Raw genomic sequence first — 57671 nt, 5'->3', positions numbered from 1 at the left:
GGTCGGGTCATAGTTCAGCGCGTTGGCGACATTGTTAAAGCCGTTGCCCGAACGGTCGGGCGTCAGGAAACTACGACAACCCATGCAGGTGTAGCAATCGCCGTTGCCGGCGGTCTCGCCCTTAGACAGCTTGAGCTCGCGCATCTTCTTCTCGGAGATGTAGTCGGGCACCATGCGCTTGGCGGTGCACTTGGCAGCCAGCTGGGTCAGGTAGAAGTACGGGGAATTCTCGTGAACGTTATCGTCCTCGAGTACATAGATAAGCTTGGGGAATGCCGGGGTAATCCACACACCGGCTTCGTTCTTAACGCCCTCATAGCGCTGACGAAGCGTCTCCTCCACGATCATGGCAAGGTCGTGCTTCTCCTGCGCTGAGCGAGCCTCGTTGAGATACATAAAGACCGTCACAAACGGCGCCTGGCCGTTTGTGGTCATAAGGGTCACGACCTGATACTGAATCGTCTGGACGCCGCGACGGATCTCGTCACGCAGACGGTCCTCAACGACCTCACGGACCTTTTCGGCAGATGCCGAAACACCGAGCTCCTCGAGCTCGCGGGCAACCTCGCCGCGAATCTTTTGACGGCTCACCTCAACAAAGGGGGCGAGATGGGTCAGCGAAATAGACTGGCCGCCGTACTGGGAGGAAGCAACCTGGGCGATAATCTGCGTCGCGATGTTGCAGGCAGTCGAGAAGCTGTGCGGCTTCTCGATCAGCGTGCCCGAGATAACGGTGCCGTTCTGGAGCATGTCCTCCAGGTTCACCAGGTCGCAGTTATGCATGTGCTGGGCAAAGTAGTCGGAATCGTGGAAGTGGATCAGGCCCTCATTGTGGGCATCCACGATCTCCTGGGGCAGCAGCACACGCTGAGTCAGGTCCTTGGAAATCTCGCCGGCCATATAGTCACGCTGGACGGAATTGACGGTCGGGTTCTTGTTAGAGTTCTCCTGCTTGACCTCTTCGTTATTGCACTCGATCAGCGACAAAATCTTGTCGTCGGTCGTGTTCTTCTGGCGCTTCAGGCTCTGAACATAGCGATAGATGATGTAGTGGCGAGCAACCTCGTAGCAGTCGAGACGCATGATCTCGTCCTCGACCAGGTCCTGGATCTCCTCGACCGAAACGGTGTGGCCCGCGTTCTCGCATGCCTCGGCGACGTTTTGTGCCGCGTAAACCACCTGGCGGTCGGTTAGACGAGAGCTCTCCTCGACCTCCAAGTTGGCGGCGCGGATGGCATTGACGATCTTATCGATGTCAAAGACAACCTCGGTGCCGCTGCGCTTGATGATCTTCATCCTCTTGCCTCTTTCGCATCGTAGCCTCATTGCGCTTCAGAGCCAAACGATGCCCGGCAGGGCCTGTCCCTGTCTTGCGGCGCCGTCGCGCAATCTTTGTTCTCGATAAACCATAAGCCTCCATGCGGACATTCCCAGAAGCCGATCAAGCGGCTCAAGGACACGTTCAAAAGAGGCAGTTAAGGTCTTCGTTCTCTGTCCGCCATCTATCATACGACAAAGAGGCATCTATATCCTGTATTCTTTTTTTAGGTCAAACACAACATATAGTGTTTCAGCAGGTCAAAGCAATTAGTCATTTTGCAAACGCATTAAAAATGAAGGGCTCTTGGCAGAGTGCTAAAACGTTATCAGCTCGACTACCTGCACGGCAGTTTTGAAACCCCCTCAACCGCGCCGCTGACAAATCCTACCAAAACCAAGCCGCTCACGCCAAAAGAATCCAAAAGATTATGCTTGACCAACATGTTGCGGTCGAATGCCGGCGGACGGAGCGACAGGACTGTAAACGCTCGGAAGACTACAGCCCCGGCGCCCCGTCCGCCGGCATTCGATAGGCGAGGATCTATTACCTCTCTTCGCGAACCATCATGCGGCCGAGAGCCGCTGTAAAGGGATCGAGCAGCACGCCGGCGATAACCACAAAGGCCCATCCCTTTGTGACGAGGCCGGCCCAACGCGCGAAGAACGTACGGCCTTCAATCGTTCCGAATCCTCCCTGGAAGGCAATCTCGCCAAAACCGATCACCATAAAAAGGAGCGTGGCACCGATGACCGTACCGGCGATCTTGTGTGATGCACTCCCCTGCTCAAAACCAAAAAAGTCCAGGCACATACCAACCGTTTTGCCAAACAGCGGGAGTGCGCTCAGAACCTCGGCGATCACCGTGGCCACGATGAGTTGTCCCCAAAAGCCCGTGGGGCCCGTCAGATCCAAGCCAGGCGCCCCTTCAATGATGGGGAGAAACGCGCAGAGCAATAGCGGGTTAAAGAAGCCGTTGAGAATACCGATAACGCGCCTGACAGGTAACTTCATAGCCGTAAGCCTTTCAAAGTCATTGATAGAAAGAGGGCCGCCGGCATATGTCGGCGGCCCCGATAAAACATGATGTACGGCAAAGCAACTACTCGAGCGGCTACTCCGCCTCGCCGCCGGCCGCCATCTTCTCGGCCTCGGCAAGCTGGGCCGGGGTGAGCTTGCGATACTTAATGGCGCCAAAGACGACACAAGCCGCACAGACGATCATGCCGGCGATGAACTTCTGGTCAATCGTTGCACCAAACGGCGACGTCACGGCCTCAAACACAATGGGAGACAATGCCATGCCAAAGTTGATACCTGCCATGCCAATGGCGAGGTTAAACGCACGTCCCTCGGGGGCAGAGTTGCCGGCGGCAAAATTGCCCTCCAGCGGCACGTAGGTCTCCTTGCCCAGCGCAACGACAAAACCCGCAACGCACAGCACCATAAAGGCGGGCGCAACCAGCGTCAGGCCCAGGCCGACGAGCGTCACGCCCCACGCGATCGGCATAGCCAGGTTCTTAAACTTGGCAAACAGCGGACCGACCAAAAGACCAGCCGCAATACCGGCAACGGTCATAACGGTAGAGGCAAGACCGGCCTCCACGGTACCGCCAAAGCCACGGCCCACGACAAGCAGCGAGACATTGGAGCTAAAGAGCTGGAACGTAAGTACGAACACAAAGCTCATGAGCGTGATAATCGCGACCTCTTTAGGCATATTGGCAAACACGTTGACCTCGCGCTTGGGCTCAAGATGACCCTCAGGAAGGCAAACAGCCTCGATTACGATGAAAATGATCATGATGAAGTACGCCGCATAGCTGTGGAACCACTCGGCAGAACCCAAGATGCCGGAAACCATCGTCCAGATAATGCCGCCCAGTGCAACAAAAGTGGAGTAGATGCCCATGACAAACGAGCGCTGCTTTCCGCCAAAGTAATCCGCGATAAGAGCGTCCGTTGAATTCTGCACGGCACCGAGACCAAGGCCCATGACAGCAGAAGCCGCTAAGACTTGGCCGAGCGAGTCGTGGAACACCAGCACCGAGGCGCCTGCCAGCATCACGATAATGTGACCGACGAGCGTCGTCTTCTTCTTGGACACGCGAGAGGCAAGCTGTGAAGAGACGAGCATGGCGGACAACGCCATCATCAACGGAATGATGCCGATAATCATCTGAACGGCAGCGATGTTCTCGTTGGGAAACGCGGCCGCAACAGAGGCCACGATGGGAACGGGCACGAGCATGCCCATGATGCACATGGCGGCTGCGTAAATGCCCACCAGGTACTTGATCTTGGTTTTATCCATGATCCATCCTTACACTTAAAGAAAAGGGTCGGAGCGGCCAGACATCACCAGCGGCCGCCCCAAACACAGCACTATTAGTCGTTGAATCCGGTGAACACGGGTTCTCCGCTGTACACGAGCGCTTCCTCGACACCATCGAGCACGCGGCAGGCGCCAGACGCCATCGCCTCGAGCTCAAACTCGCCGGGATAAGCCGATACGGGAGCGATCCAAGAGCAGCATTCCTCAATCGAAGCAACGAGCTCCTTGCTGTGGACCATGCCGCCTCCGAGCAAGATGCCGTCGACGTCGCCCTTCAGCACGCAGGCCATCTCGCCAATCCACTTGCAGATTTGGTAAACCATTGCATCCCAAGCGCGTGCTGCAGCCTTATCGCCCGCAGCGGCACGTTCACACACCTCGATGGCATCGGACGTACCCAAAAGGTCAACGAAGCCACCGGTCTTCATGCAATGGGCGCGGGCAACGTCGAGGCCATGTTCCGCCGTATACTTCGCGACCTCGATTGCGGGGACCGAGCCACAGCGCGTCGGCGCCATGGGGCCCTCGCCGCCGACGATGTCGTTGCCGTCGACCATCTTGCCCTTAAGGTGAGCGGAAATCGAAATGCCACCGCCGATATGACAAACAATAAAGTTACACTCGTCATATGCGCGACCGAGCTTTGCCGCGTGACGAATGGCGGTCTCTTTAAGATTAAGGGCGTGCAGGTGCACGTTTCGATACACGCCCTTAATGCCCGTCATACGTGCGAGGTCGCACAGCTCATCGGTATCGGGAGGATTCACCACAAAAGAGGGCTTGCCCGTCTTTGAAGCGAACTCATGGGCAATCTGGGGGCCAAGCTGCGCCGGGTGCTGAATGCCGTTCGCACCGATGCGGGCATGCTCGAGCATGACCTCATTGATGGCATACGTGCCGCCGGGCAACGAAAGCAAGCCGCCGCCGCGACCGACAAATGCATCAAAGTCCTCGAGCTTCAGGCCCGCCTCCCCCAGTGCTCCAAGAATCAGATCGCAGCGATACGGCATCTGAGCCGAAACCCCATCGAACTGGGCGAGGTCCTTCGCATCGTGCGCAACGTTCTTGCTGAGCTTGCACTCGTCACCCTCAAAAACGCCCACCTTTGTGGAAGTGGAACCTGGGTTGATTACCAGGACGCGCCAGGGAGTCTTTTTATCGGACATACCCTAAGCCTCCTTAAGCGCCTGGGCGCGCACGCAGCTCATCACCACGTTGCCGACGATCTCGTCGACGGGCGCAGAGCGCGAGCAATCGCACACGATCCTTTTGAAGCCCTGAAGCATGGGGCCGTAGGCATTGGCACCGGTCAGATTCTGGATGATCTTGACGCCGATATTGCCCACGTTGATATCGGGCCAGATGACCACGTTGGCTTGGCCCGCAACAGCGGACTCACGATGTACCTTCTTGGCCGCAACCTTGGGGTTAATCGCCGAATCAAACTGGAACTCACCGTCGATGGCAAGGTCGGGACGGCGATCGTTGGCAATCTCACGAGCACGGCGCACTTTGTCGACAAGTTCATTATCCATCGAGCCGTCAGTCGAATGCGAAAGCAGCGCGCAACGGATATCCCATCCGGTCAGCGAGCGCACCGTTTCGCTCGACGAAATCGCGATCGAGGCAAGTTCCTCGCTCGTAGGGTCGACGCAAACGGCGGAATCGCCAAAAGCCAAAAGGCCACCTTCGCCGCCGTTCCAGTTGGGAATGTCGGCGATACCGCACGAGCTCACGGTGTCCACCCCGTCGGCAAGGCCGACGATGGTCTGACCCGCCAGGATAATATCGCCCGTGGCGTTATCAATGCCGGCGAACATTACGTCGACATCGCCGAGCACCTGCAAAATCAGGGCGCGCTCAAGCGGACGCGTCATACGGCGCGCGGCGCCCTTGGGCTTAAACTTGCAATCCGGATGCGAAAGGTAGCGCTCGCAGCAGGCGGCGTTCGCCTCCTCGTCGGTCACATCGACAATCTCGATGCCGTCAAGGAAGATGCCGCGCTCATCGGCAAGCTCCTTGAGCTTACCGCCGTCGCCGACCAGCACACATTCGGCAAGATGCTCGGCGGCGATCTTTGCGACCGCCTGCATCATGGTCTCGTTTTCGCCCTCGGGAAAAGCAACGCGCATAGGCTTGGCGGCAGCCTGCTCGCGCAGGGTCTGCATCAGGTCCATGGCAGCTACTCCATCTCTTCGGCAGTGCGCTCGATAAGCTCGCCGATGGTCTTCATGACCATGACCTCGCGAACGGGGACCTCGGCATCGAGCTCGTTCTCGATCATGGAGGTCAGGGCGATCATCTTCATCGAGCCCTTGCCCAGGGTCTCAAACGTCGTCTCGGGGGTCACATCGCCATCGTAGTTGTAAGCGGACTTGGCAAAATCGCAGATCTGCTGAGTGAGTTCTTCGTTCATGATGGTGCCTTTCTAAGATAAAAAGAGGGGCGGCCACGGCGGGCTGGAGACATGGGTCCCGCCGTGGCCTAAGAGAGGAATCGAATTGTTAAAAGGGTGAAAACCTAGTCGTCAAGCTCAAACGTGAGCTCTTTGTAACCCGGTCGATCGATGACCTTGGCATGGACACCAACGGTCTCGCCCGCCATGAGCTTGGCGCGGATCTCGGGGGCCTTCTTCTTGGTAATGCCGTAGATGACGTAGGTGTACTGAGAACCCTCGTCAATATCGACGGCGCCGTAGGCGTACTTGCCATACTCCTTGAGGTAGGGCTTGTCGTTCTGCGGACCAGGCAGGGTAAAATCGATCAGATGGCCGTGACCGGAAACCTGGACCCAATCGGTCTTGTGGTAGCCGCAGGCATTGCAGGCAAGGTGAGGCGGAAACTCGACGGCTCCGCACTCGGGGCACTGACGTGCCCAATAGATGCCCTCTTCAAGACCCGTGTAGAACTTCTTGACCACGGGCTCCATATCTTTGAGTTGCATGAGAATACTCCTTATGGGAAATCGAAAACCGCGGTCGCTTAGGCGACGGTACGAAGAATCTGGCAGCGCACATTCTGAGAACCGCCAAAACCGCGCAGGAAGGCCGTCTCAGGAATCTTCTTCATCTGGGTTGCACCGGCGACGCCGCGCATCTGCTTGACGGCCTCGACGATATCGGCGATACCGGATGCGCCATGAGCGTGGCCGAAGTTGCAACGGCCACCGTGCGGGTTGATGGGCTTATCGCCGTCAAAAGCGGTGCGGCCATCGATCGCATACCTCCAAGCCTCGCCGCGCGGAATATAGCCGCACTCCTCGGCCGAGACGATCTCGGAAGCCAGGAAGAAGTCATTGCACATAAACAGGTCGATCTCATCGGGGCTCACGCCGGTAAGGTCGTAGACCTGCTTGGCAGCAAGCTCGGTAGCCCAGTGCTCGTTGTGAAGCAGGCCGGCTTCGACGGCAGAGGCGCCCGTGCCCAGAACCTCGATAGGTGCATACGGGACACCCATGGCCTTGGCCTTCTCCGTGGGCATCACGACAACAGCGGCGGCACCGTCGCATTTCTTCTCAAAGCCGGTAACGCGCAGGTACTGCGTAACGCGCGGGTTGTACATGCTCTTGAGATACTCGTCGGCGGTATCGAACCCAGCCGCCTTCGCATCCTCCTCGACCGTGGTCTCGTACCAGGCAAGGGGATTCAGGACGGCACCGCGGCGAAGGCTCTTGGTAAGGCCGTTCAGGGCGTCATCGATCTGATCGGCAGTAAGGTCGTACTGCATCGAATACTCGTTGATCCAGTTGTCGAACGACACGCCAAAGGCACCATCGAGCGGGCGACCATACGCGCGGTCATAGATCTTATCGAGCGAGGGAATCATGACGTCGAGCGTAAAGTCCTGGCGAATATGCGAGGGCATGTGCTCAACGGGAAGGGTCGAAGCCAAATCGCAGGCACCCGTAAGGACGACATCGTAGGCACCGGAGGCGACTGCCATCACGGCCTGCTCAAGGGCGACGTAGCCCGTGCAGCAAGCCTCGGAATGATGGACGGAACCCTTGGCGCGAACGCCAAACCAATCGGCAACCTGCATGTTGGGGGTAATGCAATCGCCAACGAGATAGGGATTGGCGCTGCCGTGATAGAAAAAGTCGATATCGCGGGGCTCAAGACCGGCATCGGCAATTGCCTCGAGGGCCGCATAGCCAAACGCCTCGCCCTCGCCAATACCCTGGGTCTCGGGATGTTCCTCAAAATCCTTGAACGGGGTGCAGCCCACGCCTACAATCGAGACGCTGCGCATGTTCTTTCCGAGCGTAACCACTGAATATCACATCCTAATCATGTGAAGGTGTACGGAGTGATGGCGCAGTCCGGCCGCGAGCGAAGGTGAGAGAGCGCTCGCGGCTTTTCTGTGCCGTCACACGTTGAACTACTGCAGTGGTTCTCTTGAACGTGACTTTAGTTTACGAGGGGCAAGACAGGACGTATGGGACAAAAAGGCCCTATGTGTCCCATCATTTGAGACCCATAGGGCAAAAACGTTCCAAATAGCAGGTAAATGGTCTTATCAATAATGCAAGGATTCGGCAAATCATTATGACACCGCCATTGATCTAACCATTTACCCGTAAATAGCGACCGTTCATCCGAGCGTATTATCGAAATCAGGGATCCGCGGATGCCAATGGCGCGATGCATCGTCGACAAAGAGCGGTGCGTAGAACATGCGATTGAGCGCGGCGGCAACGGTTCGTGCCTCAAGGTCAGGCCGGACTTCGAGCCAATACTGGATGAGGTTATGGTGGCCCGCAAGCGCAAAAGCAAGATACAGATCGAGGTCCGTCTCATCCGAAAACGTCGACCGCAAACGATCGCGAAAATAGTCATGCATGAAGATCGTTGCCTTGTGTGCAAACACGGGATCACCGTTATCGCTGTTAAGCGCCAGGACTTTCGAGCGATTGGCCTTGAGGATTTCCATGCGCTTGATCATCGTGGGCGTGGGATCAAGCTGCGCATCACCAAAACGAGCCTCAAGGGCAACGTCGTTAATGTCTTGCATGTTCTGGAGCAGCTCATCTTCAAAGCGCTTGACCACATCATCGACAGAGCGGTAGCAACGATAGAAGGTTGATTTTGATGTATGGGCAAGACGGAGTACGTCGGTGACCTTAATCGATTGCACAGGCGTTGTCGCCATAAGTTCAAAGACGGCGCCTTCGATCCGCGAAGCAATATCGTTTTTAGCGTTCAGTGACATAGAAGGCCTCCCCTGTTGGCGATTGGCTACTATGCTACCCGAAAGGCATGCTCCTCAATGGCGATATGGGGCATAGAACGCGCTGCACAAGAGATGACACACTGGCCAAACACCACCGAGGAAGTAAACCATCCGCTCGGCAACCCGTCTTTGCGGGGATCGATTGAAAAGCCGGACCCCTCCGCCTTCAGGACGGCTTCGATACGCGTCCAAACCCGACACAGCCGAAAGGCGCGTTCCTGCGAATCTGCCGCAGCGTCAATCCACGCCCGTTCCCTTGAGCTCGCCATACGCTCAACCGCAATAGGTACAATCTCATCGACCGCCTCGATATCCACGCCAATAGGTCCTCCGACCGACCGAGCAACATCGGAAACAGCGAGGACGGCCACGCTTCCGCCATGTGAAATGGAAATAGAGGGGGCCTCCCCATCCGCAAGCTCGATCTTGCCGAAAGCAGAACGCGCAAGCTGGGTGTCGTCGAAGACACCCAGGGCGTCGCGGAGCGGCAGACCCACGCCCGCAGCTTCCCTCCGAGACGCAATGGGGAGATCTCCATTGGAGGCACGCGAGGCATAACGTCCCGCGATTGATGCCATATCAACGGTCTCGCCGGGATCGATCGCAGAAACGTCAACGAGGTGCACGGTTATGTTCAAAATGGTCAACCCCACTCGATTGAGATGACAAGGCTAAACTGACGCTCAGAACCGCTCTTTCATGAATCGAGGCACCTTTTGCCGACGATTTGGCGACCCATTTGGCGACCAAAACAAAACAGCCCAGAGGACATAGCCTCTGGGCTGCGAACATTTGGTGGGCGTTAGAAGATTTGAACTTCTGACCTCTTCCGTGTCAGGGAAGCGCTCTCCCCCTGAGCTAAACGCCCAAATGGAGCGGACAACGGGGCTCGAACCCGCGACCCCAACCTTGGCAAGGTTGTGCTCTACCAACTGAGCCATGTCCGCTTACGAGGATTAATTTTACGTGATACCCGCATCCTATGCAAGAACTTTTTTTGAAAAGTTTTGCGACGCCCTCTCGAACCTCGCGAAGACATCAGCCACCACGGAAAGCGCAGGCAAACGCAAACTCGCCGCAAGAGGCCCCTACAACTCAGCGAGCATGATCCAGGCAGAACTGTCCTGCGCGAGCTTGCCGTCTGCAAGCGGTGATGAGGTGAGCAGGACCCTGCCCGCCGGCAGCTCCACGGGTGCTGCACCGAAGTTCGTCACACACGCCCAGCCGTTGTCGCGGCGATAGGCGATGACGCCGCCCTCAGCGCCCTCGGCACCATCCGCAAGGCCGGTGCGCCCGTCAAGATCGAGCCACTTAAGATCGTTGGCGCGCCCGCGCAGCTTGCGCCGCAGCCAGAGGGCGTCACGATAGAGCGCAAGCATCGATGTCGGGTCCGCTTCTTCCCTATCGGCAGCGTAATCGGAAAACCATGCAGGCTGCGGCAGATGGGGCGCCGCATCGGCGTCCGCCGGTGAAAACCCAAACGATCCGCCCTGCACGGGATCGTCCGCTGCCACCCACGGCAGGGGCACACGGCAGCCGTCGCGCCCCTTCTCGCGCTTCGGTCCGTGCGTATTGGTCGCAGTAGGATCTTCGAGTGCGGCCCACGGGATATCGGCCACCTCAAAAAGGCCGAGCTCCTCACCCTGATACACGTATGCCGAGCCCGGAAGCGCCAGCTCAAGCAAAAGGGCCGCCCGCGCGCGGCGCTCACCGAGTTCACGGTCCTCGTCATAAGACGACCCGTCGCGTAAGAGCCAGTCGAGCGCAATCTGGTGGTAGCGCGTCGCCTTGATTTGCGGCAGGGCATAGCGCGTCGCCACGCGCGGCACGTCGTGGTTGGAGAGTACCCAGGTCGAGGCAGAATTGGATTCGATAGCCGCCTTCAAGCCCTCCTCGATTGCAGCGTGCATGTCATCATAGGTCCAAGTGGCCTTGGCAAACTCAAAGTTGAATGTCTGGCCAAGCTCGCTGGGACGCGCGTAGAGATACTGGCGCTCGGGCAGCACCCATGCCTCGGCAACGGCGCTGCGCGGCGGATTATAGCGGTCGAACACGCGGCGCCACTCGCGATAGATCTCATGGACCTCGTTGCGGTCCCACAGCGGATGGGTGCCGTCGCCAACCATGTCATCGCCCTCGGCGAGATGCCACCGGTCGAGGTCATCGCGGTCGAGATCCTTGGCGAGACCGTGCGCCACATCAATGCGAAAGCCATCGACGCCTCGATCGCTCCAAAACGCCAGGACGTCGCAAAAGAACGCGTGAACCTCGGGGCATGACCAGTCAAAGTCCGGTTGCTCGGGCGTAAACATGTGCAGATACCACTGACCGTCCGCAACACGCGTCCAGGCGGGGCCGCCAAAGTTGGCATTCCAATTGGTGGGAGGCAGCTCGCCATGCTCGCCGCGGCCATCGCGGAAGATATAACGGGCGCGCTCGGGCGATCCGGGGCCGGCGGCAAGAGCGGCTTTGAACCAAGGGTGCTGGTTGGATGAATGGTTGGGCACGATGTCGACGATGACCTTGATGCCGTGCGTATGAGCCGCAGCGATCATGTCATCGAAGTCGTCAAGCGAGCCGAGACGTGGGTCGACATCGCAGTAGTCCGCCACATCATAGCCGCCATCGACAAGAGGCGATGGGTAAAACGGGCTCAGCCAGATGGCCTCGATACCCAGCCGCTCAAGATAGTCCATCTGCTGGGTAATGCCCGCGATATCGCCCAGACCCGAACCAGTCGAATCCTTAAACGAGCGCGGGTAGATTTGATAAATCGCGGCATCGGACATCCATGAGCGCGAAGAGGACTTTTCTGTAGCCATGGGGTGCGCCTCCCTTGCAACGAGGTTTTGCGAGATGCCCACGATGATACGCCCAAAGCGGACATTCGCGGCAAACAACGCCACAGACACGCCCCAAAACGCTCGCTCCCCCTCGGGTTCGAGCCCAAGCGACGGGTACGAAAAAGCCCGGCTACCGTAGTAGTCGGGCTGCTGCGTTTGGAGCGGACAACGGGGCTCGAACCCGCGACCCCAACCTTGGCAAGGTTGTGCTCTACCAACTGAGCCATGTCCGCATATGTAAAACAAAACGGGCGCCGGAGCGCCCGGATGTTGCCTGGAGGCGAAGCCCGGATTCGAACCGGGGGTAAAGGCTTTGCAGGCCTCTGCCTTACCACTTGGCCACTTCGCCGAAAAAGGACCGCCTAAACGGTCCAGAAATGCAATGGAGCGGACAACGGGGCTCGAACCCGCGACCCCAACCTTGGCAAGGTTGTGCTCTACCAACTGAGCCATGTCCGCTTGCGGGTTATTAATTTACGCGAGTTGTCCAAAAGACGCAAGTACTTTTTTCAAAAAACTTGTCTGCCGCATGTTCTTAGTAGCTAAACGCGCTAAAGCGATTGGCTAGGCACACGATTCCAGCGCTCCGCTAAACAGCTTCACCATCTGCACGCGCGTGCCGGCGCCGTCCGCACGACGAGCAACCTCCACGTTATCGACGAGCATACGCATAAGCTTGATACCACGGCCGCGCTCCTCAGATGCGACCGGTTCGCTCGTTTCATCGATAGAATAGCCGGCACCTCGATCAAGTACCTCGACCACAACGCGATCGCCATAGGCCTGAACCGTCAGGACGCACCCGATACCGCCCGCATGGTCATAGGCATTACCCAGCGCCTCCCCCGACGCCAATGCGACATCGTAGCGCTCGTCGCGACGCAACGGAAGCGATTCAAGGAGTTCGGCAATGCGATGTCGATAGTATGGAAGATTCTCGATACCCTGACGGACCTCGACGCTCTTACTCCAGCGAGGCAGCTCCCCAACCGGAATGGCGGGAATAGACTCCCGTGCCGGACCCGCAACATGCAGGATGTCGACAAGTCGGGCAATCTCCAAAAAGCGAATAACCTCCTCGGAGGCGTTAACAAGCGAAAGCAGGCCCTCTCGCCTCATAAGCTCTCTAGCACGTGTAAGCAAAAACGCCAAACCCGTCGAGTCGATAAAGCCCACGGCCTGGCAATTGATGACAACGCGACGCACGCCCCGGTCGATCAAATTATCCAACCGTCGGCGCAGCACGGGCACCGAGGCGATGTCGACATCACCCGGTGGCGTCAAAACCGCTATGTCATTCCACTCATTCATACGACCATGGTTCCCCAAAAAAGCCCACTCGATGCATTCGTTTCCCCAACCGTACGGATTCAGCCCGCCCAGCGTCGTCTATGAACGACCCCGTAAAAACTCAAGGGACACCAATGCAATGTCATCGTCCAGCGCCGATTCGGTAAATCGGTCAAGCTCGCCCAAGACCTTGCTGCAAATGCCCGACACGCCCTCACCCGAGACAGAGAGCAGAAGGTCGCGAAGGCGCTGCTCGCCAAAGAAAGCACCCGAGCGGTCACGCGCTTCGATTGTTCCGTCGGTGTACATAAATAGCATGTCACCAGGAGCGAACGTAAACACGCCTGTCTCGTATACCATGCTCTCAAAGGCACCGATTACCCCCGATTGGCATCCAAGCAGCTCGACCTCCCCCCCACGGGCCTCGCCGCCACCCAGCGGCATCGACTCTGGCCTGATGACCATGGTCGGAGGATGGCCCGCCGAACAATACGTTGCGCGTCCGGCTTTAAGGTCAATCTTGGCGATAAAGGCCGTCACGAACGTCTCGACCCTCGAAAAGCCCATGAGCATGCTATTGAGCGAACGAGCCATGCGGGCGGGCCCCGCACCCTCCCAGGCATAGGCCGTCAGGGCCGTCTTGACGAGCGCGGACATCGATGCGGCCTCAATGCCTTTGCCAGACACATCACCAAGAATCATGACGGCGCAGTCGTCGGGAAGTCGGATGAGCGTATAGAAATCGCCGCCGACCAACGCCGAGTTCGTGGCCGACAGGTACACCGAATCGGCGGCGATACCCGGAACATCCCCCAAGGAATTTCTCATGCCGATCTGGAGGGTCTGAGCGATATGGCGCTCCTCGCGCTTTTGAGATTCGCCTTCGTAGATCAGCTCAAAGTCATGCGCCAAGTGCACCAAGTAGTCATATTCAAGGTCATCAATCGGCTCTTGGCTGCCATCACGAAGCAGCAGCGCGCGCGTCGTCGGGCCCTTCGCAACAGAAGCAGGAACAATCGCGTCGTTGCTGTGCTTGCCATCACCCTCAGAGCGCGGGCGCCCCGCCTCGATGCCAAAGTCGACGTAGAGACCCTGGCAAGGCAGACCATGCGCCCTAAGCCAGCCTCCCATAGGCATCGATTCGTCAACGCGAGTTATACGGACGTGTTTAAGGTCCTCGGCACTCGTGCCGCCCAAAACAGATGTCTCAAAGCCATCAGGGCCAGCTCCCAGACGTGCCGCCGGCGTCGTCGTAGAAAAGAAAAGCTTCTCGGGATCGTCCGGCAAAGCAACGCGACTGCCGCCTTCAAAATCTATGGCGTAGGAGTCCAGACTGGCGTCATACTCAATAGGGCAAAAATGGCAGTTGAGCATATTGCAGATCTCGGACGATACCGCCTGGGTAGCCGCGGCGGAATCGTCTAGAAAGGTAAACAACTCATCCCGCAAGACATTGAGCGAGCGGCCAAGCTCGGCCGTGCGACGGGAGCGAAGGCTCGATGCCATGCCGACCAGCTGGATAGACAGGTAATCGCAAATGACCTCGAGCACATTAACGTCATAGGCAAGCGGTGCCTGGGGGCGTTTCCAACCAACTTCCAGCACGCCAAGGATCTGCGTACCGTAAAAAACGGGAAGACAGATTTCACTGCGGTACGGAGGCATATCCTGCATGCGCAACAGATGCTTAGAACGATTATCCAGGTCCATGAACATACCGGATGCGGCTCTATCGCCCTCAAGGTCCTGTTGAATCGACAAGCGACAGGCACGCGACTCACGAAGAACATACGTCGGAATGCCAGCGCCATACGGCATAAATTCGGGAAGGTAGCTATCATGCAGCTCCTTGGAAACACCGCGGAGCTTAAAACCGCCGCTCTCAGAAAAATAAATCGCAGCTCCAGAGGCATCGAGCGTTCCGACGAGCTGATTCAAAACGGTATCGAGCAAGCTGGGGAGCTCATCGGAGCCCACGGTACTCATAATGACCGAAAGGGTACCCGAAAGGCGTTTATTCGCCACCCTAAGCTCCGATAGTGCACGTTTGAGCTGACGATCGTGGGAATACTGCTCTTCGATGCTGTGAAGCGCCACCAGGACGCGCGGCGCGCGGCGTCCAAAGATACGCGGAGGCGTAACGGAACCTGCGCGAACCAAGACGGGAATAAAGGACCCGTCGCTCAGCTTGAGCATCAGCTCACTCTCGCAGCCATCGGTCTCAAACGGCAGACGATGTTCGGTCGCGCGCTCAAAGGCAGACGAGTACAGAACGTCCTTGACATCACCGTTGATGACGTCAGCGCGCTCCTCGCACATCAGATCGAGCAAACGATTATTCACATGCAGAATGGTTCCGTCGAGCTCGCAGATGATGACAGCATCGCTCGTGATCTCGACTAGTTGGGCAACGTCTGCCCACTCGTTGCGTTCAAGCGTTTCCATCGTGGACCCCACCGTCTATCGGTAACAAAAAAGCCTCCGAAGAGGCTTCTCAAATGCGATGGTGTCGGAGGCGGGACTTGAACCCGCATGACCAAAAAGCGGTCACTAGCACCTCAAGCTAGCGCGTCTGCCAATTCCGCCACTCCGACATGCTATGTTGTTAATTCGCGGTTCGCTTTGTTAGACCCGCGCTTTCAACGAGGAAGATAATAACCTATGATTCGAGAACTGTGCAAGCACTTTTTTCAAAAAAGTTTACGAATTTATAAATGCGCTGGTAGATCTGTATGTCCGGGTCGGAATGGGGGCAGCTTCCCAGCGCGTCCTCGGGCATGCGGTACATTTTTATCCGCGCTTCGCGCTACAAAATGTACCGCCCCCTGCGGAATGCGCTGGGAAGCTGCCCCCATTCCGACCCTGCGTTAACATGCTCCAGGCAAAGTTCCTAAACATATTCTGGGGCTGATAAGAATTTAGTGGCTCGGCTTTGCCGAGCCCTTATATGGGGAGGCTGGAGCTAAAGCTCCGGTCTCGCTCAATTTCCTGTTAGATTAAGTGAGCGATCAAGGAATCGCACTCCCCCCGCCGAGTTACCGCAGGGCCCGCCCTGGTGTTACTTTTCAGAACATTCCGCAGGACGCAAGTAACCCCCGCCGCACGAAGTGCGCAGCGGGGGTTACTTGCATGTCCGAGGACGTTCTGAAAAGTAACACCAGGGCGGGCCCGGACGAAAACAACCGACTACAGGTCGATGTGCGATTCCTTGATCGGGAACGGCTCGGCGAAGTGGCACGCGCAGCAGTGGCCCGGTGCAACTTCCTTAAACTCAGGAAGCTTCTCTGAGCAGATGCCCTGCGCGATCGGGCAACGCGTGTGGAAACGGCAGCCGGTCGGCGGATCCAGCGGCGACGGCGGATCGCCAGCGAGGATGATGCGCTTGCGGGTCTTCTGGATATCCGGATCGGGCACCGGCACGGCAGACAGCAGCGACTGCGTGTACGGATGGTGAGGCTCGCTATAGAGCGTCTTCCAATCCGAAACCTCGACCATCTTGCCCAGATACATAACGGCAACGCGATCAGAAATGTGCTGCACGACAGAGAGGTCGTGAGCAATGAAGAGATAAGCCGTACCGAACTTGTCCTGAAGCTCCTTGAGCAGGTTCAGAACCTGGGCCTGAATGGAAACATCCAGAGCGGAGACGGGCTCGTCGCAGATGATCAGCTTGGGCTTCAGAGCGAACGCGCGGGCGATGCCGACACGCTGACGCTGACCGCCCGAGAACTCGTGCGGATAGCGGTTGATGTGCTCGGGGTTCAGGCCGACGACGTCCAGCAGCTCACGGACGCGCTCAATGCGCTCCTCCTTGGTACCCACGCCATGAATGGTCATGGGCTCGGAGACGATCTCGCCGATGGTCATACGAGGATTGAGCGAAGCATAGGGGTCCTGGAAGATGAACTGCATCTCACGACGCATGTCCTTGATCTCATGCTTGCTCATCTCGGCAACGTCTTTGCCCTGGAAGAACACTTTGCCTGCCGTCGGCTTGGTCAGGCGCATGATGGTGCGGCCCGTGGTGGACTTACCGCAACCAGACTCGCCGACCAGGCCAAAGGTCTCGCCCGGATAAATCTCGAATGAAATATCATTCACAGCAGAGACGACACGCTTGGAGAAGCGCTTGGCGAACATGCCGGACTCAGCGGGAAACTCCTTAGAGAGGTGTTCGACCTTCAACAGCGGAGTACGCTCGTTGGTATCTGCCATTACGCCTCGCCTCCCTTCTTGGAATCCTTGCGCGTACGGGACGTCTCAGGAGCGTTCTTGAGGAACTCGGGGTCACCGGAGTAGTGGCACGCAGAGTAATGACCAGACTCGGTAACAACGCGCTCGGGGCGCTGCTTGCGGCACTTGTCCGTCGCATAGGGGCAACGAGGCGAGAACACACAACCCTCGGGCAGGTTCATGAGCGAGGGCGGGTTGCCGTGAATCGGCGTAAGCGGTTTCTTCTCATCGATAGCCTGCTCCGGAATAGAGCGAATAAGGCCCCAGGTATAGGGGTGACGGCTCTCATAGAAGATCTCATCAGCAGTACCGAACTCGACGGGACGGCCGGCATACATAACCATGATCTTGTCGGCCATGTCGGCGACAACGCCCAGGTCGTGGGTAATCATGATGATAGCGTTGCCGTTCTTCTCCTGCATTTCCTGCATGAGCTCAATAATCTGAGCCTGGATGGTAACGTCCAGAGCAGTCGTAGGTTCGTCGGCAATCAGAATATCGGGATCGCAGGCAAGAGCCATGGCAATCATAACGCGCTGACGCATACCGCCGGAGAACTGGTGCGGATACTCATTGACGCGCTTCTCGGGCTCGGGGATACCCACGAGGTCCAAAAGCTCGGTGGCGCGCTTGAGCGCCTCCTGCTTGGAGTAGCCACGGTGCAGACGAAGGCCCTCGCCCACCTGCTTGCCGATCTTATAGACCGGGTTCAAGGAGGTCATAGGATCCTGGAAGATCATCGCGATATCGTTACCGCGAATGTGCTGCATCTCTTCCTCGGTCATCTCGAGGATAGAACGACCGCGATAGCGAACGTCGCCGCCCTCAATCTTTCCCGGAGGCATCGAGATAAGACCCATGATGGTCATGGCGGTCACGGACTTACCGGAGCCGGACTCACCGACGACACCGAGGGTCTCGCCACGATCGAGCGTGTAGGAGACACCGTCGACAGCGCGAACAACGCCATCTTCGGTGTGGAAATACATCTTAAGGTCATCGACCTCGAGCAGATGCTGGCCCTCGGGAACCGGCTGGTCCTTCAGGTCCACATAGTTCTTGTTCTTCTTCATCCTTATGCGTCCTTCATCTTGACGTCGAGGGCGTCGCGCAAACCGTCACCCAGCAGGGTGAAGGCGAGCACCGTCGAGAGAATTGCCAGACCGGGCATGATCATCATCCAGGGAGCAGTCAGAAGATACTGCTGACCGTCCTGAATCATGGAGCCCCACGAAGGCGTAGGCGGAATAACGCCCATGCCGAGGAAGGACAGAGCGGACTCGGTCAGAATAGCGCCGCCGATGTTCATGGTCGCGTAGACCACGATGGAAGCAACGGAGTTCGGGAAGATATGGCGCATAACGATACGGGCATCGGATGCACCCATGGCACGGGCGGCGTCAACATAGTCGTTCTCTTTGACCGTGAGGATCGCGGATCTAAAGACGCGCGCAATCGAAGGCCAGCCGAGAATACCGATGGCGATAAAGACGTTCTGAAGGCCACGGCCGATAACGGCGATCATGGCGACGACGAACAGCACGTACGGGAACGCCAGGAAGATGTCCGCGCAGCGCATGATAATCGTATCCCAGATGCCGCCATAGAAACCGGCAAGGGCGCCCATGACCAGACCGATCACCGTGGAGATGGCGGTGGCCATAATACCGACGGAAAGCGAAACACGTGCACCGTAGATAACACGAACGAGAATGTCGCGGCCAAGGGCGTCGGTGCCAAACGGGTGCTCGGCACACGGAGCCAGCAGCGACGTCTCGGCCATGGTGGTCGAGTCGGAAGCCGTAGGAGAGCCGAGCCAGGGCTTAGCCCACAGGTCGGCGGTCAGGGCAACCAAAACGACGACGATGATCCAGCAGACACCGATAACGGCGAGCTTGTTCTTGCGAAGACGCTTAAAAGCGTCGCCCCACAGCGTGCGGGACTTGGCGGGAGCAGATGCGGCCTTGGTGGCGGTAGCCTGCTCCTGAGACTGAGAATCAGTTTCCTGCATGAGACGTACCTCCCTTAGGCCTTATCCGACGGACCGCCAAGGCGGATGCGCGGGTCGAGGAATGCATAGCTAATGTCGACGAGCAGGTTAATCACCATAACGACGACAACGATGAGCGTAACGCCGCCCATAACGATGGGCCAGTCGCGCATGCTAATGGCGCGGTAGACCTCGAAGCCAATGCCGGGCCAGTTAAAGACCGTCTCGGTCAGGATGGCGCCCGAAAGCATGCCGCCGAAGTCGACACCAATATAGGTAACGACGGGGATGAGTGCATTCTTAAGCGCATGCTTGATGATGATCGCGCGATTGGAGAGACCCTTGGCCTTTGCCGTGCGGATGTAATCCTGGTTCATGACGTCGAGTAGCTGCGAGCGCATGATGCGGGCAGCATAGGCGGTCGAAACCGAAGCCAGCGTGATGGTCGGAAGCACATAGTGCATCCAATCCTGATACTGGGAGCTGGCACCGCCGGCACCCGAGATCGGCATAGAGAATGCGCCGCCGGTGAGATCCTTAAGGATGACGCCGAAGAACAGCTGCAGCAGCATACCGAGCCAGAAAGCAGGGACGGCAACGAGGATCGACGTGGTCAGCGTTACCAAAATATCCCAGAAGGAATAACGCTTTACCGCCGAAATAATACCCGCACCGATACCCATGATTGCCTCGAGCACGATAGCGCACGCGGCAAGTTTGACCGTATACGGATACTTCTGGGCAAAGATTTCCGTAACCGGCAGCTTGCGCTGGTACGAATTGCCCAAATCGCCATGAAGCAGACCGTTCATGTAATACAAATAACGGTCCACGAGCGACGTTTGAACGGGATCGCCGTTCTCGTCAAGGATCGCGTTGCCGTCCTCGTCCGACTGGACCAGGTGATAGCGCACGCGAAGCTGAAGCTCCACCTCGGGGGACAGAGCCTTGTCTCCACCGATCAGCTTGATCGGATCTCCCGGCACAATATTCTGGAGGGCGAACAGAATCAGCGTAACGCCCAAAAATACCGGGATGAACTGAAGCACACGTTTAACGATGTACTTACCCATACCACTCCCCTATCTAGGGATTAACCTAAATGGGATGCCGATCGCCAGACCGGCATCCCAAAATTACCATCAGCCAGTTTACCCCAGGTTAGGGGGAACTGTATGTTTCCCATGAGGTCTACGTAAATACTTGACCCTCACGGAAGCTGCAAACTCTTAAGCGAGCTCAGCGGTACTCAGATCGGCGTGCTTCTGCGGATCGACATAGAGGTGCTTGACACGGTCGGAGCCAGCGATGGTGTGCGTGTAGAACATCACCGGGATAACCGGGCAGTCGGCAGCGACCATAGCGTCGGCCTCCCGCATCTTGGCGATGCGCTCGTCGTCGTCAACCGTGGTGCGGGCCTCGTCGACCTTGGCATCGAACTCGGGGTTGCTGTAACCGGAACGGTTGTCGCCACCGAGGGAGTCGGAGTGGAACAGCGGGTACAGGAAGTTGTCCATGATCGGGTAATCGGCGATCCAGCCCAGACGGCCGAACTGATAGTTGAAGTTCTGATACTGCTCGAGCAGGGCAGACCACTCGGGAGTATCAGAGACGGCGGTGACGCCCACCTTGGCGAGGTCGCCGATGATGGACTCCATGATCTCCTTGTGGCCACCGTCCTGGTTGTAGGACAGGGTCACATTGATGCCACGATCGCCGTTAGCGCCAGCGGGAGCGACCTTGTCGAGGTACTCGTTAGCCTTGTCGACGTCATAGGCGGCAAACTCCCATGCGCCCTCCTTGTAGCCAGCGATTCCCGGAGGAACAATACCGTCGGCGGGGGTACGGGTACCCTTGAAGATGGTCTTGCAGATGGCCTCACGGTTGATGGCCAGGGAGATGCCCTTGCGCAGGTCGGCGTTATTGAACGGCTCGGCCGTGTTGTTGCAGGTCAGATAGTAGGTGGAAGGCTCGGCACCGAGCAGCATATGCTCGCCGTCACCCATGGTGTAGCCGTCCTTGGACTCGCCACGGTCCTTCTTTGCGGCGTCGATCTGAGCAACGGGAACGTCGCAGACATCGAGGTTACCGGCCTGGAACTCCTTGTAAGCGGTCTCCATGTCCTTGATGACCTGGAAGTGGATGGCGTCGATCTTGGCCTTGTCGCCATAGTAATCATCGAACTTCTTGAGGTTGATCTCCTGGCCATCCTCCCACTTACCGTCCATCATGAACGGGCCGTTACCGACCGGGGCAAGGTAGAAGCTCTTGACATCGGACTCGGCGCACTCGGGAACCGGGGACAGAGCCGGGTGAGAGGCGACGAAGGGGAAGTCGGCGTAGGCAGAAGTCAGCTTGACGACGAGGGTCTCATCGTCGGGGCAAGTAACACCGCTGAGCTCGGTAGCGTTGCCGGCAAGCAGATCGTCATAGCCCTCAACCATGGAAAGGTGATAGGAGACCTCGGAAGGACCATACTCGGTGGCGATGGCCGACTTGGTGTTGACCAGGCGCTCCCAACCGAGCTTGAAGGACTTGGAGGTAACGTCGTCACCGTTGTGGAACTTAGCCTTCTTGATCTTGAAGGTGAACTCGGTGGCGTCGTCGTTAGCCTCAAAGGACTCGCAAGCCAGCGGAACGATCTCGCCCTTCTCGGGGTCGTACTCCGTCAGAGCGTCGAAGAGCTGGTACTCGACCTGAGTGCCCTGATCCTCCTGGACGTTGTAGGGGTCGATGCAGACCGGGTTGTTGATGTAGAAGTTCAGCGTCGAACCGGACTCAGAACCGGAAGCGTCGCCGCCCTTCTTGCCGCATGCGGCAAGAAAAGCCATGGAGCTCGCAGCGAGGGTGCCGCCAACAAAGGCGCGACGACCCATAACGGGCTGGTGGAACATAGAATCAGCCATGCCATCCTCCTTATGAGATAGGACAAAGTGAATTCGGCCGGGCAACGTCGAGACAGCCCAATCGAACCATTCAAACGCGGTCCGCTGTTATGGCTGGTTATGCAATGCGGGCCAACGTTTTGCAATACAGTAGCGCATTTTATGCACAATTTGGCGCTGATTCCGGTTAACGGTCGAGAATTTCTTTAGTTGGGCGAAGTATGTGGGGATATTTTGGCTCTGTTACAAGTCTGTAAACAAAAAGGGCCCCGCACATGCGGGACCCCTTACAAACGTATATACGCCGATGCTTAGTAGCCGACGATGCCCTGCGGGAAGAAAAACATGCACAGAACGACACACACGGCAAAAACGACGGCCATAATTACCGTCAGGCGATCGAGGTTCTGCTCCATGACGCCCGTGGCAGAGCTGGAGTTATACAGCGAGCTAGCGATCATATCCGAAACGCCGGTGCCCTTACCGGAATGCATCAGAACGAGAATCGTCAGCGCCACGGCAGAAACAGCCCAAACGACAAACAGAAGAATCTGAAACGGACCCATAGATAAGCTCCTTAATAGAACAATTCAAACTCTAGTACTGTACCACAACCTCCAACACTCCCCCACCTGCCATTTAGGGACGGGGTAGAAATGGCAGAAATACCAAAAAGGGGGTCGTCCGGTTGTGGACAACCCCCTTACTAGAAAACGGTATTTGTTTTCTATTAGGCCTCGGTGGCGAGCACGCGACCCGTCATCTCGGCGGAAGGCTCAATACCAGCCATGGTGAGCATGGTCGGAGCGATATCGGAAAGACGGCCGTCCTCGATACCGGTGAGCTTGGCCTTATCATCAACGATGATGAACGGCACGCGGTTGGTGGTGTGAGCCGTAAACGGATGCTTGGAACCGTCGGAAGCAACGTCAAACATGTGATCGGCGTTGCCATGGTCGGCGGTAATCAGCGCAAAGCCGCCCTTGGCGAGAATCGCCGGGACAACCTTGGACAGAGCATCGTCAACAGCCTCGACGGCCTTAACGGCGGCGTCGAACACGCCGGTGTGACCAACCATGTCGCAGTTCGCGAAGTTCACGATGTAGAAATCAGCGCGATCCTCGTTAATAGCGGCGACGAGCTTCTCGGTAACCTCGGGAGCGCTCATCTCGGGCTGCAGATCGTAGGTAGCAACCTTGGGGGAAGCGACGAGCACGCGCTCCTCGCCCTCCTTGGGCTCCTCGATGCCGCCGTTGAGGAAGAACGTCACATGGGCGTACTTCTCGGTCTCGGCGGTGTGCAGCTGCTTCAGGCCATTGGCGGCGATAACGTCGGCCAGAACGTTCTCGGGGAATGTCTTGGGGAAGGCGACCTCGACGTCAAACGTCGGATCGTACTCGGTCATCGTCACAAAGTGCGAAAGCTTAATCTGCTCGCGCTCAAAGCCGTCGAACTCCTTGTCCGTGAACACGCGAGTCATCTGACGAGCGCGGTCGGGACGGAAGTTGAAGAAGATGGCCGCGTCGCCCTCGTGAATGCCCTCGTTGTGGGCAGCGAAGGGCTCGACGAACTCGTCGCCGCGCGGATCCTTCTCGTAGTAGGCCTTGATACCGGCAACGGGGTCGGTATCGGCATCGGACGCGTTGACCATGACGTCGTAGGCACGCTGGATGCGCTCCCAGCGGTTGTCGCGGTCCATGGCCCAATAGCGGCCCGAAACGGTGGCAACGCGAGCGTCGCAACCGGTCTCCTCGGAAATCTTGGCCAGGAAAGCGCAGAACTCGCTCATGTAGCCGGCACCGGACTGCGGGTCGACGTCGCGGCCATCCATGAAGGCGTGGACGCGAACGGTCTTGACGCCATGCTGGGCAGCCATCTTGACCAGAGCCTCGACGTGGTTCATGTGAGAATGAACACCGCCAGGGCTCATAAGGCCCATGAGGTGCAGGGTCTTGCCTTCGGCCTTGACGTCGTCCATAGCCTTGACGAAAACCTCGTTCTTGGCGATGGAGCCGTCCTTGATGGCGTTGTTGATGCGCGAAAGCTCCTGGAACACGATGCGGCCGGCACCGATGTTGAGGTGACCCACCTCGGAGTTGCCCATCTGGCCGTCGGGAAGGCCCACGTCCTCGCCCGAAGCACCGAGCGTGGTGTGAGGATACTTCTCGTACAGGCTATCAAGGAAGGGCGTCTTGGCAGCGGCGACGGCGTTCTCGCCATCAGCCGGAGCAAGGCCGCAGCCATCCATGATGATCAGGAGTGCAGGAAGATGACGCTGTGCCATATGTCCTACTCGCCTGCCTTGACGACCATAGAGGCGAAGTCGGCAGCCTTGAGCGAAGCGCCGCCCACGAGGGCGCCGTCAACGTCAGGCTTGGCGACGAGCTCGGCAATGTTGCCGGGCTTAGCGGAACCACCGTACAGGACGCGGATACCGTCGGCGAGCTCCTCGCCGAACATCTCCTTGAGGGTCTCACGGATAGCGCCGCAGACCTCCTGAGCGTCCTCGGCGGTAGCGGTCTTGCCGGTGCCGATAGCCCAGATGGGCTCGTAGGCGACGACGACCTGCTTGGGGCAGGTGATCTCAAGACCAGCAAGGCCAGCCTTGACCTGGTTCACGACGTGCTCGACATAGGTGCCAGCCTCGCGGACCTCGAGGGACTCGCCGCAGCAGAAGACGGGAACAAGACCGGCGGCAACGAGGGCCTTGGCCTTCTTGTTCTGATCCTCGTCGGTCTCGTGGAAGTAGTCGCGACGCTCGGAGTGACCGATGATGCAGTAGGTGCAGCCAGCGGACTTGAGCATGTCGCAGGAGGACTCACCGGTGAAGGCACCCTTGGCCTCCCAGTACACGTTCTGAGCACCGAGGGCGATGGGGGCAGCCTGAATACGGTCATGAACCGTGGTGATGTCAATGGTCGGAGGGCAGACGAGCACCTCGACGCCAGCCGGAACCTCGGGCAGAGCCTGAGCCAGCTCGTCGGCGAGCTTGGCGGCCTCGGCGACGTCGTTGTTCATCTTCCAGTTACCAGCGATAAGAAGGGTGCGATTAGGCATCGAGAAGCGCCTCCACTCCGGGCAGGGCCTTACCCTCGACGAGCTCCATGGAAGCGCCACCACCGGTGGAGATCCAGCTCATCTTGTCGGCCAGGTTGAACTTGTTGACAGCCGCGACAGAGTCACCACCGCCGATGATCGAGGTGCAGTCGGCCTCGGCGACGGCCTCGGCGATAGCCTGGGTGCCGTGAGCGAAGTTGTCGAACTCGAAGACGCCCATGGGGCCGTTCCAGAACACGGTCTTGGCGCCCTTGACGGCCTCGGCGTAGAGCTCCTCGGTCTTGGGGCCGATGTCCATGCCCTCACGATCGTCGGGGATAGCGTCGGAAGCGACAACCTCGGGGACAGCGTCCTCGCCAAAGTGATCGGCAACGCGGTTGTCGATGGGGAGCAGGATCTTAACGCCCTTCTCCTCGGCCTTCTTGAGCATCTCGCCAGCGCGCTCGACCCAGTCCTCTTCCTTGAGGGACTGACCGACGGTCAAGCCCTGAGCCAGGAAGAAGGTGTAGGCCATGCCGCCACCGATGATCAGGGTGTCAGCGGAGTCGATGAGGTGATCGAGAACGCCGATCTTGGAGGAAACCTTGGAACCGCCGACGATAGCGACGAAGGGACGCTCGGGCTCGGCGAAGATGCCGGTCAGCGTGTCGACCTCCTTCTCGAGCAGGAAGCCGGCGACGGCAGGCAGGTAAGCGGCGGGGCCCACGACGGAACCCTGGGCGCGGTGAGCGGTGCCGAAGGCATCGAGAACGAAGACGTCACCATAGGAAGCGAGCTTCTTGGCGATCTCGGGATCGTTCTTCTTCTCACGCTTGTCAAAACGGACGTTCTCAAGAACGAGGACCTTGCCCGGCTCGACGGCGGCGACGGCCTCGGCGGCTTTCTCGCCATAGGTGTCGGCAACAAAGGCAACGTCCAGACCAGAAAGCTCAGCGAGCTTCTTGGCGACGGGCTCGAGGGAGAGCTCGGGCTGGAAGCCGGTGCCATCGGGACGGCCGAGGTGGCTCATGAGGATGACGCGAGCGTTGTGCTCAACGAGGTAGTTGATGGTGGGCAGGGCAGCCTTGATGCGGGTGGTGTCGCCAACGACGCCATCCTTGATAGGCACGTTGAAGTCAACGCGGACGAGAACGCGCTTGCCGTCGACATCGATGTCGCGGACGGTCTTCTTGGTAAAGGCCATGTTTGCTTCTACCTTTCGTACGTGTCTGCCTCCCATTACGGCAGACGATTTCCTATAAAAAGGGCGCGACCCTAGGGTGTAAGCCCTATAAGGCCGCGCCCTTCTTTAGACGCTCAACGAGCTATTCGCTAAAAGCTAAATTAAGCAACGAACTTCTCGAAGTACTTGATGGTGCGGACCATCTGAGAGGTGTAAGAGTTCTCGTTGTCGTACCAAGAGGTGACCTGAACGAGGGTCTGGCCGTTGCCGAGATCAGAGCACATGGTCTGAGTGGCGTCGAAGATGGAGCCGTGGGTCTCGCCGATGATGTCGGTGGAGACGATGTCGTCCTCGTTGTAACCGAAGGTCTCGGAGATGGTGGCAGCGTAGGCCTTCATAGCGGCGTTGACCTCGTCGACGGTGACCTTCTTGTCAACGACAGCGTAGAGGTTGGTGATGGAGCCGGTCGGCGTCGGGACGCGCTGGGCGGCACCGATGAGCTTACCGTTGAGCTCGGGGAGAACCAGGCCGATAGCCTTGGCAGCACCGGTGGTGTTGGGGACGATGTTGACGGCGCAGGCGCGGCTACGACGCTTGTTGCCCTTGCGCTGCGGGCCGTCGAGCGGCATCTGGTCGCCAGTCCAGGCGTGAATGGTGGTCATGATGCCGGACACGATGGGAGCGAAGTCGTTCAGACCCTTGGCCATCGGGGCGAGGCAGTTGGTGGTGCAGGAAGCGGCGGAGATGATGTTGTCCTCAGCGGTCAGCGTCTCGTGGTTGACGTTGTACACGATGGTGGGCAGATCGCTGCCGGCCGGAGCGGAGATGACGACCTTCTTGGCGCCAGCGTTGATGTGGGCCTGAGCCTTAGCCTTGCTGGTGTAGAAGCCGGTGCACTCGAGAACGACGTCGACGTCGAGGTCGCCCCAAGGCAGGTTGTTGGCGTCGGCCTCCTTGTAGATCTTGATCTCCTTGCCGTCAACGGTGATGGAATCCTCGCCAGCAACGACCTCGTGATCGCGAGCGTAGTTGCCCTGCGTGGAGTCGTACTTCAGCAGGTAAGCGAGCATATCGGGAGAGGTGAGGTCGTTGATAGCGACGATCTCGGAGCCCTCATGACCGAACATCTGACGGAAAGCCAGACGACCGATGCGACCGAAGCCGTTAATAGCAACCTTTACTGCCATTGTGTCTCCTTTCGTAAGGCCCCCGCAAGCTACAGCGCCTGCCGTTGAGGCCCACAAACTAACCACTCGCCTAATATACCTTTTTTTGGACTTGAATTTCACGAGAATGCTCGAAATTGAAAATCAAATTTACGTTAAAACGTTTTAAAGAATAAAACAGCAGTTAAATCCGTATATACGCCGATACTTTAAACTACCTGTTTGCTTCAATGAGCTTTTCAAGCCTCAAAACTCGATGGTAGAGGGCCGACTTTGACAAGGGAGGGTCAGCCATCTCCCCCAAATCACGCAGCGACAGATCGGGATAGCGCTCGCGCAGGTCGCAAAAGACCGCCAAGGCATCCGGAAGCGCATCGCGAAGGCCACGCTGCTCGAGCTCATCGATCAACGCAAGCTGATGTTGGGCAGCGCCCGCACTTCTGGTCTGATTGGCCAGCTCGGCATTCACGCGACGGTTTACGTCGTTCTTAACCAATTTGACCGCGCGCGCTTCCTCAATCTCGGCAACGCTGCGCTTGGCTCCGACCAGCTTTAGGAGCTGCTCGATCTCCTCGGCGCTCTTAATGTACACGGCATAGGACCCGCGCCGTGCGTTGACGCGCGCATGGACCCCAATCTGCTCCAGCAGATCGCAGAGCCCCTTGGCATATTGCTCGCCCTGCACCGCGATCTCCAAATGAAAGTCGCCGCGGGGATCGGCCACGAAACCGCCGGCGATGAGCGCGCCGCGGATGTAGGCAAGTCTACAGCAGGGACGGGCAACGATGTGCCGGGGAACACCGGCGACGAGCCCTCCCCTGCGGTCTAGAATGCCCAGCAGCACCAGAGCCTTGTCCAGGTCGGGTTGATCGGGCAGGGTAATGAGATAATTACGGACCTTATGCAAGACCGATTTACGAACGGTGAATTCCGTTTTGAGCTTAAGGATGCGATGTGTCAGCGTGATCATCGTGCGCGCGACGGCTCCCGTCTCAGTCGCAACCGTCAAACGATACCGCCCAGAGCCGGTAAGCGAGAGCGTACCACTCACGCGCGTGAGGGCGGCAAGTGTCGACAAGTCGCAGTATTCACATTCGGGTTCGCAGCGCGCAAGCTCGTCGCGCACCTCAGCGGTAAACGACATGCAGGCCTATGCCTTCGTGTTGGCGCGCGACAGATCGCGGTGGGAGATGCTCACGTGATACTGGGCGCCTTCCAGGTAACGGGCCGTGGCCTCGGCAATGGCGACGCTACGGTGCTGTCCGCCCGTGCAGCCGATGGCGATAGAAAGCTGCGGTTTACCCTCCGCGATATAGCCCGGCATCACCGTATCGAGTAGCTGTGTCCAAGCCTTCCAAAACTCCTGCGTCTTGGGATGGTCCAGAACAAAATCCGAGACCTTTTTATCGAGACCGGTCATCGTGCGCATCTCGGGATCGTAGAATGGATTGGGCAGGAAGCGGACGTCGATCATAATGTCCGCCTCGACGGGCATGCCGTGCTTAAAGCCAAACGAGAACACATGGACGTCCATGAGCTGTTGGTCGGACAGTTCGGAAAATGCCATACGTAGCTTGTTGCGCAGCGCAGAGGTGCGCAGACGGCTCGTGTCGATAATCATATCGGCTCGATCGCGCACGCCCTGCAGCTGAAGGCGCTCGCGCTGAATGGCATCGGCCGTAGTCTCCCCCGGTTTGGCAATGGGATGACGGCGGCGGTTTTCGCTATAACGACGGATCAGCACCTCGTCAGAAGCCTCTAGGAACACGATGTCGCAGCTCATCTCGCGTTCTTCGAGCGCGGCGACCGCATCGAGCAACTCGTCAAACAGTCCCTGGCTACGCAAATCGCAGGTGACGGCGAGATGCCTGCCCACGCCCGTATTGATGCCGACGAGCTCGGCAAGCTGGGCGATCAGACGCGGAGGCAGGTTATCGATGCAAAAATAGCCCATGTCCTCGAACACGTGCATGGCCTGCGTGCGGCCCGATCCGGACATTCCGGTGATGATGACGATATCGGGGATGCGCTCCGAGCGCTCCGCCGCATCCATGGCATCTCCCTTTTGCATGTGTTGCCTCCCGAAAACAAGCGCGGGACCCAGCAACCCGGATCCCGCGCGGTCAATTGCCTATATTGAGTATACCGCCCCGAGCGGATACGAGGCCTGTCTTACGCCTCAAGCGCAGCCTTGAACCAACTCGTAATACTCGTGGGATGCGTGATGGCAGTGCCGACGACAACGGCCCAAGCGCCAGCATCGATCGCGGCGCGAGCCTCCTCGGGCGTGTGCACACGGCCCTCGCAGATGATGGGAAGACCGGGGAATTCCTCGGTCGCCTGACGCAGAAGCGGAAGATCGGGGCCATCGGCCATGGTGCAGTCGATGGCGGCGACACCATGAGAAAGCGTGGTGGATACAAGGTCGAAGCCCATATCAACCGCACGGCGAATGTCCTCGATGGTGGCACAATCCGCCATCAGGAGCACACCCTCCTCGCGCAGCGGACGGAAGGTGTCCTCGACGGTCTTGCCATCGGGACGCGGACGATCGGTGGCATCGATCGCCACGATATCGGCACCCGCGGCAACGCAGGCGCGAGCGTGACGCAGCGTCGGCGTGATGTAAACGCCCTCGTGCCCATCCTTCCACAGGCCGATAACAGGAACCTCACAGCGACCCTTAATGGCGGCAATGTCGGCAAGGCCCTGACAGCGAATGGCGGCGGCGCCGCCAAGCTCGCAAGCGCGAGACATTTGAGCCATGGTCTCGGGCGTACGAAGCGGCTCGCCCATATACGCCTGAACGCTCACGACGAGCTTGCCCTTCAGGGATTGAATCAAAGGATCAACGGTCATGTGCGACTCAACCTTTCTCAAAACAGCCTTCTGAGACGCCGCACCTTGACGTTCAAACCGTCGCTCGCGTACCGAAGTACGCTTCGCTCCTCTTTCACGTCAATCTGCGGCACCTCAGAAGGCGCACTTGGTAGTTATGTTTACTTCAACGACGCAAGAAGGTGTTCGGCGGCACCGATGAGCGGAGCATCGCCCTCCAGAGAACCGATGAGGATCGGCGTGTCCTGAAGCGGATCGAGCGCCTGGCTGGCATAGCCCTCGTGCACCGAATCCTTCCACGTCTGCGAACGCCAATCGGGACCTTGGTGAATCACGCCACCCGAAAGCACGATGACCTCAGGGTCCAGGATGTTAGCGAGCGAGCCCAAGCTGGCACCCAACGCAAAGCCGGCATCATGGATGACCTCGGTCGCCTTTGCGTCGCCTGCACGGCACAGGTCGTTCACATCGCGACCGACCGAAGGACGGCTGGGGTCGACACGGCCAAAGCGCTCATCGTACATACGACCAATGGAAGTGCCCGAAGCAACCGACTCCAGATGGCCGGAACGCCCGCAGGCGCAGGGAATGCCGGCGGCAGCCGAGCACTCGATGTGGCCCATATGGCCAGCAGCACCATGGAAGCCCTGCATCACGCGGCCGTTCTCGACATATGCGCCGCCGATGCCCGTACCGATGCCAAGACACAAGACGGAGAACTTGCCCTTGCCGACGCCCCAGTGGGCCTCGCCCAGAGCATGAGCCTGCACGTCGCCTACAACGGCAACGGGAAGACCGAGATCCTCGCGCAGACGCGGCCCCAACTGAACGCCGGACCAGCCGGGCATGATCTCATTGGCATACGCGATGGCGCCCGTCTTGGGATCGACGACGCCGGCGGCACCGATACCGACGCCAAGGACCTCGACATCGGGATTTGCCTCGAGAGCAGCCTTGATGGACGCCTCGATACGCTGGAAGACGGCCTCGCCGCCCTCTTGGGCCTCGGTGGGAACCTCGGCCTCAAAAACGGGATGGGGCACACTACCGTCAGCCGGGTACTCCATGATGGCAGTCGCAATTTTAGTTCCGCCGATATCGACAGAGCAGACGTACTTGTTCTCCATGTCGCTCTCCTTCGGAGATAAAAACAACTACAGGAAATGCGCCGTCAGGCTAGCCGTCACAGCGCAGTAAAGGTTTTCCTGGTGCCCAAGATCGCCGAGAAACCGTGTGGCCATTGACCTAATAGTCATGGCCACACGGTTGAGGTGCGAGGTCGGGTGCCTGGGAAGCTTTACAGGAGACCGTTGTCCTGAAGGACCTTCCTAATCGCCTCGACGTTCTCGCCGGTCATGGCCTTCACCGGGCGCGGCATGGTCGGGCTGTCGAAGATACCCATGAGGTTCATAGCGGTCTTGAAGGCGCCGACGCCACCGGCATAGCCCTGGACGCCCGAGGTGACGTCCCAGATGTGCGAAATCTCATTGAGGCGATCCTGCTCGGCCTTGACGGTAGCCCAGTCGCCGGCCTGAGCGGCCTTCCACTGGCGCACGTAGCCCTCGGGCTCAACGTTGGCAAGGCCCGGGACAGAGCCGTCGGCGCCACCGAGGTAAGCGCCGTCGACAACGACCTCGTGACCGGTGAGGATGCTCATCGGATGGCCATTCTTCTCGTTCTCCTGAACGAGGTAGCGGAACGAGATGTCATCACCCGAGGAATCCTTGACGCCAGCAAGGACGCCCTCGGCGCCGAGCTTGGCAAGGAGCTTCCAGGGGAGCTTGGTGTGAACGCACACGGGAATGTCATAGGCAAAGATGGGCAGGTCAAGCTCCTCGTGCAGGATGCGGAAGTGCTCCTCGACCTCGGTCATGCCCTGCAGGGCATAGAACGGGCAGGTGGCGACAAGCGCATCGGCGCCCAGCTCCTGAGCGACCTTACCGTGCTCGATCATGCGCTCGGTCTCGGTATCGATGATGCCGACCAGAACAGGCACGCGGTGATCGACGATGCGCACGGCCTCGGCGATAATCTGGCGACGGCGCTCGTCGGTGGAGAAGACGACCTCGCCCGAGGATCCCAGGAAGAACAGGCCATCGACGCCGGCATCGATCATGCGGTTGATGCTGCGCTCAAAGGAGACAACATCGAGCTGGTGATCTTCGGTATCGGGAACAACGACGGGAGGGATAACGCCGGTGAATTTCTGAGTTGCCACAAGAATCTCCTTAGTTGTCTGGCGGGCGGCCCTATGCCACCCACTCTTGTTGGCAGTGTCCAGGCCGTCTAGGCCAAAGAACACGGGTAGAACGTTTGGTTAAAAAAGTCGATGACTTCGTTTTCGAACGCATTGATGCGCTCATGAGCGTATTTGGCATAGATGACATGCCTCCGGTCACACTCAAGACCGTTGAATACGGCAAACTGGCCCTTGGGATCGCTCACGACATCCATGAGCGATGTGCCCATGAGCACCGATCCACGCACCCGAGACGACAACGCCTCGAGGCCACCGGGAATTGGATTGGCAACCGCCGTGCAGGCGAGGCCCCGCTCGTCCAGAGCAGAAACCGCCAGCGCGACTCCGCCGCCAAGGCCCTCGCCCCATGCAAAGATGCGGTCGGGGTCCACGCCATCAAGATTGCGCGCCACCTCCGCCATCGCGCAACCCCAACGGACGCGCTTGACAAAAGCAGGAGAGGCAATCCCCTGCTGCAGCTCGCTGGATCCAATCGCCTCATCGTCCAGCGCAAGCACGGCATATCCCATGGCCGCAAACCTCGTCATGTGATGCCATCCCCGCACGGGTCGGTCGATGTCGTGAAACATCAGACATAGCGGCACAAGCTCGGATGCTCGGGCGCGACCGGCAGGCTCGATCAAACGCGCGTGGACCACATCGCCACTAAGCTCAAAGGAAACCTCGGAGTAGCGGGCATACGGATTGGCGAAATCGATCGCCGTAATACTCGGCCCGCAAACCTCAAGGTCCGAAGCGGCTATCTCTAATTCGGAAACATCCGCAGAAGCATCACCGCGCCAATCCCGGAAATCAGCGAGCCTTGACGAGACCGTTCCGGGAATCCCCACAAGGTCGGAGACAATCAGCTCATTGACATTGCTCTCGCACTTAGACATGAGCCTCCCCTCCCTTGCAGAAAAACGGAATGATCAGATCGTCAAAATCCTGAATCTCCTCGTGGCCAAAGCCTTCAAAGAACTCATGACGCTTTTCACAGGTCAGGTTGTTATAGACCGCAAACTGCGTCGCTGGCGGACAGACGGTATCGGCTGTGCCGGTGCCAAACAGCACGGGGCATTTGACCATAGGGGCAAAGTTCTTGGAATCGAAGTACGCCAGCTTGGCATAGGCTTCGTCGATACGAGTCGAGTCCTCGTCAAACCAGCGAGACCAATAGCGCAGGCCCTCGTAGGCAATGTCGTCGGCATCTAAATCCCAGACCAGGCGGAAATCCGACAGGAAGGGATAGAGGATGGCGGCGCGATTGATAAGCTCGCTGTTAAGTGCACAGGTCGCAATGCCCAAACCGCCGCCCTGCGACGCGCCGTTCACAAACACACGGGCAAGATTGATGCCCTCGAGCTCGCGAACGATGCGACACAGGATGCGAATATCTTGGTGCAAGCGGACATAGTAGAGGTTGGCCGGGTCGCCGTCGATACCGGCGACGATATGGCCCGCGACCGTTGTGCCCTCAAATCCACCAATGTCCTCGGAGGGACCTCCTTGACCGGGGCAGTCGAGGGCGATGAGTGCCATGCCCATGCCCGCAAACGACGCCTGCTCAAACCAGCTGCGGCTTGCACCCGGATATCCATGGAACTGAAGTACCAATGGCACGGGCTCGTCCGAGACGGGTTTAAGGTACTTGGCATGCAGGCGAGCGCCACACATGCCGGTATACCAGAGGTCGAAAAGCTGGCAGGTCACGGCATCTGTGACCGATGCCGTCTCGATCGCATAGTCAAGCCCGACCGCGTCGGCCTCGGCCATGCGATCCTTCCAAAAGAGATCGAAATCTGATGGACGGGGCATGGCGCCTCGATATTCACCAAATTGATGTTGTAGCTCCTGAGCACTTGGCATGGCTCGTGAACCCAACCTTTCGAAATCGCAACGGAGGTGCGCCCGGCAAGGGAACCGGGCGCACGGGAGGGAAAGCGAGGCTACTCGCCGAGCTTGGGATGCAGCAGCGACGGCGCAGCGCCGAGCAGCATCTTGGTATAGGGGTCCTGGGGGTGCTGGAAGACCTGCTTGGCCTCGCCCTGCTCGACGATCTTGCCGCCATTCATAACGATGATGTCGTCAGAGATATAGCGGACCGTCTGGATGTCATGGCTGATGAACACCATGGCCAGGCCGAGCTCCTTCTTAAGGTCGGTCAGCAGGTTCAGAATCTGCGCGCGGACCGAAACGTCCAGAGCCGAGGTGGGCTCGTCGGCGATGATGGCATCGGGGTTCAGCGACAGGGCACGGGCAATTGCGACGCGCTGGCGCTGGCCGCCCGAAAGCTGGCCGGGAAGAACCTCGGCCGCGGAGCTGGGCAGACCGGTGAGCTCCAAGAGCTCCTTGACGCGCTTCTCCTGCTCGGCCTCGGTACCCAGGTTGTGGACGCGCATGGGGTCGAGCAGTTGCTCGCGAACGACCATGCGGGGGTTGAGTGCCGTGGCCGGGTTCTGGAACACGACCGAGATGACGCGACCCATGTGGCGACGGTCCTCGGCGGTACGTTTGGTAACGTCCTTGCCCTTAAAGTAGACCTTGCCGCTCGTGGGGGCCTGCAGGCCGCACATGACGTTGGCGGTGGTGGACTTACCGCAACCGGACTCGCCGACGATGCCGATCGTCTGACCGGGCATGAGCCTAATCGTTACACCCTGGACGGCGTGAACCAGGTTAGGGTGCAGAATCGAGCCGGTACGGGTCCTAAAGGTGACGTGGACGTCATCAAGGAAGATGATCGGCTCGACGCCGTTGACTGCGGTCTCGCTCATCTACATCACCTCCGCGTGAGGGGTCAAACCATTTGCCTTGAGCACCTCGTCGGGGAGCTCGGAATAGAAGTGCTCGGTGCCGGGCACGCGCTTGAAGACCGGACGGGTGTCCAGGCCAATACGCGGATGGCTCGAGCGGGGCGCAAAGCGATCGCCCTTGGGGAAATCGCGCGGGCTCGGAACGGCGCCGGGCACCTGGTGCAGGCGGCCCGAACCGCTCTCGATGGACAGGACGGAACCCAGAAGACCGCGGGTGTACTCGTGAATCGGGTTGGTGAGCAGCTCCTTGGTGGGTGCCTGCTCGATAACCTGACCGGCGTACATCACCGTGATGTTATGGGCGACCTCGGCGACCAGCGCCAGGTCATGCGAGACGAAGATCATGGCAAAGCCGAGCTTGGCCTGAAGGTCGTTGAGCAGCTTGATGACCTGCTTCTGGACGGTAACGTCCAGGGCGGTCGTGGGCTCGTCGCAGATGACCAGCTTGGGGTCGCGGGTAAGGGCCATAGCAATCAGAACGCGCTGACGCTGACCACCGGAAAGCTCGTGCGGATAGCTCTCGAGCGTACGCTTGGGGTCGAGGCCCACGAGCTCCAGGAGCTCCTCGGCGCTACGGGTGCCGCCACGCTTGGTGAGCTGCTTCATCTGGGCAGAGATGAGCATGGAGGGATTGAGCGAGGACAGGGCGTCCTGATAGACCATAGCGATATCGGTACCGCGCAGGCCGAACCACTCCTTCTTGCTCATCTTGAGCAGGTCGCGGCCCTCCCAAAGGACCTCGCCGGAAAGGTGCTCGTCATCGTCGGTCAGGCCCATGATGGCCAGCGTGGTGATGGACTTACCGCAACCGGACTCGCCCACCAGGCCCATGGTCTGACCAGGACGGACGTCAAAGTTGACATGGTCGACGACGTTGATATCGCCGTGATGCTCAAACTGAATGCAGAAGTCACGGACCGAGAGAATCGGTTCGACAGACTCGTCGGGCACATGGCGATCGTCACGCTTGAGCTCGACATCGCGCAGGGCGCCAAGGCGAGCGGAGAGGGACTGGGCCTGCTCCTTGTAGGCGCGAACGGGGTCGGAGACCAGCAGGTCGGCCTCGCGACGCTTGGAGGAATCGGTCGGATCCAGGGCGGCGGAGGGAGCAGCGGCCATGGCGTCGGTAATGCCCTCGGAGAGGATGTTGAGCGCCAGGCAGGTGATCATGATGGCCAGGCCCGGGAACAGCGCCTGCCACCAACGGCCGGCGAGCACGCCGCCGCGGGCGTCGGCGAGGATGTTGCCCCAGGTAGCGGTGGGCTCCTGGATACCAGCGCCGATGAAGGTCAGCGAGGCCTCGAAGATGATGGCGTCGGCGACCAGGGTAACGGTGAAGACCATGATCGGGGCGATGCAGTTACGCAGAACATGCTTGATCAAAATCCACGGAGCCTTGGCGCCGGAAACGATGACCGCGCGGACATAGTCCTCGCCGTACTCGGACACGATGTTGGCGCGCACGATACGGGCAATCTGCGGAGTGTACATAAAGCCGATGGCGAAGATGATCGACGGCACGGAGTTGCCCAGGATGGAGACGAAGACGGCCGCGAGGGCGATGCCCGGGATGGACATGATGATGTCCAGGATACGCATGATCGTCTCGGAAACGGCCTTGCGCGAAACCGCCGCAAGGGCGCCCACGACCGAGCCGCAGACCAGAGCCATGGCAGTGGCGCCAAAGCCGATAATCAGCGAGTAACGACCACCGTAGAGCATGCGCGACAGAATGTCGCGACCCTTATCGTCGGTACCGAAGATAAATCCGTTGCCGGGAGCCTGGCGAGCCGTAAAAATCTCGACCGGGCTATAGGGGGCAAGAAGGGGCGCCAGAATCGCAGTCAGGGCGACCAGCACCAACACGACGGCGGCAATCTTAGAAGACAGCGTCATCTTCTTCCAGCCACCGAGCTTGAGCCCCTTGGAGGCAGCCTTCTCGAGCTGCTCGGTTTGCTTCTCTCGAATCTTTACCATAATCTACACCGTCCTGATGCGCGGGTTGATGAGCAGGTAGAGCATGTCAACCACGATGTTGATGATGATGAAGGCAAGAGCAACGACGATAACGACGCCCTGAACCAGGTTCGCCTCGTTGCCCTGAACGCCCTGCAGAATCGCGGTGCCCATGCCGGGGAGGTTGAAGATAACCTCGATGACGACGGCGCCGCCCATGAGGTAACCGATCTTAAGACCGAGGGTGGTGACCGGGGTGATCAGCGCATTGCGAAGAACGTTGATGCCGACGACGACCTTCTCGGGAACGCCGGCGCCGCGAGCCATACGGACATAATCCTTATCGAGCTCCTCGACCATGGCGGTACGCACGATACGAGTCATCTGGCCCGTCAGCGGAAATGCCAAGGCGATAGCGGGCATGATCATACGTCCCAGATAGCCAGCCGGATTCGTGGTGAAGTGAGGCAGAGCACCCGATGCCGGAAGCACCTTAAGGTAGGAAGAGAACAGCAGGATCAACAGAACGGCAAGCCAGAACGACGGGGTTGCCAAGCCGGCGATGGAAAAGACGCGGATCACTTGGTCCGGCCATTTGTCGCGATACAGTGCCGCGATGACGCCGAGTAAAAACGAAACGACCGCACCGATGGCAAGGCCGATGAAGGTCAGCTGCATCGTGACGGGCAGGGCCGTGGAGATGCGCTTGGCAACGGAGTTGCGAGCAGCACCATAGGTGCCCATGTCGCCATGGATCAAATCGCCCATATAGCGCACGTAGCGCACAGGCCAGGGGTCGTCCAGACCATACTTCTCATGGTACTCGGCAACCGCCTCGGGCGAGGCACCGTCACCCAACGCCGTGTAGGCGGGGTCGGTCTTGGAGAACGACATAAGGAAGAACACCAGGACGGTGACGCCCAATGCCATGATCGGCAGCGCCACAAGACGCCTTCCAATCAAACGTAGCAAGTTGTTCACGTTCTCTCCCCTTTCTTTTGTCGGTAGGACCAACTGGTATATGAGTACGGATACTCATTACAAGACCCGAGCGACATCGAGGTCGCCCGGGTCTTTGTTTCAACTATGAGGATACGGTCCCAACGACCGACATCCTGCATACAGACTCAAGCGAGTCTTACGCCTTGACGGTCGCAACGCCCCTGAAGGACATGCTCGTCGTGCCGATGCCCTTGAAGCCATCGAGGGCCTCGCCGTTGGGCGCAGTGGACGGATCGTCCCAGGAAGCGGAGACGGTCTTGACGTGGACAACGGGGTACAGAACGGCGTTGTCGGCAATGATGTCGAAGCACTCGTTCCACTTCTTCTGCTGCTCGTCGCCCTCGGCGGCAAGAGCCTCGTCCATGAGACTGTGGAGCTTCTGCCACTCAGCGGACTCCTTCCACGGGCAACGGGTCTGCATCCAGACGTTGTCGCCGTACCACCAGTTGAGCAGCAGGTCGGGGTCGGCGCCGAAGCAGGAAGGATCGCCAGGGGCAAGGAGGATATCGTAGGCCTCGCCGCCGTCGATGGCAGCGTAGGTGGCCGGCGAGGTATCGGTCTGGATGGTCACATCGAAGCCGAGAGCGTCGAGGTCGTTCTTGACCTGGGCGGCCATGCCCTTAATCTGCTCGTTGTCGGTGGTGCGCAGGGTGATGGCACCCGGGGTGATGCCAGACTCCTCGATGAGCTTCTTAGCCTTCTTGGCGTCGGTCTTGTACACCGTGGAAGCCTCATGATAGTTGGTGAAGCTCTTGGGCAGGTAGCAGCTGGCAGCGGTGGCAAGGCCGGCGAAGGTGTTGCTGACCATCTTCTCGGTGTCGAGCGCATACATGACAGCCTGACGGACCTTGACGTTGTTCCAAGGCTCCTTGGCGACGTTGAACATGATGAAGCGGGTGCCGAAACCCTGAACGTTATCGATCTTGCAGCCGGCGCTCTCGAGCTGGTCGACGGCGTCAGCGGTAACGAGCTCCATAACGAGCGTGGAGCCCTCCTGCTGAGCGGTAACGCGAGCGGTGGGGTCGGTCAGGATGCTGTACTGGATCTTCTTATCCTCGGCAGCATACTCACCGTTGTACTCAGGGTTGGGAACCAGGGTGATCTCGGTATCGGAGATAGAGTCGTACATCCAGGGGCCAGAGCCGATCGGCTGCTTGGCGCGATCCTCCTCGGTCTGGGTGGCCGGGGTAACACGGACGATGGCCAGACGATCCTTGAGCAGGGAGAAGTTGGGGACCTTGGTCTTGACCGTCACGGTGCTGGCGTCCTTGGCCTCGATGGACTCGAAGGGCTGGAAGAACGGAGCATAGGTAGCGGAAGCGGCGCAAGCGGTGTAGGAGGCAACGACATCGTCAGCGGTGACCGCGGTGCCATCGGAGAACTTGGCGCCCTTGCGGATGGTGACCTCGAAAGTGGTGTCGTCCACAGACTTGGGATCGTCGGTGGCGAGCTCGTTGAAGGTGCTGTAGTCGTGGTAATCGATGCCGTAGAGGCCCTCGACGACGTGCCAGTTAGCACCCAGGCCCACAGCGGAGCCGGTGCTGGCGGGATCGAAGCTGGACGGAGCGTAAGCGGAACCAGCGGTGATCACGCCGCCGCCACGGTTGGCGGAATCGGTGGAACCGGAAGCGGAACCCTCGTCGCTAGAGCTGCCACCGCAGCCGGTGAGACCAAGCCCTGCGACAGCAGCGACGCTGCCGGTGAGGCCGAGGAACGAACGCCTGGACATACCCTTGTTGATAATGGCCATGTCTTCTCCTATCAATAGAGAATCTTACCCGGGAGCACCTAGACGTGCCCCCGCGCAACTTGCGGACGATATATACCTTACCTACCGACGAACCCAACTGAGGTGCCGCGCTCGGCGACCGATACATACATACGCTTGAACGGTATTTACTACCGTTCACCGAATTCATTGACAAACGATTCGCCAGACAGTATGTATCGACGAGGTGAGATATCAGTCTTCGTCAACCCGCAGGATAGCAGGGTTGTTCACCATGGCTAGTCAAACGTTTTAGCGTTAATTAAACCCGAAATCGGCTGGTAATCGCCGTGAAATACATGATTGAAAATCACGCAATCATGTATATCAGTTGTTTAGAGGCGTGTTTAGTTTTCGGATTGCTTTGCCGCCATCTCGGAGCGCTCGGCATTCCACGCAACAAGTGCCTCGTGGACCGCTTTGGCGACATCCGCCGGAACGCCTCGAACTTCCGCGATCTCTTGCTCGCTCGCCGCGCGCAAACGCTTCATCGAGCCAAAATGGCGCATAAGGGCACGTTTTCTGGTGGGCCCCACGCCAGGAACGTCATCGAGTACCGAAACTGTCATGGCCTTGTCGCGCAATTCACGATGGAACGTGATAGCAAATCGGTGGGACTCATCGCGCACCTGTTTAATTAGATAGAGCGAGGCAGACCCGGTCGGCAGCACGACGGGAGTCTCGTCCCAAGGCACAAAAACTTCCTCATCGGCCTTCGCCAAGCCACAAACTGGTATATCGAGCCCAAGAGCCTCAAGTTGCTTGATCGCAGCGGTCAATTGCGGCTTACCGCCATCGACAACGAGCAGATCGGGGCACGAGCCAAAGCGCTCGTCGGCCATGCGCTCGGGAGCATAGCGTCGTCCCAAAACCTCGGACATCGACACGAAGTCGTTTGCCTCATCCAATTCGGCCTGGATTTTAAAACGACGATACTGGCTCTTGTCGGCGCGCCCGTTGGTAAACACCACCATCGAGGCGACCGTAAAGGTGCCATGCAGCGTCGAGATATCGAAGCACTCGATACGCAACGGCGGCGATGGCAGCGCCAACGCACTTTCGAGCTCCAGGAGCGCTTGATTGGTGCGGTCGTCAGCGTACCCCGTTCGCATCATGTAGCGCATGAGGGCATGGCGCGCATTTTTGGATGCCATATCGAGCAGACGGTGCTTTTCGCCACGCTGCGGCCTATGGAGATGGCAGGAACGCTCACGCTTGCCCGCAAGCCACTCCCCCAGCGCCTCCGCATCCTCAAGCTCGACGGAAAGGTTGACCTCAGCTGGAATATCAGCCGTCTCGTCGTAATAGCGCTTAAGAAAGCCCGACTGGAGCTCTTCCTCGTCAACATCAAGACCCTTGTCGAGAATGAACTCGCAGGTGCGAACTGTTCGGCCCTCGCGAACGACGAAGACGCAAGCGGCGGAGATGGTCTCCTCGCGATAGAAACCGATGACATCGATATCGACACTGGAGGGAAAAACGACTTGCTGACGATCGTCCAGACCCCTGATGACCTCCAAACGACGTTTGACGCGTGCCGCGCGCTCAAAGTCGAGCGCCTCAGCGGCATCCGTCATCTCGGAGGTCAGCTCATCGACGACATCCTTGCGATGGCCCGACAAAAAGCGCTCGACACGCTTGACGTTCTTGGCATAGTCTGCCGGGGAAATCGCGCCGACACACGCACCTGGGCCGCGCCCGACATGGTAGTCAAAGCAGGGGCGCCCGTTTTGCGCGCAAATCATATTGACGATGTCTTCCTCGCCCTTGTGGGACTCGACGATACGGCGACAACGACGCCACTCCGCACAGGATGCGGAGCAGATGGGGATAACCTTGCGCAGCGTATCTATCGTCTCACGTGCCGCGCGGCTATCGGTATAAGGTCCAAAATAGCGCGTTCCCGGCTTATGACGCTCACGCGTGTATTTGATAGCGGGATACAGGTCGCCCTTTGTAATGGCGATAAAGGGGTAGCTCTTGTCATCCTTGAGGTCGACGTTAAAGTACGGATGGTACTGACCAATCAAATTGCGCTCGAGCACCAACGCCTCGTGCTCGGTCTCCACCACGATATAGTCAAAGCTCGCCACCAGCTGCATCATCAGCGGGATCTTCTGGCGCTCGTCCTGCAGCGTCACGTACTGACGCATACGGGCGCGCAGGTTTTTCGCCTTGCCCACGTAGATGACATCGCCCTTGGCGTCTTTCCAAAGGTAGCAGCCGGGCTGCGTGGGAACGCGCGAAACCTGCTCGGCAAGCGTTGGAATGTTGTCGTGACCGGCCACGCGCACCTACTTGCGACGAATCAGCGCCGAGACCTCGGGCATCTTAAGGACGACGGCAAGGCCAAAGGTAACAGCAAGCGAGACGACACCCGCAACGCAAACGTAGCCAAGAGTAATCAGAATCGAGCCGCCAAGTGCCCCGACAAAGTGCTCAAGCGCCCACATGACGCCGGCGCCTGCGGCAGCACCCAGGCCACCGAGCAAAAGGCCAAAGAACCCGCCATGCAGGATAGATTTGACCTGAAGACCACGCAGGCGACGACGCAGCCACCACAGCGAGCAACCGACCAAGATCACGTAGTCGACGACATACGAAAGCGCGATTGCCGGCATACCGAAGCCCAGCACAACGCCAAACAGCAAAACCGAGCCGGCCTGGCCGATGGCGGAATACAGACAATAGCGGCTATAGGGCTTCATGTCGAGCAGGGCAGAGAAGCTCTTCTGCATCAGCACGACCACGCCGTAGAGCGGCAGGGAAAGTGCCAGGTAGATAAGGAACTCCGACACCAGCGCCACACCGGACTCATCGAACTTGCCAGCGCAGTAAATCATGTTGAGCGGACGCGCGAAGACAATCAGGTACAGCGCGAATGGAATCAGGAAGAACAGCATCTGGGCGACGCCACGCGAAATGCCCGTGCGGACGCTGTCGTAATCCTTCTCCTGTGCGTCGTGAGAGAGCTCGGTATAGAGCGCCGTCGAAAGCGAGGCGGCAATCAGCGCGTAGGGCAGCGTGTACCACAGGCGCGCATAGGCGATGACGGAAGGACCAGTCTCGGGCTGGACCACCAGCGCAGCAGCGTTGGTGATAGAAGTCGAGACAAACATGCACACCGTGGCGAGCAGCGTCGGGATACCGAGCGCAATCGTCTGGCGCAGTGCGGGGTCCTTAAAGTCGATATGGATATGGGGATGCACGCCGTGCTTGCCAAGCGCGGGGATCTGACATGCCATCTGAACAAAGACACCGAGGGTCGTACCGGCCGCAATCAAGATGATGCCGGCACGTTCGCCAAACTGTGCGGACACGGGCGCAAAGCCCATAAAGCTCGCAATGACGATCACATTGTTGAGGACCGGGGCAAACGTCGACCAGAAGTAGTCGCGGTGTGCGTTGAGGACGCCCGAAAACACCGAGCCCAAACCATAAAACAGAATCTGGATGGCAAAGAAACGGAACATGAACGCAGCGGTATCCATGCTGCCGCCGTCACCCGAAAGAAACGATTGCGTCCAGATAAAGCCCGGGGCGAACACGGTCCCCAGCAACGAAATGCCACCCAGCACCAAAAGCAGAATGCCGAGCAGGTTGCCCACGTACTCGTTCGAGGCCTCGCGACCCCGCTCACGCCTCACGCCCATGTACACGGGCAAAAACGCCGTCACGAGCATGCCGCCCATCACGAGTTCGTAGAGCATATTGGGCAGGTTGTTGGCGACCTGATAGGAAGACGAGAGCAGCGACATGCCGATAGCGGCCGCCATTGCCCACGTGCGGATAAAACCGGTGACGCGAGACACGATGGTCAGGATGGTCATAAGCCCGGCGGAACGACCAACCGTGGAGTAGTCCGACGAGCCCATGTCGTCAGTGCCATCTCGCGACGAAGAAGCTTCGGATGAGGGTGTCTGAGGCGCAGATTCTTCTGCAAAATGAGCTCCGCGCTTCAATTCTTCCTGCGGCATCGCTCAGTCCTCTCTCGTAATCGCGGCAACTGTCGCCCCGCAAAATGCAATTAAATCATCAGGTGCAAGCTCGAGCTGATAACCACGCTTGCCTCCCGAAATAAAAATGGTATCCCAAAGGACACATGTCTCATCAATGAGCGTCCGGTAGCGTTTTTTCATACCGACCGGACTGCAGCCGCCGCGAACGTAGCCAGTCGCCGCAAGCAAATCCTTCACATGCATCATGGCCAAGGACTTCTCCCCCGCGGCACGCGCAGCGGACTTTAGATCGAGCTCGTCGGCAACAGGGATGCAGCACACGACGTGGTCGTTGGACGGCGTCACGCAGACCAAGGTCTTAAATCCTTGACCGGGCTCCTCGCCAAGCTGCTCCGAAATCGCGACCCCCAGGCCCGCCGACTCATCACCATCGTCTTCGTACGTATGTAGAACATAGGAAATGTCGGCGCTTTCCAGCTCGCGCATCGCATTGGTTTTTGGCGTCTTTACAGCCTTTGCCATGACATATCCTTTCCCTCGCATTCGGACGCAAGGATTAAGTATATGTCCGATTCGGCTGCATACGTCACTTCGACACAGCAAGCGCCATCGAATCACAAGGAGTCGATGGCGCCCATAAACTGAATCGCCTATTTATTGAGCATCAAGTTGAGCCTGACGCTCCCGGTCACGCCTGAGCAACGGCGCCAAAAACTTGCCCGTATAACTCTGCGGACAGTCCGCAACCTGCTCCGGTGTGCCCGAAACCACGACGGTTCCGCCGCCGTTACCGCCCTCGGGGCCCATATCGATCAGGCGGTCGGCAACCTTGATGACATCAAGGTTGTGTTCAATCACCAGCACCGTGTTGCCCGCATCGACCAAACGCTGCAGCACATCGAGCAGCTGGCGGACGTCCTCAAAATGAAGGCCGGTCGTCGGCTCATCCAAAATATAGAACGTCTTGCCCGTCTGGCGTCGATGAAGCTCCTTGGCGAGCTTCACGCGCTGCGCCTCGCCGCCCGAGAGCGTCGTGGCGGGCTGGCCCAGGCTCACGTAGCCCAAGCCTACATCGTACAGCGTCTGGAGCTTGCGCTTAATCTGCGGGATATTCCCAAAGAAGGCCAGTGCCTCGGTGACGCTCATGTCGAGCACGTCCGAGATGGTCTTACCACGGTAGGTGACCTCGAGCGTCTCGCGGTTATAGCGTTTGCCGCCGCAGACCTCACAGGGGACATAGATATCGGGAAGGAAGTGCATCTCGATCTTAATTTGTCCGTCGCCCTTGCATGCTTCGCAGCGGCCGCCGCTCACGTTAAAGGAGAAACGTCCCGGCGAGTAGCCACGCGCCTTCGACTCCGGCGTACTCGCAAACAGTGCGCGAAGATCATCCCACAGGCCAATGTACGTAGCAGGGTTGGAACGCGGCGTGCGGCCAATCGGCGACTGGTCAATGTCGATCACCTTATCGATGCACTCGATACCCTCGAGCTTTTTGTACGGGCCCACAGGACGCGTCGAACGGTGAATGGCATTCGTAAGCGCAGGTGCGATGGTGTCGGTAACCAGGGAGCTCTTGCCCGATCCCGACACGCCGGTAACAACCGTAAGCGTACCAAACTCGATCTTGGCGGTAACGTTTTTGAGGTTGTTGGCGCGGGCGCCCGTGATCTTAAGGCAGCCGCGACCGGGCTTGCGGCGTTCATCGGGAACCCGAATCATTCGCTTGCCGGTCAGGTAGGCACCCGTCATCGAATCGGGGCACGCCATGATATCGGCAGGCGTTCCCGCGGCGACCACGTGTCCGCCGTTCACGCCCGCACCGGGGCCCATGTCGATCACATAGTCGGCAGCACGAATCGTATCCTCATCATGCTCGACGACGATGACGGTATTGCCGATATCGCGTAGGCGCTCAAGCGTCTTGATCAGGCGCTCGTTATCGCGCTGATGGAGGCCGATCGATGGCTCGTCCAAAATGTACAGGACGCCCATGAGGCCGGCGCCGATCTGCGTTGCCAGGCGAATGCGCTGGGCCTCGCCTCCGGAAAGCGTCGCCGAGGCACGGTCGAGGGTCAGATAGTCGAGTCCGACATCGACCAGAAAGCGCAGGCGCTCCAGGATTTCCTTAACGATGCGCCCGCCGATAAATTGTTGGCGCTCGGTAAGCTCCAAGCCCTCAAAAAACTCGAGCGACTCGCGGCACGATAGGCAGCAGACCTCGTAAATGGACTTACCGCCTACGGTAACGGCGAGCATCTCGGGGCGCAGACGAGCACCATGGCAACTCGAGCACGGCTCCTCGCGGATGTACTTCTCCAAGCGCGCCTTGGTGTTCTCATTCGTCGTCTCGGTATAGCGCTCGTACAGGATATTGCGCACGCCCGAGAACTTGGTGTCCCACTGGCTGCGGCGCCCATCGAGCTTTTGATAGTCGACCGAAATCTTCTGGTCACCCATGCCGTCTAAAAACGCACGACGCACCCGCGGAGGCAGATCCTCCCACGGCGTATCGACGCTCACCTTAAAGTGTTTGCAGACCGCAGCGAAAATCTGCGGATAGTAGTTAGAGTTGCCAAACAGGCTGCCAAAGACCCCGTCGGCGATCGACTTCGAGGGGTCTTCGATTAGGGCCTCGGCATCGACCGTCTTCTTAAAGCCCAGGCCATCGCACTCGGGGCACGCGCCATAGGGCGCGTTGAACGAGAAATCACGCGGCTGAAGATCGTCAATGGAGTGTCCATGCTCCGGGCACGCCAGGGCCAACGAATACTCCAGCAACTCGCCTTCGGTCCCCTCGGGAGCGTCGCGGTCGGGCAGCATGTACACGTTTACATTGCCGTGAGCCAGCGCGGTCGCCTGCTCAACAGACTCGGCGATACGGCCCAGAGAATTCTCACGGATCACGATGCGATCGACCACGACCTCGATATCGTGCTTGAACTTCTTGTCCAGATCGATCGGATCGTCGAGCGAGCGCACTTCACCGTCGACACGCACGCGGCTAAAGCCCTCGGCGCGAAGGTCCTCAAACAGTTTGGTGTACTCGCCTTTTCGCCCGCGTACCACCGGTGCCAGCACAAACGCGCGGCGGCCCTCCCCCGCCGCCAAGACCTTGTCGGCAACCTGGTCGGTCGTCTGGCGCTCAATGACGCGGCCGCATTCGGGACAGTGCGGGGTGCCCACACGGGCGAACAGCAGTCGCAGGTAGTCATAAATCTCGGTTACGGTGCCCACCGTCGAGCGCGGGTTCTTGGATGTCGTCTTTTGATCAATTGAGACAGCCGGCGAAAGGCCGTCGATTGAATCCAAGTCGGGTTTGTCCATCTGGCCCAAGAACTGGCGCGCATAACTCGAAAGGCTCTCGACGTATCGACGCTGGCCCTCGGCATAGATAGTGTCAAATGCCAGCGAACTCTTGCCCGAGCCAGAAAGACCGGTAATGACCACGAGTTGGTCACGCGGAATGGAAACATCGATATCACGGAGGTTGTGCTCACGAGCGCCGCGAATAACGATAGAAGAATCAGACATGGAAGCTCCTTGCCTCCTATTGCATCGAATCATACTGCCGATGAGTTTAGCGCACTCGACGCGCACAGATGTTCGTAATACAAGATTCGCAGACCTTTAGCTTTGCGTATCGGGCGCTTTGTTTCTCGAAATGCCGTGGAAAGGTTACAGTAATCTAATACTGAACTTAATTTGCTGTACCAGAGGAACGTCCATGACCGAAGATATCCCCCTTGAAATCACTTCGAGCGACATGGCCAATCTGCCCATATTCATCGCCGTCCTTATCGTGGCCGCCGTCGTCGTGCGCGTGTATTTTTCAATCAAACGCAACGAAAAGCCACCCATTGCCCGCGTCTTTTGGTGCGCGACGCTCCTCATCCCGCTCGGCGTGGTAGCTGCATGGGTTACGAATCAATTGCTCGTAAATGAGGGCAGCTCCCTATGGGTCCTTTCTTATTCGGCGCTCGGTGCTGCCGCCGTCATGCTTCTTGTCGAGCCCTTGGTTTCGGGACTTATCGACCAAACCGACCTTGCGACGGGAACGGTTGCCTGTATTTGCCGTGACATCCTTGTCATCGCCGCTGTTTCAGCGCTCTCGTTCGTTTCACTCGAAATTGCCTGCAACGAAACGTTCTATCGCATTCCCGCCAACTCATTGGGGTTTTCCGTCGGGCTGCTCGCGACGGTTCTGCTCTCCCTTTATTTGGTGGGACAGCGTCATGGAGGCGTCATGGCCCTCGTGCCCGTCGTCTGCTGCATCCTTGGCATTGCCGAGCACTTCGTCATAACGTTTAAAGGCGAAGCCATCCTGCCAAGCGATATCTTGGCCCTTGGCACCGCAATGGAAGTGAGCGAGGGATACGAGTTTACCTTTACCGCCGGAATCGTAACCTCTCTCGCCCTGCTGGAGATTTCCCTGGGGCTTCTTTCGCTCATCCGACCGCGAAAGCTCCGTACGCCCACCCATGTCTTCCCCGCTATCGCCGCTAACCTCTGTGCTTTTCTGTTAGTGACCGTTGTGGGGCTCTCAGGCTTTTCCAACATCGACTTGGAGCAGGCGCTGGATTTTGGATTTGACCGTTGGCAGCCCATCACCACGTATGCGTCTCAGGGTTTTATCACTTCGTTCACCGAAATGGTCAACGAGTTGCCCATTGAGAAGCCCGAAGACTATACGCCCGATGAGGCGCAGAGCATCGAGCAGGAGCTCGCCGCCGTCTACGACTGCACATATGGCTCGAGCGAACAGCGCGCGGCGGCCGTTGCCCAGTTCAATGAAATCAAGCCGACGATTGTCGCCGTCATGAACGAGAGTTTTAGCGACCTTTCGTGCTTTGAGCAGCTCCAGACGGCCGGGTACACCGGCCCCGCATTCTACAACTCGCTTCCCGACACACTTGTTCGCGGCACCATGCTCGCTTCGGTCGCCGGTGGCGGAACGGCTAACTCCGAATTCGAATTTTTGACCGGAGCGACAACGGCCTTTGTCGGATTAGGCAAAATCCCCTATCAGCTGTATCAGATGAATGGCGTCAACAGCCTGGCAAAGAACCTTAAAGAGCTTGGGTATACCGCCACCGCTATGCACCCGCAAAACCCCGTCAACTACCATCGAGATAAAATCTATCAGCAGCTGGGCTTTGGAGACTTTCTTTCAATCGGCGATTTCGAAGGTGCGCCCTATTACCATGCCGGCGTATGCGACTACGCCACCTACGACAAGATACTCGACCTGCTTAGAACCGACGAAGCGCCGCAGTTCATCTTTGACGTCACGATGCAAAATCACGGCGGCTACGACTATGGCACCGTTCCCGCCGAAGAGCTGACAAACTATTGGGTCGAGGGAGCCAGCGAAGGCGCCAACAGCGCGCTCAACACCTATCTCACCTGCATCAACGCATCCGACCGGGACCTCGAGTACTTTATCAACGAGCTCCGCAACATCGGCAGACCGGTTGTTCTTGTCTTTTTTGGCGACCATCAGCCGAGCGCCGCAACGACTCTCAACGACGAGCTGTACCCTCAGGAAGATACGGCAAGCCACGCTTTCCGTATCTATCAGTCGACATATCTCGTCTGGGCTAACTATGAGATCGCCGGCAATACCGAGCTCAACGTCTACGACACCGTCGGGGCAAACGAGATTGCAGCCATTACCCTTAATAAGATCGGCGCCCCGCTCACCAATTACCAAAAGGCCCTGCTTGCGACAAGGTCAGATGTGCCCACCATCAATGTCGCCGGCTATCTCGGTGCCGACGGGCTGCGCTACGACTTGGAATCGGAAGACAGCCCCTACGCCTCGACGATCGACAAGCTGCAGCGCATGCAATACCTCGAGTTCGCCAGCAAAGTTCAGTAAGCCCGCCCATTCGCTTGGGCCCATCGTATTGCAAGCACGCTCGGCCCAAACGCATCGCAAATGACTCCCGCTCGCAAACGAGGGTACAATGACGCTCGTGTCACATCGCGGGGCCCCGGCCCCAGCATATACAAAGGAGTCATACATGGGTTGCGAACATGCACAGGCCGCCGGCGGACAAACGTCGCCGTCGCAATTTGAGGAGAACACGCTGTCCGAGGTCAAGCGCGTCATCGCCGTGCTTTCCGGCAAGGGCGGTGTCGGCAAGTCATTTGTCACCGGTGCCATCGCCACCGAGCTTGCCCGTCACGGCCACAAGGTCGGCGTCCTCGATGCCGACATCACCGGTCCCTCTATCCCCAAGATGTTCGGTATGAGTGGACGCCACGTCCATGCCCTTGGCAACCTTATGCTGCCCGAAATCTCCGAGCACGGCGTCAAGGTCATGAGCTCCAACCTGCTGCTCCAAAACGAGACCGACCCCGTCCTTTGGCGCGGTCCGGTCATCGCAGGCGCCATTAGGCAGTTCTGGAGCGAGACCTCGTGGGGCCCCATCGACTACCTACTGGTCGACATGCCTCCGGGAACAGGCGACGTTGCGCTCACCGTCTTCCAGTCGCTGCCCGTCGACGGCATCGTCATCGTCACGAGCCCGCAGGATCTGGTCTCGATGATCGTCGCCAAGGCGGTCAACATGGCCGAGAAGATGAACGTCCCCATTCTGGGCATTGTCGAGAACATGAGCTATATTGAGTGCCCCGACTGCGGCAAGAAGATCGAGGTCTTTGGCAAGAGCAAGCTCCCCGAGGTCGCAGAGCGCTATAACCTCGACATCTTGGGGCAGCTTCCCATTAATCCGGCACTCGCCGAGGCCTGCGATAAGGGCGAGGTCGAGACCGCGCTGCCCGATGGCATGTTGCCCAAGGCAGTCTCTGCCGTCGAGGCTATTACCCCGCACGAGACCGACGAGGCCTAAGTGAACGCGAGCGCCTTCTATGACGTCCTGGTAATCGGCGGCGGGGCTTCAGGCCTCGCCGCCGCCATTACGGCCGCACGCGCTGGCAAAAGCGTCTGCATCGTTGAGCGCGATGTCGCCTGCGGCCTTAAGCTCCTTGCGACCGGTAACGGCCGCTGCAACCTCTCCAACGAATCGATTGATCCTCAGCGGTATAACCACCCCGCATTCGTCGAATCCGTCATGGCCCCCCAGCCCGAACAAGAGCTTATGGGTTTCTTCTCCTCGCTGGGTATCATGACAACCTCCGAGGAAGGCCGGCTGTACCCGCGCTCCCTTCGCGCCGAATCGGTGCGCGACGCACTTCTCAACGCTTGCGACCGCCTAGGTATCACCTTAATCTGCGGAGCCAACGTTGCCTCGGCGTACAAAGCTTCCGAAGGCTGGGCACTCCAAATAGACCGTCCAGCGCGGGCGCTCAAGGCAAAAAAGCACGACGACCGAAAATCGGAGCTCCGCTCGCTTCGGAAGGCGCTCGCCGATGTCCCTCGCAAGAACGAGGCCCTGCAGGCACATGCCGTAATTATCGCTACGGGCGGCAACCCCACCGGTATCGCCGATACGTTTCGCCTTCCCCTCACTTCGCTGCGCCCCATCCTCTGCCCCGTATCGGCAACGGTCGTTGGCGATCGAGCGGCACTCAAGACGTTGGACGGCCTGCGCGTCCGCGCCTGCTTGACGCTCGCCCGCAATCATAATGAGCTCTGGCACGAAGACGGTGAAGTGCTGTTTCGAACCTTCGGTATCTCGGGCGTCGCTGTCTTCAACTTCTCTCGTCGTATCCAGCACGGCGATACGATCCTGCTCGACGTTTTCCCCGACCTCTCCAAAGACGAGCTGCTCGATACGCTCAACCGACGCGTTGAACTGCTCGGCCGCTTTTCACCCCGCGATCCCCGTTGGCTCGACGGCATGCTCGCCCCGCAACTCTCCCGCGTCGTCTGCACAGCGTTCGAGCAGTGCCATCCAGGCTCCAACGATGTCATCCACCTGGTCTCGATCCTCAAACACTTTAAGTTGCTCGTCGAGGGAACAGCCGAGGAGCGCTCAGCACAGGTCACGCGTGGTGGCATATCTGTCGAGAGCATCTCAACACCCAGCCTACGCGCGCGCAGCGTTGTCGACGCCCCGCTTTACGTCTGCGGTGAAGCGCTCGACATCGACGCCGATTGCGGAGGCTTTAATCTTGCGTGGGCCTGGATCTCGGGCATTCGCGCTGCAAGCAGCCTGTAGCCGCGCAGTCTATAATCAAAAACGCATTCGGGCCGTCTAGGATACCGGACGGCCTCTTTCTTGCCTCTAAGGAGACCTCGATGATTGAAATCACCCAAGTCAACGCGTCGCTCGATGAAGCCGGCGATGAAAATGCCTGTCTCATTGTTGGCAAGCGAGTCGCCAAGTGCGTCCTACGTTGCAAGGACTCCGAGATCAAGTCCATCGAGCTCCACCGCAAGTCAATCGACGCTCGCAAAAAACGAGACGTCCATTTTATCCTGAGCTTTCGTGTTGAGCTGACTAGTCCCCACCTCGAGCGAGAAGCGATCGACAGCGTTGCCGAGCGTGACCGCTCGCGCGTACGCGCGATAGAAGATGATGAGCCTTCATTCCCCTCCCCCGCCTCCGACGCACCTCAAGAACGCCCTGTCGTTGTCGGCGCCGGATGCGCCGGCCTTTTCGCTGCGCTTACGCTCGCCGAAGCAGGTCTTAAGCCCTTGCTCATCGAGCGCGGCGACCCGGCATTTCGCCGCTCGCAGGCGATCGACCTCTTTCTAAAGGAGCGCATCCTCGACCCCGAGAGCAATATCCAGTTTGGCCTGGGCGGCGCGGGGACCTTCTCGGACGGCAAGCTCAATACGGGAACCAAAAATCCCGCCCATCGCCTTATCCTCGAAACCTTCGTCGAGGCGGGTGCGCCCCGCGATATTCTGTGGGATGCCAAGCCGCACATTGGCTCCGACATCCTTCCCACGGTCGTCACCGCTATATCCCAGCGCATCGAGCAGCTCGGAGGTGTCGTCCGTTATCGAACGAAGCTCGTCGACATTCGCATCGACGCGTCTGGCGCCATCACCGGTATTGATGTCCAATCGTCCCAAGACACCGCTTGCGAGCCAATCGAGACAAAGCACCTCATCCTCGCCTGCGGGCATTCTGCTCGCGATATTTTTGAGCTCCTTAAGGACCACAACGTGGTCCTCGCACAAAAGACCTTTGCCATGGGCGTTCGCATCGAGCATCCGCAGCGCGACATCGACCGAGCCCAATTCGGAGCCTCGGCGGGACATCCTGCCCTCGGAGCAGCCCCCTACAAGCTCGTCGCCCATCTTCCCAACGGCCGCAGCGTGTTCTCGTTTTGCATGTGTCCCGGCGGGCAGGTTGTCGCCGCCTCTTCCGAGCAGGGCCACTTGTGCGTCAACGGCGCCAGTCTCAATGCCCGCGACGGACGCAACGCAAATGCCGCCCTGCTCGTTAACGTCACGCCTGAGGACCTTCCCAACGATGACCCACTCGCCGGCATCGAGCTCCAGCGCGCCTGCGAGGCGGCCGCCTACCGCCTGGGCGGTTCCAACTGGAACGCACCGGCACAGCTCGTCGGAGATTTCCTCGCAGGACGCGCCAGCAAGGCGCCCGGAAAGGTAAAGCCCACCTATCCGCTCGGTGTGACCTGGACGGCAATTGACGAAGCCCTGCCGCAGCATATCGTCGAGTCGCTCCGCCTGGGACTTCCCCTACTTGGAAAAAAGCTACGAGGCTACGACCGCTCCGATGCTGTCCTTACCGGCGTGGAGACTCGCTCGAGCTCACCGGTCACCGTCACCCGAGACCGAACATGCCATGCCGTGTCGACCCCGGGCCTCTACCCTTGCGGTGAGGGAGCTGGATATGCCGGCGGCATCATGAGCGCCGCCACCGACGGCATCCGTTGTGCCGAAGCCCTGATCGCAGACCTCTAACGCACGAATTCCAGCGCGCAAAAGACGCATGCCCCGAGCTCCGCAGGGAACTCGGGGCATGTTCGCTATTTCTTAAACCGTGCACCCTGGCGTTTTCTGCCCGATGCGAACGTGGAACCCTTGCGAGCCTGCGAACGTAAGCGCTCGATCGTCTCGTCCTCAGACGCACCCTCGAGCATCGCCCGAATCTGAACGACGGCATCGCGCAGGCGCGCCGCCTCCTCAAAGTCCATGGCGGCAGAAGCGTTACGCATATCCTCTTCCATGGTTTCGACGATCCGCACGAGCTCGTCATGCGGCAGTTCTTCCAACTGCTCCGCAAGTGTCTGCTCGGGCGCCACCGTTTCCGGCACGCCACCCTCGCCCGACTCATCGGGCGTATAGAATGCGCCATGGCCAAGAGAGTCGCCCTTCGAGCGTCCCTTGGAACCCACGGTTTTTTCGGCCTCGGCAATAAAACTTGAGATGTCGTTGATGGCCTTGCGCACCGTCTTGGGCACAATGCCATGCTCTTCGTTATATGCCATTTGAATCTCGCGACGGCGCTGCGTCTCCTCGATGGCCTCTTTCATCGAATCGGTCACAACGTCAGCATACATGATGACTTCGCCATCGGCGTTACGGGCCGCGCGGCCAATCGTCTGAATCAGCGAACGGCGGTTGCGCAAGAAGCCTTCCTTATCGGCATCGAGAATTGCCACCAGTGAGACCTCGGGAAGATCCAAGCCCTCGCGAAGCAGGTTGATGCCAACGAGAACATCGATCTTGCCCTCGCGCAGCGTTCGCAGGATCTCGACACGGTCCATCGTCGCTGTATCGGAGTGCATGTAATTGACCTTAATGCCGGCATCAAGCAGATGGTCGGTCAGGTCCTCGGCCATGCGCTTGGTGAGCGTGGTCACCAGTACGCGCTCCTTGCGGGCAACGCGCTCGCGAATCTCGTCCTCAAGATCGTCAATCTGCCCACGAACCGGACGCACATCGATCTTGGGGTCGAGCAGACCGGTTGGACGAATAATCTGCTCAACGTCGTTTTGGCTCACCCGCAGCTCGTAGTCGCCCGGTGTGGCCGAAACATAGATAAACTGGGGTATCCTTGCCTCAAACTCATCGAAACGAAGCGGGCGGTTATCGAGTGCCGAAGGAAGGCGAAAACCATGCTCCACCAGCGTCACCTTACGCGAGCGGTCACCTTCGTGCATGCCGCGAATCTGCGGCACCGTCACATGGCTCTCATCGATGATGCAGAGCATATCCTTGGGAAAGTAATCGATTAGGGTAAACGGCGGCTCACCCGGCTTGCGACCGTCCAGATGACGCGAGTAGTTCTCGATGCCGTTGCAAAAACCCATCGTCTCGAGCATCTCAAGATCATAATCGGTGCGCTGCTGCAGACGCTGCGCCTCGAGCAACTTATCAGTCGCCTTGAGCTCCGCCACGCGCTTCTCGCACTCTTCGCTGATCGATTTCAGAGCCGCCTTGACCTTCGGCTTCTCGGTCACGTAGTGCGATGCCGGCCATACGGGGATGGCCTCGTACTCACGAAGCATCTCACCGGTAACCTCATCGATCTCGGCAATCAGCTCGACCTCGTCGCCAAAGAACTCAAACCGCAACGGATGCTCGGCATAAGGCGGATACACGTCGACAACATCGCCGCGCACGCGGAACGTGCCGCGCGCCAGGTCATAGTCATTGCGATCATATTGAATGTCGATAAGTGCATGGATAAAGTCATCGCGCTCGAGCGGCACCTTCTTGTCGACGTTTGGAGCCAGACCCGCATAGTCCTCAGGAGAGCCAATGCCATAGATACACGAGACCGATGCGACAACGATCACATCGCGTCGAGAGAGCAGTGACGCGGTCGCCTGATGGCGCAGCATCTCGACCTCTTCGTTAATCGAGGAGTCTTTCTCGATATATGTATCGCTTTGCGGCACATACGCCTCGGGCTGATAGTAGTCGTAGTACGAGACAAAGTAGACCACAGCGTTGTTGGGAAAGAACTCTTTGAGCTCGCTCGCAAGCTGAGCGGCGAGCGTTTTATTGGGAGCCATGACCAGCGTCGGCTTCCCCAGGGCCTCAATAGTCTTAGCCATCGTGAAGGTCTTGCCCGAACCAGTCACGCCCAGCAAAACCTGATAGCGATCTCCGTCCCTCACACCCTGCACAAGCGACTCAATGGCCTTAGGCTGGGAACCAGCGGGCTCGTATGGAGACACGACCTCAAACGGCACCTCAGAGCCCTCAACGCCAAAACGTTTGAGCTCTCCTCCAACACGCTCAACTTCAAATTCCGCCATGGATACTCCTAACTCATATATCTGCAGTATACGCAGGCGGCAGGCATAGTCCTATACGAACCGATCGGGATAGAGGGTCTTGTAGCGAACCCAGGCATTATTGACACGAATCAGATACGCCTGCGTCTCGGGAAAGGTGATTGCATTATGAAGCGACGTGCTCTGCTGCGCCCATCCGTCGACATTGCCCATGCCGGCGTTATAGGCGGCAATGGCGCTGTCAGTCGACCCGTTAAAATACGTTAGAAGATACGAAAGATACGCACAGCCAAACTCGATGTTCGTAGCGGGATCGTTAAGGTTGTCGGCGGAATACTCGCTACCATCGACAAGACCCTTGGCAATCATATCCTGGGCAGTCTCGGGCATCAGCTGCATCAATCCCCGAGCGCCTTGATTCGACTCAGCCTCGGGATCCCAATTCGATTCCGACTTTATGACAGCACACACCAGATATGGATCAAGATTGTGCGAAATGCTCGATTGCTTTACATACGCCTCGTAGTCAATTGGATACAAAGGCTTAAAGAAGGCGGCAGGAGCATACGAGTAGACGAGCGAAATAAAGCCGAAGACGAGCACAACGGCAAGTGGCGCAACGCGATACCACGTAAAGAAACGTGTCTTAGGCATCGGCCTCCTCCTTATCCGTTACATCCCCGAAGCCATGGCGCACAAGCCATGCGTCCAGTTGTTCAAAGAGCGAATTATCGCCTCCCGCATTATCGATTACCGTCGTAGCGAGATTGCAAAGCGAAGCCTCATCAGGTTGGCATGCAGAGCGCGCATCAAAATCAGAGGACTCCATACCACGATGAATGGCACGCTCGCGACGAACTGCCAAAGGAGCACTGATAACCAGAATTTCATCAGCCAGGCCAAAAGCATCCTCAAAACCAGTCGGGGCAGAAACCTCGACAACCGCAAAGGGATAACGGGGGGACGAAACCGTACAACAAACCGGATCGAGAATCCTAAGCGAAAGCTGTTCAATGAGAACGGGGTGCACAAGGTCATTGAGCCGTGCGACCGAATCAGGAGAAGCGAAAGCTCGAGAAGCGAGGATGTTACGGCGAACGCCGCCCTCCTCGTCCAAAATATCCCAGCCAAATTCTTCCGCGAGGGCATTGACGATATCGGAGCCTGGCACATACAGCGATTTGGCAAGTTCGTCCAGATCGATGAGCATGGCGCCATGAGATTCGAGATAGCGGCAGGCAGTCGACTTACCCGAAGCAATATTGCCCAAGACAAAAACGGTAAACATCAAGTCCTCCCTAACGCCAATGGGAGTTATTATCGCGCAAATACAAAAGAAGGACTCAAAATACAGCCAAACAGTAAGACAAGCTAAGAGAAGGCGAGTTCTTGTATTACAGCTCTCTATAAAACGCAAAAAAGGGGGAGGCCGCGAGGCCTCCCCCTTCTTC

General features: G+C 58.6%; 45 protein-coding genes and 6 tRNA genes (1 of these 51 running past the window's edge). 4 read left to right on the top strand and 47 right to left on the bottom strand.

Features of this window, described 5'->3' with window-relative positions:
* The 44 genes from nrdD to uvrA all read right to left on the bottom strand — a co-directional run.
* Window positions 1-1296: the 5' portion of an anaerobic ribonucleoside-triphosphate reductase gene (gene nrdD / locus DW943_RS04560; protein ID WP_117779251.1), read on the bottom strand. 927 nt of this gene lie to the left of the window's left edge; the window shows 1296 of its 2223 coding nt (coding positions 1-1296); it begins with the start codon at window positions 1294-1296; its stop codon lies off the left edge, out of view.
* Between the two features lie 568 nt (window positions 1297-1864).
* The gene (locus tag DW943_RS04555; protein WP_117583875.1) at window positions 1865-2332 is read right to left on the bottom strand and encodes a hypothetical protein; all 468 of its coding nucleotides are present in this window, start codon (window positions 2330-2332) and stop codon (window positions 1865-1867) included.
* Window positions 2333-2432: 100 nt separating this feature from the next.
* A complete protein-coding gene (locus DW943_RS04550) occupies window positions 2433-3632 on the bottom strand; it encodes an MFS transporter (protein ID WP_117583874.1) in 1200 nt (399 codons plus the stop codon).
* A 74-nt stretch (window positions 3633-3706) separates the two neighbouring features.
* The gene (gene buk / locus DW943_RS04545; protein WP_117862290.1) at window positions 3707-4819 is read right to left on the bottom strand and encodes a butyrate kinase; all 1113 of its coding nucleotides are present in this window, start codon (window positions 4817-4819) and stop codon (window positions 3707-3709) included.
* Between the two features lie 3 nt (window positions 4820-4822).
* Window positions 4823-5830 (bottom strand): phosphate acyltransferase, encoded by a 1008-nt coding sequence (locus DW943_RS04540; RefSeq protein ID WP_117862289.1) that lies wholly within the window; start codon window positions 5828-5830, stop codon window positions 4823-4825.
* 5 nt (window positions 5831-5835) lie between these two features.
* The gene (locus DW943_RS04535; RefSeq protein WP_055251381.1) at window positions 5836-6069 is read right to left on the bottom strand and encodes an acyl carrier protein; all 234 of its coding nucleotides are present in this window, start codon (window positions 6067-6069) and stop codon (window positions 5836-5838) included.
* 104 nt (window positions 6070-6173) lie between these two features.
* On the bottom strand, window positions 6174-6596 hold the full coding sequence (locus tag DW943_RS04530; RefSeq protein ID WP_117583871.1) for a Zn-ribbon domain-containing OB-fold protein: 423 nt from the start codon (window positions 6594-6596) through the stop codon (window positions 6174-6176).
* 38 nt (window positions 6597-6634) lie between these two features.
* Complete coding sequence (locus tag DW943_RS04525) at window positions 6635-7921, bottom strand: thiolase family protein (RefSeq protein WP_233502615.1); 1287 nt, start codon at window positions 7919-7921, stop codon at window positions 6635-6637.
* A 321-nt stretch (window positions 7922-8242) separates the two neighbouring features.
* Entirely contained in the window at window positions 8243-8860 is a 618-nt protein-coding gene (locus tag DW943_RS04520) for a TetR/AcrR family transcriptional regulator C-terminal domain-containing protein (RefSeq protein ID WP_117655264.1), read from the bottom strand.
* Between the two features lie 29 nt (window positions 8861-8889).
* On the bottom strand, window positions 8890-9519 hold the full coding sequence (locus tag DW943_RS04515) for a 4'-phosphopantetheinyl transferase superfamily protein (protein ID WP_117862288.1): 630 nt from the start codon (window positions 9517-9519) through the stop codon (window positions 8890-8892).
* Between the two features lie 155 nt (window positions 9520-9674).
* Window positions 9675-9749: transfer RNA gene (locus DW943_RS04510), tRNA-Val, on the bottom strand.
* A gap of 3 nt (window positions 9750-9752) precedes the next feature.
* Window positions 9753-9828: transfer RNA gene (locus tag DW943_RS04505), tRNA-Gly, on the bottom strand.
* 141 nt (window positions 9829-9969) lie between these two features.
* A complete protein-coding gene (locus DW943_RS04500; protein WP_117862287.1) occupies window positions 9970-11703 on the bottom strand; it encodes a glycoside hydrolase family 13 protein in 1734 nt (577 codons plus the stop codon).
* A 178-nt stretch (window positions 11704-11881) separates the two neighbouring features.
* Window positions 11882-11957, bottom strand: a tRNA-Gly gene (locus DW943_RS04495).
* Between the two features lie 42 nt (window positions 11958-11999).
* Window positions 12000-12073, bottom strand: a tRNA-Cys gene (locus DW943_RS04490).
* A 34-nt stretch (window positions 12074-12107) separates the two neighbouring features.
* Window positions 12108-12183, bottom strand: a tRNA-Gly gene (locus DW943_RS04485).
* A 105-nt stretch (window positions 12184-12288) separates the two neighbouring features.
* Complete coding sequence (locus DW943_RS04480; RefSeq protein ID WP_117862286.1) at window positions 12289-13035, bottom strand: anti-sigma factor antagonist; 747 nt, start codon at window positions 13033-13035, stop codon at window positions 12289-12291.
* 78 nt (window positions 13036-13113) lie between these two features.
* The gene (locus tag DW943_RS04475) at window positions 13114-15459 is read right to left on the bottom strand and encodes a SpoIIE family protein phosphatase (RefSeq protein ID WP_117862285.1); all 2346 of its coding nucleotides are present in this window, start codon (window positions 15457-15459) and stop codon (window positions 13114-13116) included.
* Window positions 15460-15518: 59 nt separating this feature from the next.
* Window positions 15519-15608 (bottom strand) — tRNA-Leu (locus tag DW943_RS04470).
* Window positions 15609-16200: 592 nt separating this feature from the next.
* Window positions 16201-17229 (bottom strand): ABC transporter ATP-binding protein, encoded by a 1029-nt coding sequence (locus DW943_RS04465; RefSeq protein ID WP_022094888.1) that lies wholly within the window; start codon window positions 17227-17229, stop codon window positions 16201-16203.
* A complete protein-coding gene (locus DW943_RS04460; RefSeq protein WP_117862284.1) occupies window positions 17229-18320 on the bottom strand; it encodes an ABC transporter ATP-binding protein in 1092 nt (363 codons plus the stop codon). The genes DW943_RS04465 and DW943_RS04460 overlap by 1 nt, the downstream gene beginning before the upstream one ends.
* A 2-nt stretch (window positions 18321-18322) precedes the next feature.
* Window positions 18323-19258 carry an ABC transporter permease gene (locus DW943_RS04455; protein ID WP_117584279.1) on the bottom strand — a complete coding sequence of 312 codons (936 nt, stop codon included), beginning with the start codon at window positions 19256-19258 and terminating at the stop codon, window positions 18323-18325.
* Between the two features lie 14 nt (window positions 19259-19272).
* Window positions 19273-20310 (bottom strand): ABC transporter permease, encoded by a 1038-nt coding sequence (locus DW943_RS04450; RefSeq protein WP_117862283.1) that lies wholly within the window; start codon window positions 20308-20310, stop codon window positions 19273-19275.
* A 156-nt stretch (window positions 20311-20466) separates the two neighbouring features.
* A complete protein-coding gene (locus DW943_RS04445) occupies window positions 20467-22143 on the bottom strand; it encodes an ABC transporter substrate-binding protein (RefSeq protein WP_117862282.1) in 1677 nt (558 codons plus the stop codon).
* A 290-nt stretch (window positions 22144-22433) separates the two neighbouring features.
* Window positions 22434-22688, bottom strand: a complete 255-nt coding sequence (gene secG / locus DW943_RS04440) for a preprotein translocase subunit SecG (protein WP_006236144.1) — start codon at window positions 22686-22688, stop codon at window positions 22434-22436.
* Window positions 22689-22852: 164 nt separating this feature from the next.
* Entirely contained in the window at window positions 22853-24406 is a 1554-nt protein-coding gene (gene gpmI / locus DW943_RS04435) for a 2,3-bisphosphoglycerate-independent phosphoglycerate mutase (protein WP_117862281.1), read from the bottom strand.
* Window positions 24407-24411: 5 nt separating this feature from the next.
* Window positions 24412-25179 carry a triose-phosphate isomerase gene (gene tpiA / locus DW943_RS04430; RefSeq protein ID WP_089572945.1) on the bottom strand — a complete coding sequence of 256 codons (768 nt, stop codon included), beginning with the start codon at window positions 25177-25179 and terminating at the stop codon, window positions 24412-24414.
* Window positions 25172-26362 carry a phosphoglycerate kinase gene (pgk, locus tag DW943_RS04425; RefSeq protein ID WP_117564871.1) on the bottom strand — a complete coding sequence of 397 codons (1191 nt, stop codon included), beginning with the start codon at window positions 26360-26362 and terminating at the stop codon, window positions 25172-25174. The genes tpiA and pgk overlap by 8 nt, the downstream gene beginning before the upstream one ends.
* A gap of 140 nt (window positions 26363-26502) precedes the next feature.
* A complete protein-coding gene (gene gap, locus DW943_RS04420) occupies window positions 26503-27528 on the bottom strand; it encodes a type I glyceraldehyde-3-phosphate dehydrogenase (RefSeq protein WP_022094880.1) in 1026 nt (341 codons plus the stop codon).
* A 193-nt stretch (window positions 27529-27721) separates the two neighbouring features.
* On the bottom strand, window positions 27722-28651 hold the full coding sequence (whiA, locus tag DW943_RS04415) for a DNA-binding protein WhiA (protein ID WP_117862280.1): 930 nt from the start codon (window positions 28649-28651) through the stop codon (window positions 27722-27724).
* Window positions 28652-28657: 6 nt separating this feature from the next.
* A complete protein-coding gene (gene rapZ / locus DW943_RS04410) occupies window positions 28658-29578 on the bottom strand; it encodes an RNase adapter RapZ (RefSeq protein ID WP_022094878.1) in 921 nt (306 codons plus the stop codon).
* A gap of 101 nt (window positions 29579-29679) precedes the next feature.
* On the bottom strand, window positions 29680-30366 hold the full coding sequence (locus tag DW943_RS04405; protein ID WP_117862279.1) for an N-acetylmannosamine-6-phosphate 2-epimerase: 687 nt from the start codon (window positions 30364-30366) through the stop codon (window positions 29680-29682).
* Between the two features lie 140 nt (window positions 30367-30506).
* Window positions 30507-31472 (bottom strand): ROK family protein, encoded by a 966-nt coding sequence (locus tag DW943_RS04400; RefSeq protein WP_022094876.1) that lies wholly within the window; start codon window positions 31470-31472, stop codon window positions 30507-30509.
* Window positions 31473-31642: 170 nt separating this feature from the next.
* Window positions 31643-32563 (bottom strand): dihydrodipicolinate synthase family protein, encoded by a 921-nt coding sequence (locus DW943_RS04395; RefSeq protein ID WP_117647503.1) that lies wholly within the window; start codon window positions 32561-32563, stop codon window positions 31643-31645.
* A 68-nt stretch (window positions 32564-32631) separates the two neighbouring features.
* Window positions 32632-33483, bottom strand: coding sequence for an acetylxylan esterase (locus DW943_RS04390; protein ID WP_117862278.1), 852 nt, complete (start codon window positions 33481-33483; stop codon window positions 32632-32634).
* The gene (locus DW943_RS04385) at window positions 33476-34453 is read right to left on the bottom strand and encodes an acetylxylan esterase (RefSeq protein WP_117564875.1); all 978 of its coding nucleotides are present in this window, start codon (window positions 34451-34453) and stop codon (window positions 33476-33478) included. Before DW943_RS04385 ends, DW943_RS04390 begins: the two co-directional genes overlap by 8 nt.
* An 80-nt stretch (window positions 34454-34533) precedes the next feature.
* On the bottom strand, window positions 34534-35361 hold the full coding sequence (locus DW943_RS04380; protein WP_089573612.1) for an ABC transporter ATP-binding protein: 828 nt from the start codon (window positions 35359-35361) through the stop codon (window positions 34534-34536).
* The gene (locus tag DW943_RS04375) at window positions 35362-37377 is read right to left on the bottom strand and encodes a dipeptide/oligopeptide/nickel ABC transporter permease/ATP-binding protein (protein WP_035138893.1); all 2016 of its coding nucleotides are present in this window, start codon (window positions 37375-37377) and stop codon (window positions 35362-35364) included.
* Window positions 37378-37380: 3 nt separating this feature from the next.
* Window positions 37381-38337, bottom strand: coding sequence for an ABC transporter permease (locus tag DW943_RS04370; protein ID WP_055251823.1), 957 nt, complete (start codon window positions 38335-38337; stop codon window positions 37381-37383).
* 157 nt (window positions 38338-38494) lie between these two features.
* A complete protein-coding gene (locus DW943_RS04365; RefSeq protein WP_117862277.1) occupies window positions 38495-40108 on the bottom strand; it encodes an ABC transporter substrate-binding protein in 1614 nt (537 codons plus the stop codon).
* 365 nt (window positions 40109-40473) lie between these two features.
* A complete protein-coding gene (gene uvrC, locus DW943_RS04360; protein ID WP_233543597.1) occupies window positions 40474-42414 on the bottom strand; it encodes an excinuclease ABC subunit UvrC in 1941 nt (646 codons plus the stop codon).
* A 6-nt stretch (window positions 42415-42420) separates the two neighbouring features.
* Complete coding sequence (murJ, locus tag DW943_RS04355; protein ID WP_233543596.1) at window positions 42421-44103, bottom strand: murein biosynthesis integral membrane protein MurJ; 1683 nt, start codon at window positions 44101-44103, stop codon at window positions 42421-42423.
* A 3-nt stretch (window positions 44104-44106) separates the two neighbouring features.
* A complete protein-coding gene (gene ybaK / locus DW943_RS04350; RefSeq protein ID WP_117855078.1) occupies window positions 44107-44607 on the bottom strand; it encodes a Cys-tRNA(Pro) deacylase in 501 nt (166 codons plus the stop codon).
* 132 nt (window positions 44608-44739) lie between these two features.
* Entirely contained in the window at window positions 44740-47619 is a 2880-nt protein-coding gene (uvrA, locus tag DW943_RS04345) for an excinuclease ABC subunit UvrA (RefSeq protein WP_117862274.1), read from the bottom strand.
* 193 nt (window positions 47620-47812) lie between these two features.
* Between uvrA and DW943_RS04340 the strand changes: the two genes are divergently transcribed.
* The 4 genes from DW943_RS04340 (at window position 47813) to DW943_RS04325 (ending at window position 53935) form a co-directional block, all read left to right on the top strand.
* Window positions 47813-49966, top strand: a complete 2154-nt coding sequence (locus DW943_RS04340) for an LTA synthase family protein (RefSeq protein WP_158566087.1) — start codon at window positions 47813-47815, stop codon at window positions 49964-49966.
* A gap of 145 nt (window positions 49967-50111) precedes the next feature.
* Window positions 50112-50942, top strand: coding sequence for an Mrp/NBP35 family ATP-binding protein (locus DW943_RS04335; RefSeq protein WP_022094864.1), 831 nt, complete (start codon window positions 50112-50114; stop codon window positions 50940-50942).
* On the top strand, window positions 50943-52214 hold the full coding sequence (locus DW943_RS04330; protein WP_117862272.1) for an NAD(P)/FAD-dependent oxidoreductase: 1272 nt from the start codon (window positions 50943-50945) through the stop codon (window positions 52212-52214).
* An 80-nt stretch (window positions 52215-52294) separates the two neighbouring features.
* Window positions 52295-53935 carry an NAD(P)/FAD-dependent oxidoreductase gene (locus DW943_RS04325; protein ID WP_117862271.1) on the top strand — a complete coding sequence of 547 codons (1641 nt, stop codon included), beginning with the start codon at window positions 52295-52297 and terminating at the stop codon, window positions 53933-53935.
* 65 nt (window positions 53936-54000) lie between these two features.
* Here the strand turns inward: DW943_RS04325 and uvrB are convergent, their stop codons facing one another.
* The 3 genes from uvrB to coaE are packed head-to-tail and all read right to left on the bottom strand — an operon-like array spanning window position 54001 to window position 57508.
* Window positions 54001-56241: an excinuclease ABC subunit UvrB gene (uvrB, locus tag DW943_RS04320; RefSeq protein WP_089573604.1), complete on the bottom strand. Its 2241-nt coding sequence runs from the start codon at window positions 56239-56241 to the stop codon at window positions 54001-54003.
* A gap of 51 nt (window positions 56242-56292) precedes the next feature.
* A complete protein-coding gene (locus DW943_RS04315) occupies window positions 56293-56874 on the bottom strand; it encodes a lytic transglycosylase domain-containing protein (RefSeq protein ID WP_089573603.1) in 582 nt (193 codons plus the stop codon).
* Window positions 56867-57508: a dephospho-CoA kinase gene (gene coaE / locus DW943_RS04310; RefSeq protein WP_089573602.1), complete on the bottom strand. Its 642-nt coding sequence runs from the start codon at window positions 57506-57508 to the stop codon at window positions 56867-56869. The genes DW943_RS04315 and coaE overlap by 8 nt, the downstream gene beginning before the upstream one ends.
* Window positions 57509-57671: the final 163 nt, after the last annotated feature.

The sequence above is a fragment of the Collinsella sp. AM44-11 genome, from assembly GCF_003467145.1.
Lineage (GTDB): Bacteria > Actinomycetota > Coriobacteriia > Coriobacteriales > Coriobacteriaceae > Collinsella.
The sequence above is the reverse complement of the archived record's forward strand: the minus strand, read 5'-3'. Positions and strand labels throughout refer to the sequence as shown.

Coding starts and splice junctions, on each gene's coding strand:
- DW943_RS04315 (WP_089573603.1), bottom strand. CDS start 56,874: ATGCCTAAGACACGTTTCTTTACGTGGTATCGCGTTGCGCCACTTGCC.
- pgk (WP_117564871.1), bottom strand. CDS start 26,362: ATGGCCTTTACCAAGAAGACCGTCCGCGACATCGATGTCGACGGCAAG.
- DW943_RS04375 (WP_035138893.1), bottom strand. CDS start 37,377: ATGGTAAAGATTCGAGAGAAGCAAACCGAGCAGCTCGAGAAGGCTGCC.
- gpmI (WP_117862281.1), bottom strand. CDS start 24,406: ATGGCACAGCGTCATCTTCCTGCACTCCTGATCATCATGGATGGCTGC.
- whiA (WP_117862280.1), bottom strand. CDS start 28,651: ATGTCGTTTACCGCTGAGGTGCGCGACGAGCTTGCGCGCTGCGAACCC.
- tpiA (WP_089572945.1), bottom strand. CDS start 25,179: ATGCCTAATCGCACCCTTCTTATCGCTGGTAACTGGAAGATGAACAAC.
- gap (WP_022094880.1), bottom strand. CDS start 27,528: ATGGCAGTAAAGGTTGCTATTAACGGCTTCGGTCGCATCGGTCGTCTG.
- ybaK (WP_117855078.1), bottom strand. CDS start 44,607: ATGGCAAAGGCTGTAAAGACGCCAAAAACCAATGCGATGCGCGAGCTG.
- DW943_RS04380 (WP_089573612.1), bottom strand. CDS start 35,361: ATGAGCGAGACCGCAGTCAACGGCGTCGAGCCGATCATCTTCCTTGAT.
- uvrB (WP_089573604.1), bottom strand. CDS start 56,241: ATGGCGGAATTTGAAGTTGAGCGTGTTGGAGGAGAGCTCAAACGTTTT.
- DW943_RS04365 (WP_117862277.1), bottom strand. CDS start 40,108: ATGGCCATTATCAACAAGGGTATGTCCAGGCGTTCGTTCCTCGGCCTC.
- DW943_RS04480 (WP_117862286.1), bottom strand. CDS start 13,035: ATGAATGAGTGGAATGACATAGCGGTTTTGACGCCACCGGGTGATGTC.
- murJ (WP_233543596.1), bottom strand. CDS start 44,103: ATGCCGCAGGAAGAATTGAAGCGCGGAGCTCATTTTGCAGAAGAATCT.
- DW943_RS04500 (WP_117862287.1), bottom strand. CDS start 11,703: ATGGCTACAGAAAAGTCCTCTTCGCGCTCATGGATGTCCGATGCCGCG.
- DW943_RS04475 (WP_117862285.1), bottom strand. CDS start 15,459: ATGGAAACGCTTGAACGCAACGAGTGGGCAGACGTTGCCCAACTAGTC.
- DW943_RS04530 (WP_117583871.1), bottom strand. CDS start 6,596: ATGCAACTCAAAGATATGGAGCCCGTGGTCAAGAAGTTCTACACGGGT.
- secG (WP_006236144.1), bottom strand. CDS start 22,688: ATGGGTCCGTTTCAGATTCTTCTGTTTGTCGTTTGGGCTGTTTCTGCC.
- DW943_RS04450 (WP_117862283.1), bottom strand. CDS start 20,310: ATGGGTAAGTACATCGTTAAACGTGTGCTTCAGTTCATCCCGGTATTT.
- DW943_RS04405 (WP_117862279.1), bottom strand. CDS start 30,366: ATGACCGTTGATCCTTTGATTCAATCCCTGAAGGGCAAGCTCGTCGTG.
- DW943_RS04540 (WP_117862289.1), bottom strand. CDS start 5,830: ATGGACCTGATGCAGACCCTGCGCGAGCAGGCTGCCGCCAAGCCTATG.
- DW943_RS04400 (WP_022094876.1), bottom strand. CDS start 31,472: ATGGAGAACAAGTACGTCTGCTCTGTCGATATCGGCGGAACTAAAATT.
- DW943_RS04535 (WP_055251381.1), bottom strand. CDS start 6,069: ATGAACGAAGAACTCACTCAGCAGATCTGCGATTTTGCCAAGTCCGCT.
- DW943_RS04465 (WP_022094888.1), bottom strand. CDS start 17,229: ATGGCAGATACCAACGAGCGTACTCCGCTGTTGAAGGTCGAACACCTC.
- DW943_RS04520 (WP_117655264.1), bottom strand. CDS start 8,860: ATGTCACTGAACGCTAAAAACGATATTGCTTCGCGGATCGAAGGCGCC.
- rapZ (WP_022094878.1), bottom strand. CDS start 29,578: ATGCAAAAGGGAGATGCCATGGATGCGGCGGAGCGCTCGGAGCGCATC.
- DW943_RS04335 (WP_022094864.1), top strand. CDS start 50,112: ATGGGTTGCGAACATGCACAGGCCGCCGGCGGACAAACGTCGCCGTCG.
- DW943_RS04325 (WP_117862271.1), top strand. CDS start 52,295: ATGATTGAAATCACCCAAGTCAACGCGTCGCTCGATGAAGCCGGCGAT.
- uvrA (WP_117862274.1), bottom strand. CDS start 47,619: ATGTCTGATTCTTCTATCGTTATTCGCGGCGCTCGTGAGCACAACCTC.
- DW943_RS04390 (WP_117862278.1), bottom strand. CDS start 33,483: ATGTCTAAGTGCGAGAGCAATGTCAATGAGCTGATTGTCTCCGACCTT.
- DW943_RS04550 (WP_117583874.1), bottom strand. CDS start 3,632: ATGGATAAAACCAAGATCAAGTACCTGGTGGGCATTTACGCAGCCGCC.
- DW943_RS04460 (WP_117862284.1), bottom strand. CDS start 18,320: ATGAAGAAGAACAAGAACTATGTGGACCTGAAGGACCAGCCGGTTCCC.
- DW943_RS04385 (WP_117564875.1), bottom strand. CDS start 34,453: ATGCCAAGTGCTCAGGAGCTACAACATCAATTTGGTGAATATCGAGGC.
- DW943_RS04455 (WP_117584279.1), bottom strand. CDS start 19,258: ATGCAGGAAACTGATTCTCAGTCTCAGGAGCAGGCTACCGCCACCAAG.
- DW943_RS04340 (WP_158566087.1), top strand. CDS start 47,813: ATGACCGAAGATATCCCCCTTGAAATCACTTCGAGCGACATGGCCAAT.
- DW943_RS04555 (WP_117583875.1), bottom strand. CDS start 2,332: ATGAAGTTACCTGTCAGGCGCGTTATCGGTATTCTCAACGGCTTCTTT.
- DW943_RS04445 (WP_117862282.1), bottom strand. CDS start 22,143: ATGGCTGATTCTATGTTCCACCAGCCCGTTATGGGTCGTCGCGCCTTT.
- buk (WP_117862290.1), bottom strand. CDS start 4,819: ATGTCCGATAAAAAGACTCCCTGGCGCGTCCTGGTAATCAACCCAGGT.
- coaE (WP_089573602.1), bottom strand. CDS start 57,508: ATGTTTACCGTTTTTGTCTTGGGCAATATTGCTTCGGGTAAGTCGACT.